Source organism: Shewanella sp. 38A_GOM-205m, assembly GCF_000518445.1.
GTDB classification, from domain to species: Bacteria; Pseudomonadota; Gammaproteobacteria; order Enterobacterales; family Shewanellaceae; genus Shewanella; species Shewanella algae.
On the sequence record NZ_JADP01000002.1, the window covers coordinates 147075 to 204745 of the forward strand.

Below are 57671 nucleotides of genomic sequence, written 5' to 3' on the forward strand. Positions count from 1 at the left end.
GCCTGCCTGCTGTGTTGTGCTTCTTGCAAAGGACTAGGGCCATTTGCTGCGAACCACGCCTTGCATCCAGGCCTGTAAGCCGACGCAGAGCACACATGGGACTTGTTCGCACCTTCCTTAGTAAAGCTTGGGTTAGGCGCCCCAAAGATACTGTTTCTCAAGGACGCAGCAAATGCTCTTCACGTCCCTGACGCTGCTCTGCCTTGTGGGCCAATTCAGTATTCCTTATTGTCTGCGCCCCAAGTGCCACCTTAACTCCCGGGCTCAATTGATAGATGTCGCTGCGAAATTGCGCTCTTTCCCGCTCATCCATCCACGCAGTCCAATAAACCAGATGAACAGGCAGGCGCTGCTCAAAGGCAAACCATTGGGTGGTTTGATAGTCACTTTGCATCCGCTGCCAGGTTCTCTTGTCCCGCACCAGATTATTGGCCATCCAGGATGCCAACTCTTCCACCTTGTCGACCCGAATACAACCGGAAGACAGGGCTCGATTGGCTTTGGCAAACAGATGCTTGTCCGGTGTGTCATGCAGATAAACATTAAAGCCATTGCTGAAATGGAACTTGTAGCGTCCCAAGGCATTATCGGCGCCCGGTTGTTGTACCAAACGATAAGGGAAACGGCCACTCGCCTCTTTTTGCCAGGCTTCGGCGCTTTCTTCCACTCTATTGCCCTGATAGTCATAAACATTGAAATGCCGCTGCTGCAGATATTCACCATCCTTGCGGATCTGCGGCAGTAAGTCGCGCCTCAGTATACCCCTTGGCACAGTCCAGGTAGGATTTAAAACGATATTGGATACCTCACTGCTGAGCAGTGGTGTTTGCCGATAGGGTTTGCCGACTATGACCCGGGAGCGTAACTGCACCTGGTTGTCATCCACCAGAGTCAACTCAAACGCCGGGATATTCACCAACAAATAGCGCTTTCCCAATTGCTGCTTGTAGACGGTGCGGGCGACGAAGTTGCCGGCCAGCATGCGGGCACGTTGCAATGGTTCAGTATTGAGCCAACGCAGCGTATCAGGGCCTATGATGGCATCGGTTTTAAGCCCATGACGGGATTGAAACGCTTCTACCGCCGAGGCCAGCTGCGGTGAATAAACCTTGTTGTCGCCCGGCTCGCTGCTGAGATCGCCAAGCCAATATAGACGCTTCGCAATTGTTGGGATCAGCAGATGACTGTCGCCAGGGCGCAGCCAACCACCGGGATCCAACCTGGGCCATTGATGCCGCTCAGCGAGCCAAATCAGATAGCGGATCCGGCTGCTGGTTGCCAGATAGTCGTCTTCCTGAGGCTCCAGCGCCAGCGCCCGGCTGAGCGAATTGGCGTCAAGGGGTAGCGTGTTGAAGGCCAAAGGAACGCCACGACGCTTCCAGAAGGCTGCAATATCCTGTTCAATCCCCTCACGCAACTCCAGTTGAAGGTTAAGATCGCCGCGGCTCATGGAACGTAAATCATCGGCAAACTCCTGCCCTTCAGGCAGCAGAGCCAGCAACTGCAGCTGATTATTCAGGATCCTGATAGCGGCATCATCGGCTTTAACTGCATATGCCGCGCCGCTGAGGAGCAGAATGATCAGTAAAGGCATTAACACGCGCTTTGTCATATCGGCCTCCCGGGACATAAGCTCAATTATGGCAAATATGCGCCGTGATTCGATGATATTTTGCTGACAATTGGCTGAACGACCCTTGATTAACATAGGACATTGGCAAGTCAATGATTATTAGCGATTGATAATTAATCACTTATCAGCACAAGCCTGTGATCATGGAGATTATTCTGATATAAAATCCTGCCAAAGCAGTAACAGGCAATATAATGAACAGACAAATGCTCATTCGGCAGATGGCCGAAAGACAACAGATCTCAAAGGCTCAAGCCAAAGTGCAACTGCAGCATATTCTGGCTAGCCTTACCCAGGCACTCAGTGAAGGCGAGAAGGTTTATCTGCCGCAGTTTGGCACTTTCGAGCTCAGATACCACCTTCCCCGCAACGGCCGTAACCCACAAACCGGTGAACCTTTGGAGATTGCCGGCAGCAATCAGCCTAGCTTTAAGGCTTCCCCTTCGCTGAAACAGGCTCTGCAGCCAGAGTAATACGTTCTCGGGGCAGGCTCTCTGCCCCCTGCATCAATAGTCATGCTTGTTTCCGGCCAAAGATATCAATACTGACGCTTGTATCTGACAGTTGAACCGGGATTTGATGTGATAAAAGTCAGCAGCTATTAACGAACGTAAACTTGGTATGAAAACAAGGGCTAAGTTTGCTTCGAATGACTTTGAGAAAATTCAATTAAGGGGGATTAAATTTGGAGGCGCGACCCGGAGTCGAACCGAGATCGACGGATTTGCAATCCGCAGCATAGCCATTCTGCCATCGCGCCTTTTTGGGGTCACAGCATTGAGGTGCTGTGTGAGATTGGAGCGACATATCGGGTTCGAACCGATGACCTGTACCTTGGCAAGGTACCGCTCTACCAACTGAGCTAATGTCGCATCACTTTTCTTGCTTCGTTTTGTATTCAGAGCCAGCCCTGACTACGGATTGGCATTCTACGCTTTTAACCCCGACTGTCAACGAAGAATTAGTGCTTAACTGTTTGCTTGGACACTAAATAATCTTATCGAAACATTATTGTGCAATCGGGCACAAACTAGCACCGTTTAACCTGCTATCAGATCCTTCCAGGCGGCCTTGATATAACTGATCATCGACCAGAAGGTTAAGAAAGCCGCCACATACAGCAAGGCATAGGCGGTATAGATCATCCAGTCGCCCTGCTTCCAGATAAGGCCAATAATTGCCACCATCTGGGCTGCCGTCTTGTACTTGCCAATCCAGGATACCGCCACAGCGCCGCGTTTACCTATCTCGGCCATCCACTCACGCAGCGCCGATATCACCAGCTCACGCCCTATCATAAACAGCGCCGGCAAGGTCAGCCAGATGGTGTTGTAGTCTTCAACCAGCAGCACCAGGGCCGTGGTCACCATCAGCTTATCGGCCACAGGATCCAGGAAGGCACCAAAACGAGTGGACTGCTCCAGTTTACGGGCCGCATACCCATCCAAGGCGTCGGTAATGGCTGCAAGCCAGAAAACAAATGCAGCCATAAACGGCGCCCAACTGTACGGTAAGTAAAATACCAGAACAAAAACAGGCAGTAAGAACAGCCTAAACCAGGTAAGGGCGATGGGTATATTAAACGGCATGATAAAACCAAATAATCAAAAGCAGCGCCAATCTTGCCTGATTTTTACTACCCCCGCAATGCATCGTGTATCGTTTGAGCCATTTCTGGACTAATCCCGGGCACTTTTGCCAATTCCGCCACACTTGCCCCCTTCACCTGTTGCAATCCCCCCAGATATTGCAGCAAAGCCTTACGTCTTTTCGGGCCAATCCCCGGGATAGACTCAAGGCTTGAGGTGTTGCGGGTCTTTTGGCGTTTATTTCTATGACCGGTAATCGCAAACCTGTGGGATTCATCACGAATATGTTGAATAAGATGCAGCGCCGGTGAGTCATCCGGCAGTGAAAAGCTCTCTTCGGTATCACCGAAGATCAGGGTTTCCAACCCGGGTTTGCGGCTTTCACCTTTGGCGACCCCGATAAGCGTGGGTACGGCCTCTATGCCGACAAACTTTTCGTTGACCACTTCCTGAGCCATTCTGAGTTGCCCAAGGCCGCCATCGATAAAGACAATATCCGGGATCTTGCCCTGTGCATTGACTTTATCAAACCTGCGAGTCAAGGCCTGCTTCATCGCCGCATAATCATCACCGGGAGTAATGCCCTTGATGTTGTAGCGCCGATATTCGCTCTTGTCCGGCCCTTCACGATTGAACACCACGCAGGAGGCCACAGTGCTCTCCCCCATGGTATGACTGATATCGAAGCACTCCATACGTTTAATCGGGGTGCTTTGTTCAAGCGCCTCTTCAAGCAGCAGGAATCTCTGCTCCACCGTATTGCGGTGGGCCAGCTTGGTATTGACGGCATTGGTAGCATTGGTCTTGGCCAGGCGCAGATAACCGGCTCTGTCCCCCCTGACCCGGGTGCGGATGGCCACTTTCTTGCTCAGCGCTTCCATCAACACCTGCTCCAGCTCTTCCAGCTCCTCATAGCCGTCACTCAGGAGAATTTCCCGCGGGATAGTACGCTGAATATCGACATTGAGATAAAACTGCAGCATAAAGGCTCTGAGTACCTCAGCCATTTCGGTCTGCGCCGGCACGCTGGGATAGTAGCTGCGGCTACCGAAAATCTTGCCCTCGCGAATAAACAACAGGTGGAAACAGGCCACCCCTGAGGCGTAGTGAACCCCAATAACATCAAGATCACCATGGCTGGATGACACTTCCTGCTGCTCGGCCACTCGTCTGAGCGCCATGATCTGATCCCGATAGCGGGCCGCCTGCTCGTAGGCCATGGACTCGGCCGCCTGCTCCATTTTCTTGACCAAGGCGCTGAGCACCTGCTGATCCTTGCCCTTGAGAAACAGGGTCGCCAACTTGACCTGCTCCAGATATTCCTCGTCAGAGACCTTGCCGACACAAGGGGCGCTGCAACGCTTGAGCTGGTACTGCAAACAGGGACGCGAGCGCGCCTTGTAGTAGAGATCGTCACATTGACGAATAGGAAACAGTTTCTGCATCAAATGCAGGCTTTCTCGCACCGCACCGCCATTGGGATAAGGCCCGAAATACTGCCCCTTCTCCCGTTGCGGCCCCCTGTGGTAAGCAAGCCTGGGGTGTCTGTGCTGGCTCAGCAAAATAAAGGGGTAAGACTTGTCATCCCTGAGCAGCACATTGTATTTCGGCAAGTACTGCTTGATGTAATCGTTTTCCAGGATCAGTGCTTCGGTTTCACTGTGAGTCAGTGTCACATCGATATTGGCGATATGGGACACCAGCGCCTGAGTCTTCACATTGGGCAGATTCTTGCGAAAATAAGACGAGAGCCGTTTCTTGAGATCTTTGGCCTTGCCCACGTAAATCACGCTACCGCCGCTGTCGTACATACGATAAACGCCCGGCGCTGAGGTCAGATTTTTAAGAAAAAGCTTGGGATTGAATTCCTGCGGCATGAACCCACTCTATGAATAACGGCTGAAGAGATAAAGATTTCAGGGACAGAAAACAACAAAGAAAGAGGGAGCCATGGCTCCCTGTGTAAATCAGAACTGCCCGGTGTCGAGCATTTTATACCGAATCGCCAATCGGGTCAGCTCCACATCGCCGCTGATCCCCAGTTTGGCAAACAAGCGATAGCGGTAGCTGTTAACCGTCTTGGGGCTGAGGTTCAGCTGCTCGGAGATATCATTGACCTTCTCACCATTGGTGATCATCATCATGATCTGCAATTCCCGCTCAGACAGCGACTTGAAGGGGTTCTCATCTGTCTGATCAAACTGACTCAAGGCCATCTGCTGGGCAATTTCCGGTGACAGATATCGCTGCCCGTGAGCCACCTGTCGAATGGCTTGGATCACCTCCGGCGGCTTGGCTCCCTTGGTCAAATAACCGGAAGCACCGGCCTGCATCACCTTGGTCGGGAAAGGGTCCTCTGAGTGAATAGTCAATACTATGATTCTGGCATGGGGTTGGTAACGCAGAATTTTACGGGTTGCCTCAAGCCCCCCTATTCCGGGCATATTCATATCCATCAAAATCACATCGGCTTCATTCTGCCTGCTCCACTGCACAGCAGCTTCGCCATCACCGGCTTCCCCTACAACTTTAATGCCTTTCTCATCTTCGAGGATCCGGCGGATCCCGGTTCTGACCAACTCATGGTCATCCACCAAATATACGGATATCAACTTCAACCCACCTTATTATTGTCGGCCTTTTCGTGTAGCCCTGATTCTTCGAAGCCTTTGGGATAATTTAGCCCATCTGCCGACAATAGAAAAGCTCAAGTTAACTTTATGATTATAAAAGAAACTCATTCTTATGTTGACTTGGATAAGGGATAAAGTGCAACAATCTTCCCTTTTGTTGCATAAAAATTCTCTTGCCAAGGCAATAAAATGCCAAAATCAGTGCAACAATGCCTTGGCCGAAAGACAAATAGGTTCTGGTCAACATTGAGCCGGTTAGGATTCAACTAACATATGCAAGTTTCGGCCAACCCGTTTCAGATCTCTCAGGGCAGCCGCTTCTGTAGCCATACGCAGCGGCCTTTGCGGAATTTTGATGGTATTGTGCAAAATATCCATGTCATCGCGCTGGGTATGGGTAAATTCGATAGTGCCATAGGGTGTCTTGAAAACTCCCTTTCGACCTGTGGTCATCACGGTAATGTAGCTGATAGGGATCTGCGAAATCGCACCGTATTCAGATAGGGCCGATTCCAGCGAAACATAGTTATACTCACCGCGCCGCAGTGCACAGGCGATATGCTCCACCGCGTAACTATCTCGCCGACTCAGCGCAAACAGGTATACGCCGCGGCAGGGCCTTTCCAGGATCCCCTGCTTTATCAACCTCGGCAGGCTCTGCTTAAACGCTTCTGCCGTATCATCAAAAAATAGCCGCCTGAGATTCCCCTTGGTATAAACATAAATACCTTTACGATCAAAACCGTGCAGCCGTTGCAAAGCAGTACTGATATCCATAATCCAATCAAGTAGACATAAAAGTGCTTAATAGCATACCTAAATGTCCACTTAAAGCTATTGGAACGAGATGGCCTCTCTGTCTGAATTAAGAGGAAAATTTATGGACTTGAAACTGTGTAGGTGAGCTCTAACACAGAACTGATTTTCCAGTAGCAATCATTAAAACTGGGACACGAAAAAGCCCGCTTATTTGCACAAGCGTGTCTCTCAGAATAAGGCAGAGGTACAGAGATTTAAATCCTGCATAACGGCGCTATAAACCCAGCAATCCGCTAACCGATACCAGGCTAATCGCTATTATCAAAACCAAGATATGAAAAAGCCCGCCTGTTCACACAAGCGGGCTTCTCTGAATATGGCGGAGGAGCAGGGATTTGAACCCTGGATGGGCTATAAACCCATGCCGGTTTTCAAGACCGGTGCATTCAACCACTCTGCCACCCCTCCGGAACGACGCAAATAATATATCCAACAAAAAAGCGTGTAAACCTTTAATAAATCATTTTATTCCAACTGCTTATTCGTTAAACAAAGCGGCTTTTAGTTGAGCATTTCAGGGATATAAACTGCTCCAAACCCGCCTGATAGACTCAAGTGTTATTGATGCCATCGGCCTGAAAGCCCGACAAGCGTCGTTGAACATACAAGCGGATTGGCTTGATCCCCGCTTTATTAGCGACGTCGAATCTATGCCTGTCTCGGATCTATGACTGCCATAGAACGGAAATACGAAAAAGCCTGCCAGTTTGCACAAGTGGCCCTCTCTGAATATGGCAAAGGCGCAGGGATTTGAACCCTGTATGACGGCACGATAAACCCAGCAATACTCTGAATGGGTCAGGCCAATAGCAATCATCAAAACCAAATACGAAAAAGCCCACCTGTTTGCACAAGCGGGCCTATCTGAATAAGGCAGAGGTACAGAGATTTAAATCCTGCATAACGGCGCTATAAACCCTGTTACGCTTCAGTCAGAATGACAACTAGCTTGGATAGATATGGAAATCAGGCATGAAAAAGCCCGCCTGTTTGCACAAGCGGGCCTCCCTGAATATGGCAGAGGTGCAGAGATTTAAATCCTGCATAACGGCGCTATAAACCCTGTTACGCTTCAATCAGAATGACAACTAGCTTGGATAGATATGGAAATCAGGCATGAAAAAGCCCGCCTGTTTGCACAAGCGGGCTTCTCTGAATATGGCGGAGGAGCAGGGATTTGAACCCTGGATGGGCTATAAACCCATGCCGGTTTTCAAGACCGGTGCATTCAACCACTCTGCCACCCCTCCGGAACGGCGCAAATATTATAAGCTCACTAAGCCGTTGTAAACCCTTATTTCTAAAAATATGTTCATATGCCTAAATCTCAGCCATCCGAAAGATTCAAACGGAACTCATATCGAACAATAAAAGCCGCTCGAGAATGGAGATTTACCATGCCGCTCCGTCACCCCTGTGGTAAAATCAGCTTATCTTTAAATGACTTTGAGCCACAATGAAGCCTAGCTTGATCCCGGCCGGGGCCCTTACCCCTCAATACTCCAATCTGCAGCTTCCCACATCGAGCCAACTGACAGATCTATTACTTGGACAAGAAAGAGTCATAGACGCCTTTGGTCTGCTGCAAACCTTATCAGGACAACAGCTCTTCCTGGCAGACTTCCAGGGTATCCACCGCACTTGGCTGTTTGAGGCCCTGAGCGCCCAAAGCAAAATGCCGATGCAATATTTAAGCGGTCGCATCACCCGGGCACAGCTACTCGGCTATCCAGATAGTCAACCATCAAGGCAACCGGGAGCCCTCGCAAAGCCCGGACTACTTTTTATCTACGCCGAGTCCTTGTGGAAACGAGAGCCTTTGTGGGAGCTATTGTTGGATGCCATCGAAAAAGGTGGCTTCGAGCTTCAGGGACAATGGCAGCCACTGCAAGCCAAAGTTGTATTGGTGGGCTCGAGTCTGCTCTACAGCGAGCTCAGGTACCATGAGCGCAGATTCAGCGAGTTGTTCGCCCTGCTTGGCGAGCTGGTATTTGAAATTGATTTGCAAAAGGTTACTGTCAATGCCTATGTAGCCTGGCTGGCAGAGCTGGCCAAGCTCAGTCATTGTCAACTGACCGAGTCGGCCTTACTGCCTCTACTCAGATACAGTAGTCGCCTGACAGAGCATCAGCAGCGCTTGAGCCTCGCCAGCGCAGATTTGGCACAAGTGTTCGCTGAAGCTAATTTTTACAGCAAAGGACAAGCGCTGGATGCCAACGCCATTGAACATGCCTTGGCACAACGCCAACAACGACATAACGCCCAAGAGCAGCAGTCGGCACAAAATCTTGATGACGCCTTCATCTATTTGCCAACTGAGGGTGCTATGGTGGGGCAAATCAATGGCCTGACAGTGATAGACACCTTGGATTATTGCTACGGCGAGCCAGCCAGGATCACGGCATCAGTGCATTATGGTGATGGTGAAGTGGCTGATATTGAGCGGAAATCTGAGTTGGCGGGCAATATCCACGCCAAGGGAATGATGATCCTGTCCGCATGTCTCTATCGGGTATTTGGCCGCGACGCGCCCTTGCACCTCAATGCCAATATTGTATTTGAGCAGTCCTATCAGGAGATTGACGGCGACAGTGCCTCCTTGGCCGAATATTGCAGCCTGATCTCGGCGATAACCGAACAGCCGATAGACCAAGGGCTGGCGGTGACAGGTGCGCTTGATCAGTTCGGCAACGTGCAGGCCATCGGCGGTGTCAATGAGAAGATTGAGGGGTTCTTCAAACTCTGTGCCAGGCGTGGCTTGACCGGCAGCCAAGGGGTGATTATGCCCAAGTCCAATGTGCAGCAACTCAACCTTGCACCCGAGATCATAGCGGCGGTAGAGCAAGGTCAATTTCTGCTCTACGAAATCACTCATGTCGACCAAGCTGTCACTCTGTTGATGGGGATAGAAGCCGGGGAAGCAGACGAAGACAACAACTTCCCCGAAGACACTTTATACGGCATGGTGCAACAACGACTGGACAAGTTGGCAGGCAATCTTGATGAAGAACCGGGCTATTTTGCGAGCTTGCTGGCAAGATTGCCATTTTTTCGCCAATAAGTAGCTGATCGGAGTTGTTTGGCTTACACCTGTTCGCTAATCTTGGCGGCACTTGATGAAGGATGTGGTAACAACAATGACTAAAGCAAACAGTTTCAACAAAGAAGAGCTCATCGCCTGCGGCCATGGTGAGATATTTGGCAAGAACTCCCCTCGCCTGCCCGTGGACAACATGTTGATGATCGACAGAGTCGTCACCATCAACGACAACGGCGGAGCCTTCGGTAAAGGTGAAATTGTTGCGGAACTGGATATCAACCCGGATCTCTGGTTCTTTGGCTGTCACTTTGTTGATGACCCTGTTATGCCAGGTTGTCTAGGGCTGGATGCCATGTGGCAACTGGTTGGCTTTTTCCTTGCCTGGGAGGGCGCCGTGGGTAAAGGCCGTGCACTTGGTGTAGGCGAGGTCAAATTTACCGGCCAGGTGCTGCCAGGCGCCAAAAAGGTGACTTATAAGCTTAATATCAAGCGCACCATACACCGCAAACTGGTGATGGGTATTGCCGATGCGACTTTGGAAGTAGATGGCCGCGAGATCTACTCGGCCACGGATCTGAAAGTGGGTGTATTCAGCGATACCTCAACCTTCTAAAGCCATCGAATACAAGTAACAAGGTCGGCAATTGCCGACCTTGTTGTTTTCAGAGCGCTATAAAAATGCCCTCATCTGGGAGGGCAGTCTTGCTGAATTACTTATTGAACAGGCCGTTTATCCGGCCTTCTACCCCTTCGCGCCAGCCTCCTAGCCACTGGGAGCGAGAATCAAGATTCGAATAAGGACAAAGCTCCTTGGAGCGGCCGCCGACACCGGCTTGGAATCCCTTCGAAAAGGCTCGGTCTAAACGATCTCGTTTTTGTCTCTTCATGCAAGCGTCCTCTGTACTATTTTACATAGAAGCATCAGCTTCACTTGCTATGAATAGAACTTTTCAACGCCGAGATCAATCAAAAAATCGCCAATTATAGCGAAGAAATTTTAAACTATTGAGATCCTGATTAAAAAAAATCGGCGCCTTTTGGGCGCCGATCTCACAGGCTTAAACTAAGCTTAAATTTTGCGTCTGCGCCACCAGATCAGCGGCAGCAATGCCAACCAACCCAAACTGGCCGCACCGGAACGCTCAAACGGCTTATCGATATCACCGTCGTCCACCTGAGTACAAGCTTCCCCACTGCCACTGGGCTTAAGAACAACCATACGCGGCAGATAAGAAGTCACTGGCTGACCGTTACCATTAAGCTCAAACAGCGGCTTGCCGTTTTCACCGATCACCAAATTACCTTTTTCATCAAACTGGTAAGATGGCTTACGGATAAAGGCGGTACCTACTATGGTGCCTTCCTCATTGATGCTGTTGGCTTCCACCACCACTATGTCAGTGTTGTAGGTCAGGGTCTTGCCTGAGCCATCTTCAACACTCACTTCATGGCGTTTCCAGTTGCCTTCGGCATCTTTCTCATAGCCTTTGGACTCACAGGTCAGCAGCTTATTGAGATTACTGAACTCACCGGATTCTTTGTCAAACAGGAAACCCACCTTGGGTCTTGGTTTATCCTTGTCATGGGTAGACTCGATATAACCCACGACCTGACCTTTGTTGTTGATATCTCTGGGCTTGCTGGAGAGATCAGACATGGTGTTGTAGAAATCATTGGGGGTAACCGGCTTGGTCTCAGGGTTATTGGTATCATAGATAAAGAACTTATCGCGGATATAACCCTGAATGTACTTATTGTAGCTACCGACCAAGATCCCTGCATCATTGACATCATAGGCAATGGAGTTGCGCACATCATCATCGACAACCGGGATCCAATGGTACTTGTATTCACCATTGGCATCTTTACTCCAGTAGGCCGCATCCATTCTCAGGTTGTCTGAATCGTTATAACGATAAACATGGGAGCGTCCGGCAACAACTCCAGTGTTGTTCAGCCCCAGCCCCTGAGCGGTAAAGGTATAGTCTGAATCACCGGGAGTCAGACCAAGTGGCAGCTCAGTGCCGGTAACCGCGCCATTGTCATACTGCCAGACATAGGCACGCATCTGGTACTGAATATTGCGGGTGTTGTTGGCGTTGGGATATTTTTCCCGCTGCAAGCACACATCCAGCGGCAGCGTGTTGTCGTCACTGAGGCAAGCCGCGGCCCGTTCTGCGCCATAGTTGCTGATGGCGGTACTGGCATAGCCGGCAACCAGGTTATTGCTGTTGATGGCTGATGCCATTGACCAACCGCCGAGCTCGGCCGTCTTGTCGTCCTTGGTATAAGTGGTATAAGGCGGCAACAGCGGCACTTCAGTGCTGCCGTCTTTAACAAAACCGCGCTGCTCGAAGTCACGGTAATACCAGTACTCCTGCCCTTCGGTTTCTCCGGTGTAGTCGACTTTCTTCTCTTTACCTGTCATGGCACCGACACGAATACCGGCGTCATTGACGTCATAGAAGAAACTGTCAACCGAATTGACACTGGCCGGATCGGCAGGGTCGGTATCCGCAGGCGGCGTGCTACCGTTTACACTCTCGAAATTGGGGGTCCAGGGACTGGCAGGATCGTTTTCCTGAGAGTTGAAGGTGAAGTTATTGGCAATGATGGGATCATTGATGGAATAGGTGATCTTTTCCTCTGGGGCGATACCATCTTCAATGTCGATAATGCCGTCATCATTATCCACATCCGAGGTGCTGAGCTTTTTCTTGCCCTTGGCCACACCTATGGCTTCATTATTGGCATTAACGCCCATACCATAACCAGTACGAGTATCGGTCAGGTTACCTTTGAGATCATATTCATCCAGGTTGACGACTTCATAGACAGGGGCCGCCTGCGATACCTGTAATACACTGATAACCCCCATGGCCACCAATGACAGCGCACTATTCAACTTCATTAATTTGATTCCCATTTAATTTTTTGAGCTTACTTCATTGACTCGAGTTCTTCCCAACGCTCGAAGTAAGCCTCCAGTTGCTGTTCTTTCTCTGCCAACTGTTGCAATTCGCTGCTCACAATAGCTTGATCCTGCGAATAAAAGTCCGGCTGATTGACGCGCTCCTGCAGCTGTTCCAACTCCTGCTCCAAAGTTTCCATCAAGGCAGGTAAAGCATCCAACTCACGTTGAAGCTTATAGGAAAGCTTTTTGGCTGTCTTGGGTTCTGCGGCTTTTTGCGGCGCAACCTCCTGTTTGACAGGCTTAGCTGCCTCAGGTTCCTCAGCGTCGCGATAGAAACGTGCCCCTTGGGCAACCGCATCCTGATAGCCGCCGACATATTCACTCCAACGGCCGTTGCCACCGAACCACCAGGAACTGGTGACTGTATTATCAATAAAGGCCCGGTCATGACTGACAAGCAGCAGAGTGCCTTCATATTCAGTGAGCAGAGACTCTAGCAATTCCAGTGTCTCTATATCAAGATCATTTGTCGGTTCATCGAGAATGATAAGGTTGGCCAGCCTGAGCAGCAGTCTGGCCAGTAGCAAACGGTTTTTCTCACCTCCACTGAGCGCCTTGACCGGAGTCCGGGCCCGCATGGGTGAAAACAAAAAGTCCTGCAGATAACTGAGGATATGCCTGTCTTTGCCGTTAACAGTAACTGTGCTCTTACCCTCGCCGACGTTTTCTTCAACTGTCTTTTCCGGATCCAAGGCTTCGCGGTATTGGTCAAAGTAGGCGACTTCCAGCTTGGTGCCCGTCTTGATTTCACCACTCTGCGGCGCCAACTGACCTATCAACAACTTGATAAGCGTGGATTTACCACAACCGTTGGGGCCAATCAGTGCGATGCGATCGCCGCGCATCACATTGGTGGAAAAGTCCCGCACCAGGTCCTTATCTGCCAAGTTGTAATTGAGATCCTGCACCTCAAATACCAACTTGCCACTGCGATCGGCTTCAGACACCTGCATTCTGGCATTGCCCTGGCGTTCCAGCCGGGCCCGGCGCTCCATTCTCAAGGCCTTGAGAGCCCTCACCCGGCCTTCATTACGGGTACGGCGAGCCTTGATCCCTTGACGGATCCACACCTCTTCCTCGGCGAGTTTCTTGTCGAAGTGCGCATTTTGCTCGGCCTCAACCCTGAGCCACTCCTGCTTCCCATCGAGATAACTCTGGTAATCACCGGGCCAGGAGGTAACCACTCCGCGGTCCAGATCCACTATGCGGGTGGCTATCTTCTGAATAAAGCCACGGTCGTGACTGATAAAGGCGATGGCGCCCTTATATCCCAACAGAAACTGTTCCAGCCATTCTATGGTGTCGATATCCAGGTGGTTGGTAGGCTCATCAAGCAGTAACAAATCCGGCTCGCTCACCAAGGCTCTGGCCAAGGCGACTTTACGTTGCCAACCGCCAGAGAGTTCAGACAGAGGTTTATCCGGGTCCAACCCCAGTAAACGGCAGTTTTGCTGAATACGGTTATCGAGCTGCCAACCATCGAAGTGATCCAGCTTGGATTGCAACCGCTCGAGATTTTTCAGCATTTTCTCGAGCGCTTCGCCCAGGGCCTTGGCCATAGACTGCGACAGCTGATGGTATTCTTCGAGCAGTTGGCCCACATCGGCCAGACCGGCGGCAATATAGGAATAGACAGTGCCCTGTTCCGCTTTGGGCGGATCCTGTTGCAGGCGACTGACTTTCACATCGGTGGCGATATTGAACTCACCGTCATCGAGCAGGACTTCTCCTGCCAACACCTTCAACAGACTGGATTTGCCGGCGCCATTACGGCCGACAATACAAACCCGCTCGCCGGCTTCAATACTGAAATCTGCCTGCTGCAGCAGAGGGGTATAACCATAGGCAAGCGAGCCATTATTGATACGAACCAGACTCACATTATGCTCCTGTAAAGCGTTTTACTTGCTGTTCATCGAAGGGCCAACAGAGTTCCTCACCCATGCTGTTGGCCAGCACAGGAATAAGCACTCCATAGCGCTCGGCAAGCGTTTCTTGCTCGCAAATATCCTGGGTGCGATAACCAATATTCAGGCCATCGAGCAAGGTCATGGCCAACTCACACAGATGGCAACCATCTGTGTGGTATAGGGTCAATGGCGCCTCAGGCATGGGTGATCAACCAAGTATTATGAATATGCGGATTGCGCTTGTAATCCATTGGCAGCATCTGGGCATCCATATTGGTGACTGACATGCCCTGAGCCGCCATGGCCTCGCTATCCATTTTGAACTTACGTTTGTTGTTGGAAAAGATTATCTCTCCGCCCGGATTGAGCAGTTTGAACAGATCAGACAACAACTTGACGTGATCGCGCTGCACATCGAACGAGTCTTCCATCCGTTTGGAGTTGGAGAAGGTTGGCGGATCGATAAAGATAAGATCGAACTTACGGTCACAATCGCGGATCCATTGCAGGCAGTCGCCCTGCTCGAAACGATACTGTTTGCCAATCAAACCATTGAGCACAAAGTTATCCTTGGCCCAGTTAAGGTAGGTATTGGACATATCCACAGTCGTGACCGACTTGGCCCCGCCAAGCCCGGCGTGCACCGACGCGGTTCCCGTATAGGCGAACAGGTTGAGTACGTCGCGACCATTGGCTTTACTGCCCACCAGTTTGCGAATAAGCCTGTGATCGAGAAACAACCCGGTATCCAGATAATCGGTCAGGTTAAGTTTGAAACGGGCACCGTACTCCTGGGTAACCAGCTCCAGCTTTTCTTTGTCGAGCCGCTGATACTGATTTGTACCCTTCTGCCGCTCGCGGGTCTTGAGGATGATCTTGTCCGGCTCAACACCTATGGCACCGGGCAAAGACAGAAGCACATCGGTCAAACGTCGCTTGCTGACGGCTTCAGGTATGCTGGCAGGCGCCGCATACTCTTGGATCACCACATAATCCAGATACTTGTCGATAGCGACATTATATTCAGGGATATCTGCATCATAGAGGCGATAACTGTCGATTCCCTCTTTACGGGCCCACTTATCCAGCTGTTTCAGATTCTTTTTCACCCGGTTGGCAAATGCACTGGCGATGTCACTGACCTCAGCCCCTGACTGCTCGGCCGCTACAGCCGCCCTGCGGGTAGAGTTGGCATGCAGGGTATAGAGATTAAAGGCGCACTCCAGTGCCCCGTTGAACATCTTCATCTGCTTATCGGCCTTGAGCTTAAGCGATGAGATCAATTCGATATCACTGCAAAGCAAGGCCACTTGCCAGCCACCGAACTCACGCTTGAGCTTGTCGCCAAACTGATAGTAAAGCTGCAACAAAGAGGATACATTACCCAAACGCTCACCATAGGGCGGGTTGGAGATCAACAAGCCTTTGTCCAGCGGTGGCGTGATATTGAGAGCACTGGCAACACTGAACTCAATCAGTTCACTGACACCGGCGCTCTTGGCATTACGTTTGGCCAGCGCCACCATGCGCGAGTCTATGTCCGAGCCGAAGAACTTCACATCACAACGGTTCTTGCCTATGCTGGCCCGCGCCTTGGCTTCCTCGACTATGCTTTGCCAAAGTTTGGCGTCATGGCGATACCAGTGCTCAAAGCCAAAGCGACTGCGTTGCAGCCCCGGGGCCATATCGGCCGCTATCATAGCCGCCTCAATCAACACTGTGCCGCTGCCACAAAATGGATCCAGCAAAGGCGTTTGTTTATCCCATTGGGCCCTGGCCAACATGTTGGCGGCAAGGTTCTCTTTTAATGGCGCCTCACCGGTACCGCTGCGATAGCCACGTTGATGCAGCGCCGGACCGGAGAAGTTCAGCGCTATGGTTACCTGACCGTTTCGGTAGTGGGCATCGATTTTGAAGTCGGCATCGACACGTTGCACATTGGGGCGGTTGAGATCGTCTTCGCGGAAGCGATCCACTACAGCATCTTTAATCTTGAGGGCGCCGAACTGGGTGTTCTTGATAAAACCGCCCATGCCGTGAAAGTCGATACTAAAGGTACAACGGTTATCAAAGTGGCTCGGCCAATCGATACAGAAGGCCGCATTATAAAGCTGTTCGGCGGAATCACAGGGACCGCGATGCAATATAAGCAAAATACGGCTTGCCAGTCTGGTCCAAAGGGTAATGCGGTATGCCAGCTCCAGTGGACAGGAGAAATAAACCCCGGCCAGGCTTTCCTTGACCTCAAGCGCACCAAACTCGCGCAGTTCCTGCGCCAAAGCATATTCAAACCCCTTGGGGGCCGCCGCAAAAAAATTCAACATGAACAAACCAGATAGCAAAGCAAAAATGAATGGCGCATTATACCCTTTGATTAAGGTAAAAGATAAAAACTTCCGTTTTCAGGACCGCTTTTCTTGGTCAATCCTGCCGAATTGTTGGAGTTGTGACCGATACGTTTAATCTCCGCGTACGGATGAATTAAATTTGAACACTCAATGGCATTTTGATGATTTGTCCTTGCATTGCCGCCCCTTGGTCGTTATAGTCCACCCCGCTTTAACGGACGCGGGATGGAGCAGCATGGTAGCTCGTCGGGCTCATAACCCGAAGGTCGTCGGTTCAAATCCGGCTCCCGCAACCAATTTCAAATTCCTTAATTATGAATTCAAACTGATTAGTACAATTCGAACGCGGGATGGAGCAGCATGGTAGCTCGTCGGGCTCATAACCCGAAGGTCGTCGGTTCAAATCCGGCTCCCGCAACCAATTCCTTTCTAAAGAACCAACTCCTCTTATTAACTAAATTTGAATGATGAGCATAGCAAGAGCTTATCGCGATCGGCTTGTTCTCGTGTCGCAGGAAATTGTAAATGCTTCCCCTCCTCTTGCTTCAAGCTCAAAAATATCAACCTTTGCCATAACCACCAATTCCTTGGGCACATGATTCTTCCCCAAGCCTGCAAGCAACAGGCAGCACTTTGCCGATAGTACATAAAAGAAAAGCCACTCTGTGAGTGGCTTTATCTGTGTTCTATTTCAATAAATCGGCGGCATACCTTCCGGACGGGTGCGCAGTACCTTAAGAAACCACATATACTGCTCAGGATAGGCGTTGATCACCTGCTCCACCGCCTTATTCAGCGCCTTGGCTTCATTTTCCTTGCCCTGCATCGACTCGGGATCAATTGCCGGCATAACAGTCAAACGAAAACACCTGGCTTGCTCGTCGTAGCCAATCTTCACCGGCATTACCTGAGCGTTACCTGCCTGCGCCAAACGGCCAACCACAGGTAAAGTAGCCTTGACTGTTCCTAAAAATGGCGCAAATACGCTCTGCTCCGGTCCCAAGTCTTCATCCGGCAAATAGAAGAAACTGTTACCCTGTTTCAGCTCAGCCAACAAGGCCCGGATCCCGGCTTCACGCATATAGATATTGCCACCTTGAGAGCTGCGCATCCGGTTATTGAACCAGTTGAACAATTCATTTCGATGCGCCTTGGCCATGGAGACCATGGGCAAGTCCAAATTCAGCCTCAAACCGGCATACTCTATGCCCCACACATGGGGCATGATAAAGATAATCGGCTGCCCTGCTTCACGGGCAGCGGCAATATGCTCTTCTCCCTCAACCTTGACTCTTTTGCGTATATAGGAGCTCGGCATAAAGATAAGCTCAGATTGGGCCAGCAAGGTCATCACAAAAGCTTCGGTGTTGCGCTCCAGCAACTGCTCAATTTCCGATTCACTCTTATCGGGGAAACAGGCTTTGAGATTGGCTCTGGCCACCTTAATGGGCTTATGGGCTATACGCCTGACCAAACGTGACAAACCGCGAGCGATAGGATCGCGAATAATGGCGGGCAAGAGACCAAACAGAACCAGTACGCCTATCGCCAACCAACTGCCCAAAAATCTCGGATGCAACAATGACCAACGGAAGCGCCTATCGAAGTATTTGCCTTTCTTAGGCTTGGAAGGTGTATTTGACAAGGTTTAACCCCTGGGTGTAATTCCAATGCAATGCCAAACCAGGCATTAAAAATGCGATACAGCATAGTAGAAGTGTTTTCTACAGACACAAACAGGGAAGCCTCTCACAGGAGCGGCTTCCCTGTTCTGAATTACTGACCGAGCAGTTATTTGCCTTTGTTAGCGGCTTCTACGCGACTCTTCAGCTTCTGTCCCGGACGGAATGTCACCACCCGACGGGCAGAAATTGGAATGTCCTGACCTGTTTTGGGATTCCTTCCCGGTCTTTGATTCTTATCCCTAAGATCAAAGTTGCCAAAGCCAGATAACTTGACCTGCTCACCATTTTCAAGCGCAGTTCGGATCTCTTCGAAAAACGCTTCAACCATCTCTTTGGCTACCCGCTTGTTAATGCCAAGCGTTTCAAAAAGATGCTCTGCCATTTCGGCCTTGGTAAGTGCCATACTTTAATCCCTCAACGATGCGTTGAACTCGGACTTGAGTGCAGAAACCACTGTATCAACCATCTCAGCTATCTCTTTTTCCTCAAGTGTACGAGTGTTATCTTGTAACGTAAGTGCGATCGCCAGACTCTTTTTGCCCTGCTCTACACCTTTACCTCGGTATACATCGAACAAGTTTAAGCCAACCAACTGATTTTCGCCAACTTTTCTTATCAGCGTCATCACGTCACCTGCGGCGACTTCTTCATCAACCACTATGGCGATATCGCGGCGATTGGCTGGAAACTTAGACACAGCCTGGGCTTGCGGTAATTTAGCCTGCAGCAAGGCGTCCAATTCCAACTCAAAAACTATGGTTTTGCCATTCAGCCCAAAAGGCTTCTCGAGGCTGGGATGGACTGCACCTATATACCCTATGACCCGATCATTTCTCAATATTTCAGCACATTGCCCCGGATGCATAGCCGGATGCTGCGCTCCTTTAAAACTAAATTCAGCTTCGGAAACTGTCAAGCCAATAATGGCCTCTAAATCACCTTTAAGATCGAAGAAATCAACGGTTTTCGACTCCATGCTCCAGTGCTCGTCGCTCTGGGGACCGGCGATCACCGCACCCAGCATGGCTTGTTGTCTTACGCCGGATTCTGCTTGTGCATCAGGAATAAAGCGTAAACCAGTCTCAAACAGGCGTACACGAGTCTGTTGACGGGCCTGGTTATAACCCACAGCATTCAGCAATCCGGTGAACATAGACAGGCGCATAGCCGACATTTCACTGGAAATCGGGTTAGGCAGTACCATGGCTTCGCTGTCAGGATGCACCAGTTTTTGCAGCTTGGGATCGACAAAACTATAGGTGACAGCTTCCTGGAAACCTCGGGCCACCAACATAGCCCTCACCCGGCTAAGCTTCAGATCCGACTCTTTATGATCTGTCATAGAGAGGTGTGCCAGCGGGGCTGTGTTCGGAATGTTGTTATAGCCGTAAATTCGGGCAACTTCTTCGATAAGATCTTCTTCAATTGCCATGTCGAAGCGATAAGTGGCGGTTTTCACCTGCCAGTCGCTGCCCTGTTTTTCAACCTGGAAGCCCAGACGGGTCAGGATCTCTTCCACATCGGCATCACCAATCTGATGACCAAGCAGTTTGTCCAGCTTGCTGCGACGCAGTTTAATGTCGGCAGCCTTTGGCAGATGCGCTTCGCTCTTGGCCTCAACCACAGGGCCGGCTTCGCCGCCACAGATATCCAGCACCAGACGGGTAGCTCTATCCATAGCCTTATGCTGGAGCTCCGGGTCAACGCCGCGCTCAAAACGATGCGAAGAGTCGGTGTGCAGCCCAAGGCGACGGGCCTTACCCATGATGGCCAAAGGCGCGAAGAACGCACACTCCAGCATAATATCGCGGGTTTGCTCACTGACGCCGGAAGCCTCACCACCGAATACACCGGCCAGGGCCAATGCCTGGCTGTTATCGGCAATCACCAGGGTATCGGCTGGCACAATAATTTCGTTGCCATCGAGCAGAGTCAGCTTCTCTTCACCGTTACCCAGACGCACCTTGATGCCGCCGTCAATCTTGTCCAGATCAAAAGCATGCATAGGTTGACCGAATTCAACCAATACATAGTTGGTGATGTCCACGATAGGATCTATCGACCGAATACCGCTACGGCGCAGTTTTTCCACCATCCAGTCAGGCGTTTGCGCCTTGACATTGACATTGCTGACCACCCGGCCCAGATATCTCGGGCAGGCTTCCGGGTTGGCCACGTCAATTTCAACTCTACGCTCACTACTGACGTTGGCAGCTTCCCAGCTTGGCTCGGTCACGTTAAGACGGTTGAGCACGCCCACTTCGCGGGCCAGCCCCACCATACCCAGGCAATCTGCACGGTTGGCGGTCAGATCCACATCGATAATCACATCATTGAGCTGCAGATATTCACGAATATCGGTACCGATAGGAGCATCCAGCGGCAGCTCAATAATGCCGTCGCTTTCTATCTCTATGCCCAGCTCGCCATAAGAGCACAGCATGCCATGTGAAGGCTGTCCACGCAGTTTGGCTTTCTTGATTTTGAAGTCACCGGGCAGCACCGCACCAACAACGGCCACAGCAACCTTGAGTCCCTGACGGCAGTTAGGTGCGCCGCAGACGATATCCAACAGCTCTTCGCCGCCGACATTGACCTTGGTGACCCTTAGCTTGTCGGCATCGGGGTGTTGACCACATTCAACCACTTCACCCACTACCACGCCGGAAAAGTCACCGGCAACGGCAATGACGTCGTCCACTTCCAGGCCGGCCATGGTGATTTGGTGAGTTAATTCGTCACGGCTAATCGCAGGGTTAACCCACTCACGAAGCCAGGATTCACTGAATTTCATAATACTAAAGCTCCGTTATTTGAATTGCTTGAGAAAACGTAAGTCGTTTTCGAAGAAGGCGCGCAGGTCGTTGACACCATAACGCAACATGGCCAGACGCTCGACGCCCATACCAAAAGCAAAACCGGAGTATTTATCAGGATCGATTCCCACACCGCGCAGCACATTAGGGTGAACCATGCCGCAGCCGAGTACTTCCAGCCAGCCGTTCTTGCCTTTCACATCCACTTCGGCAGAAGGCTCGGTAAAGGGGAAGTAAGAAGGACGGAAACGTATCTCCAGATCCTCTTCAAAGAAGTTACGCAGGAAGTCGTGCAAAATGCCTTTCAGTTCGGCAAAGTTAACATTCTCATCGACCAGCAGGCCTTCCACCTGATGGAACATAGGCGTGTGAGTCATATCGTAGTCATTACGATAAACACGACCGGGAGAGATAATCCGCAAAGGTGGCTTTTCCACTTCCATGGTGCGAATTTGCACCCCTGAAGTCTGGGTACGCAGCACTAACTTGGGATTGAAGTAGAAAGTATCATGCCCCGCACGAGCAGGATGATGCTCGGGCATATTCAAGGCATCGAAGTTGTGATAATCGTCTTCGATTTCCGGCCCCTGTTTGACACTGAAGCCCAACTCACCAAAGAAGCTCTCAATCCGTTCAATGGTTCGGGTGACCGGATGCAAACCACCATTGTCCAGGCGACGCCCCGGCAGGGTGACATCGATTTTCTCAGCCTGGAGCTTCTGCTCCAACTCGGCTGCTTTCAGCCGTTCAATTCGCTGACTGAGGAACTGCTGTACCTTTTGCTTGGCTTCATTGACCTTCTGGCCGAAGGCGGGCTTTTCTTGTGGACTCAGGGTCGCCATCAACTTCATCATGTCGGTGATCTTGCCCTTCTTGCCAAGATAATCGACGCGGATGTCATCGAGGATTTTCAGATCACTGGCCCCTTCGATGGCGGCTAAGGCCTGTTCTACGATCTCAGTTAACTGCTGCATCTTCTCTTCCAGTGCATGCCGGCCCGTAGGCGGCGATTTTGGTGTCTGTTTGAATTAAAACAGTAAAAGAGTGAAATTTTACGTTAGCTACAGGTCTTTGACCAGTGGTGTGAGGCATTTTAGCAAATGAATTGCCTACAAAAAGTGCTTTTTTTAACCATTGATGCCCTGAGCAAGACGAGTTGTGGTGTCCGAGGATAGAAAGTGAGCAACAATGCAGGAAAAGCACAGTACCCAAGCACGTCTGTGATAAGCTCGCCCCACGGTCAATTCCTCTTTGCAAGTCAGTGTCAACAGATAGTAAAAAGCCAGTAGCTCAGAAAGCGACGACAAAAACTCAGGCAGAAGATACCGCCAAGGCCGGCATTCACCTACGTGATTATCAGCAGCAAGCCGTGGATGCCGCTGTGCGCTATTTCCGCGCTCAGTCAGGCTCGGCTGTGATAGTGCTGCCCACAGGCGCCGGCAAGAGCTTGGTGATTGCTGAACTGGCCCGTATCGCCAAAGGCAAGGTACTGGTACTGACCCATGTTAAAGAGCTGGTCGCCCAAAACGCCGAAAAAGTTGCCCTGTTGACTGATGAAGCCAGTATCTACTCGGCCGGCCTGAGGCAAAAGCTCACCCAAGGCAAAACCGTTGTCGCCAGCGTGCAATCCGCCGGGCGCAACCTTGAAGCCTTTGACAGCCACTACTCCCTGGTGGTCATAGACGAGTGCCACAGAGTGAGCCTTGAGCTGGACAGCCAGTATCAGCAACTGCTTGAACACCTCAAATCCCACAACCCCAAACTTAAGCTGCTGGGGTTGACGGCCACCCCTTATCGCCTTGGACTGGGTTTTATTTATCGCCGCCACTATCACGGCCGGGTCGGTAATCCCGACCGAGGGATTTTCGATGACTGCATCTTTGAGTTGCCCTTAAGGCCCCTAATTAAACAAGGCTATCTGACGCCGCCCAGGCTTTACGATGGCCTGAGCGCTCAGTATGACTTCAGCAGCCTGCCGAGTAACAGCAATGGGGAGTACGATGAGGCTAAGGTCGATGCCCTGCTCAGTCACAGTGGCCGTGCGACCAAGGCCATTGTTAACCAACTAAGGCAACTGGCTAACACCCGCAAGGGAGTGATTATTTTTGCCGCCACTGTGCGTCACGCCGAAGAAGTGCTAACGCTACTGGCTGACGAACAGGCAGCGCTCATCACAGCGACCACAGAGATGCAACAGAGGGATACCGTCATCCGCGCCTTTAAAGCCCAGGAACTTAAGTTTCTGGTCAATGTGGCCGTACTCACAACAGGGTTTGATGCGCCCCATGTAGACCTTATTGCCATCATGCGGCCCACGGCATCTGTGAGCCTGTTTCAACAGATGGTTGGCCGTGGCCTGAGACTGGCCGAAGGCAAACAGGACTGCCTGGTCATAGATTATGCCGCCAGCGGCTTTGACCTGTTCTATCCCGAGGTCGGCACTCCCAAGCCCGCGGCAAACTCGGTGCCGGTACAGGTTCCCTGCCCCGAGTGTGGTTTTGCCAATATCTTCTGGGGCAAGACGGATGAGGATGGCGACATCATCGAGCATTTCGGCCGCCGCTGCCAAGGACTGTTGCAGGACAATAGTCAATGCAGTTATCGCTATCGCGCCAAGTCATGCCCGGATTGCGGTGCCGAAAACGACATCGCAGCCAAGATTTGCCATCAATGCCAATCGACTCTGGTCGACCCGGACAAACGCCTCAAAGAGGTGTTGTCAAAACAACATCATCATCTGTTCAAGGTACAGCAAATGTTGCTGCACGCCGAAGAGGGGCGCCTCAGAGTTCAGTATCTGGATTATGACGGCAATGACTTCAACCAGTATTTTAAAATGGAGACCAGTGCTCAACGCCGGGCACTGTTTGCTTGTTTTATTCATCCCCACAGCAAAACACCTGGCCTGAAACTGCCGAAATACAGTCAACCACAACAACTGGTCGACGATGCTGCGCGGTTTCGGGCGCCGGATATGCTGCTGCTGAAAAAACAGGCGCGGCGCTGGGATTTATTGCAAACTTTCTTTGATTATCAAGGCAAGTTTCAAACCGAAAAATCATTCCTGGGATCAAGCGACTTAGCATAGGTCTTTAAGCTGTGGTATAACTGCTGAAAATCAAGTCCATGGGAGTCAATATGTTTGTAGTTATTTTCGGTCGTCCAGGTTGCCCATATTGTGTACGTGCAGTGCAGCTTTCTGAGCAACTGGCTGAAAAGCGTGATGATTTCAAGTTTAAGTATGTCGATATTCACGCCGAAGGCATCACCAAGGCCGATCTGGAAAAAACCGTAGGCAAGCCGGTTGAAACAGTGCCGCAAATTTTCGTCGACAAAGAGCACGTCGGCGGCTGCACTGAATTTGAAGCTTATGTCAGAGAAAACAACCTGCTCTGAAGCAAGCCTCCTTCTCGACGCTAAGGCACTCAAAGGGTGCCTTTTCTTATATCCCCAGTCCGGATTGCATATCTCTGCCCGGCTTCGCGCTCAGCCCAACTGCAAACCCCGCGCACTCATTCAGCACGAGTGCCCCCCACTAACTATTAGGTGCCCTTAGAAAAATGGCGGCTTTTCTCAAGAGGTTGTATTATGTAACAGCTTGAAAAGCTTATTACTGAGGATATATGCAAGGGAACCAGGCAAAGCAACAATCCAACCGATTACCTTGGCTTCCAGGCTGGCTGAAACGCTTGCCGGTCAAGTTTGCCCTCAGTCAGTTACTCATCAGCGCCCTCATTGTCATCAGCACTGTGCTGGTATTGCTCAGCATTCAACGTAACCAGTTGCTCAGTCAACAAAGAGCATTGAACCAAAGCTATGGTCAAGTCGTTACCGCAAGGCTGCAAGAAGTGACCTCACAGATAGAAAGCCTGGTCAGTACCATGGCGAATCTTGGTGCCCTTTACCGCAGCAATGGCACAGCGCTCAAGGCCAGTATCGAGTCGGTGCTGGAATTGGAAACCCAGAAAGAGATGATCACCGGCGGCGGGATCTGGCCTGAACCCCGAGCCTTTGAACCCGGGCGGATCCTCGACAGCCTCTTTTGGTATCGCGACAGCTACGGCAAACTGCAGCAACTCAACAGCTATAACGAGCAGCCACAGCAACGCTACCACAACGAAGACTGGTATAAACCCACCCGCTTTTTTCCGGCCGACAGAACCTTCTGGTCCAGCGCCTATCGCGATCCCTACACGGCTGAAGCCATGGTCACTGCCTCTGTCCCTATCTGGCAGGATCATGAGTTTATCGGTGCCGCCACCGTGGACATCAGCCTTGGCGGCCTTAATCGTTTCTTCAGAGGCGCCCTCAAAGATCTAAGCGGTTATGTGTTTGCCCTCGACTACCGCAACCATCTGCTCGCCTCTCCCTGGGAAGATGAGTTGCTGGACAGCACGCTGGAAAAGCCGCTGAGTCTGGATAATTTTCAACGCCTTGAACGCCTGTTCCCCGAGTTTCAATCTGTTGGTGAAGCACTGCGCAGTGCCGATCAGGTGCTTATTCAGGAGGCCAATCAACATAAGGCCTTCAGCAGTCAACAGCTCAAAAGCCTGATGGGCGAGCGTGATGAAATCGAGGCGGCACTGCTTGCCACCATAATCAACAACTCTGCCAGAGAATGGCCGGCCAATGCCAAGCTGCTGCTGACCCAAGAGCTGACCCGGGATCCCTTGCTCAACGAGCCGGCGCTGGTTTCGGTATTTTTGATGCCCAAGACCTACTGGAAAATAGTGATAGTCACACCGCTGTCATCCCTCAAAGAGGACGCGACATTGATTGCCGGCAAAGTCGGCATCTACCTGGTGGCGATCCAGTTGCTGGCACTGCTGCTGTTATTTCTGGTGCAGCACAGATTGTTTATCAAACCTATCAGCCGCATGGTGGCAGCGCTCAGGGAAAACAACCCTGCCCGGCTGGAGTTGGATGCCAGAGACAGAGAAGATGAACTGGGGATGCTGGCCGGCAGTTTTATCTCCCGCACCCGTCAGTTGGAAACGGCGATGGCCAGCCTGGATGCCAGTAACCTGGCGCTGGAGCAGCAACTGGAGGTGCAACATAACGCCCAACAAATTCTCAAAACACGTACCGAGCAGCTCAATGCATTGATGAATCATTCACAGAACATCATCTACATCAAAGATTTAACCGGGCAATATACGCTGGTCAACGACAAGTATTGCGAAATTACCGCCCACGAACGGGCGCAGTTTATCGGTGCGGATGACAATCAGGTCTTCCCTCTCGGCCTGGCACAAATTTACCAAGCCAACGATCAAAGGGTGATCAGTAACCAAAGCCCCTTCTGCTCCGAAGAACCCATTGCCACCCCTCTGGGGGATGTCCTGTATCAGGTAACCCGCTTCCCCATCCGCGACGAATTTGGCGAACTGTGTGGCATAGGGGCAATTGCATTCGATCTTTCCAGTCACAAACGCCAGGAACAGCAGTTGGGGCAAGCCCTGGAGTTACAGGCCGATATCAATAAACGCAACAGCCGTACCCTGCAACAACAGCAGCAACAGATAGCTCAATTGGAAGGTCAATTACAGCAGGCACAAAGCAAGTCTCAGTTGCTCAGTCTCAGCAGCACCTTGATGAAAGAGCAGGAGCTGCAGCTGCCAAGACTACTTGCCCAGCTGGTTGCTGACTTGTCTGCCGACTTCGATCAGCTCGGCGCGAGCTTGTTTGAAACCGAAAGCACCGAAGTTTTGAATCAATCCAAGGAACTTATTCTGCTTGGCTCCGCCAGATTGCGTCACCTGTTGGCGCTGGTCAATTATCCACAGACAGAGGTCAAGACGCTTCATTTCGATGAATTCGTGATTCACCTGCAGGCTCTGATGGCGCCGCAGTTTGCCGCCGCAAACGTTGAAATGAAATTGGCGATTGCGGACAAGCTGTTGCCTGGTGCCAAACCCTGGCAGCTTTTATTGCTATTCTCCCCTTTGCTGAGCAATATCCTGCATCATGCATTTACCCATCAATCTGCCAATGCCCTGATAACTATTAAGGCGGACAAGCTGGACGAGCGCCATCTGGAGGTTACAGTAACAGACAATGGCAGCGGAATAAGTCAGGAGATGCTGGCCCGTATTGAACAGTCCGCTTCACAAAGCGGAACCGGTACTCTGTCACGGTTACAGAGCTATGTGAGGCTAAAACTGCTTGGAGAAATGACCATCAGCTCCCAAGAGGGAGACGGCTGCTGCGTCCGCCTGCTGCTGCCGCTTGAGTCCATTGAGTAGCTTAACCCGGCTCCCCCTGAGGCGAGAGAAGACTCAAGCACTGGACTTATCAAACCTTTGCAAAACTCTTTCAGCTAGACAATTTCACATGGGCCGGGATTTCAACATAACCCAAGTCTAAACAATGAGAAGCAAAGAGCTGCCATTCCATGCCATTGAAAAACATCACTATAATATTAATGAGTTTCACCTCTGAATGACAAAAGCCGCCATAATAGGCGGCTTTCCCGGGGTATAGTTAGAAGCGCTTAGCTGTCAGTCGCTTTCTTTCAGGCTGACATCCACCAGATAGTGACCCTGCAGCCAGTTTCGGCCAATCAACAGTTTATGGGTCATCTTGCTTCTGTCTTTAAGGTTAACCTTGACCGGATACTCTCTTCCCGGCTCGCCAATGTTGAGTTCCACCATATAACGAATTTCACTGCCTTGGGCATTACGGATAAGCGAGGTATTGGTGATCATGGCATGCAGGCGTTGCTTTTCGCCCTTTTCGTTTTCTGTGGTGAAGCTCAGCTGCTTACCGATATTCTTTTCCATATCCTCATCGCCGTTTTCCACTTTCAGATCCGTAGCATGCAGTGAATTTTCCACCGCGCCGGTATCTATACGGGTTTGGAAAATCAGTCCTGATTCCCGCACACTGATGGGAGCGACCGGCCCTATGATGCGCTTTTCAGCCACATCGACCAGAAAGTCATCGGACAGCCAGTTGCGGCCGATAAGCAGTTTATAATCCATGTGGCTGCGGTCTCTGAGATTAACCTTGACCTTACGTTTGTGATCGCCAAACGCGACGTTCAACTCCACCATGTAACGCGTCTCTCGTCCCTGAGAGTTACTGACAGTAGATGTCTTGACGATTTTGGCCTTGAGCTGCTTTTTCTCACCACGTTCGTTTTCTGTGGTAAAGCTGAGCATTTTGCCCACGTTATCCTGCATCTTCTTGGCACTGCCGCCAATGACCTTGAGATCCACCGCATGCATGGAGGTGTTGGCCGCCCCGGTATCAATACGGGCCTCAAAACTGAGCCCGGCTTCGGCGACCGTCATAATTTCAGTCTGACCTATGACTGTTTTTTCCTGGGCAAACACTGATGTCGAAAGCAACATAAAACAAAGACCAAGTTTTTTAAGCATAGGACTATTCCATTCATTTCACTTAACAAGATGAAAATCCGGCTGAAGTGCCGGAACTTACAGATAAGACAGATGTTAACGCTTCAGGTTCCCGAGAGCCAGGCTCGGCCCTTGGCCATTTCCGCTCTGGGAAACACGGCCACCGGGCAAGGGAGCATCAGCGCCAAGGTTTGAGCCATGCCCTCGATGGCAGGGCTATCGGTGATCACAGCTATACGGGAAAAGTCCTGCAGATGAAACAGTCCAAGGCAGGCATCGTCCCACACCGCTTGCAAAGAGATGCCCTCGAAGTCGGCACCGTATTCATACCAAAGTTTAATGAGCACATGTTCCCTGAGTTTGGACTCCACCGCCGGCAGCAAAACAGCATCGTAATCATCACCGCTGATCACACCGCTGGCGCGAACTGCCACTGTATTGTCATCAAACCCGGAAAGCAGTGTCAGCATTGAGCGCCTCCACCTGTGTGTTATTGAGACAGGAGCTTGGCGATTTCCTGATCAAACAGATTCTTGATCAAACCGGCAAACTCGCTGATAAACAAGGTTTGCTTTGCCGTAGCCTTATGATTGGCCACCTTGGCCAGGATCTCTTCCAAATCGTACACTATGGCATCTATCTCACGAATAACAGTGTTACGCTGGGCGAAGGACAGTTGCGGATTCTGGCCACAGACCATAATAATCTGCGCCGACAGCTGCTCTTCAAACTGTTCCATGACGCTGCTGTCGCCCAAAGATTCCCCTTCGGGAGTCTCAAACAATCCAAGGTGTTCGGTCAGGAATTGTATGAGGTGCATATAGCCGTCTTTGTCTGTAACCATCTTTCTTCCCGCGTGCAACGTCTCAGGCCAACCCATAAGGGGCAAACTTCCGAACGCCGCCAATGCGGCGATCAGAGAGTCACATTATGAAACAAAATCCGCCTTGAGTCTTGCCTCAAATCAAGCCGTCGTTTGTTACTTGTTTAATCTTAGAACAAAAGAGACAGGAACAGCCTTACTGATGCTGGATAGTCCGGCAATTTCACGTAATTTTTCAACCCCATCGGTCAAACCAAACTCTTCGGCGTTCACTATGACGGCTTTTTGCGAGGTTACCAAAAGGCTCGACTCACCGAGTCTGGCCACCACCACACCAAAGCGCTTGTTCTGACTTTTGCCATGCAGCGACAACACGCCATCAATCTCAGTAGTCAGCAACTCGCCGGGTTTGAGCTTGTCCAATAGATCCGCAGGCACTTGCGCTGTCAGCGTCAGGCTAGGAAAGTTAGCCACCTCAAACAGCATGGTTTGCATCCGCTTGTCGCGGATTTCAATGCCGGTATTAACGCCGTTGAGCGGGATCTCCAACTTGAATTCGCCACTCTCGGCAAGTGTGCCACTCACCTGATTGAACTCATGTACCTCGGCGATATCACCTTTCTTGACCGACACAAAGCTAACCTTGGAGTCGGCATTGTCCAACTGCCAGTCAGCCGCCAGGGCCAGGTTACTGAAGGCGCCGAGCGCCAGCAAGGGGATCCATTTCTGCATATTCTTGTTCCTTGTAGGGTGTGAATTGAACTGCGCCGGATTTCACCCAGGTAAAAGCAAGCGCTTTTTGTAGATTACTCATTACTAAAGCATATTGTTCACTTCAAGAAAACCTTTGCCGCTATTGAGTGAACTTTTGCTCACGGACCGCCACGGCCGCCTGCAACCATTTCTCTCAGCGTCACCAGACTGTCAAGCCAATGAAACAAAACCCTTTTATTCTACAAACGCTAATACAGACCAGCAGCCAAGATTAGGTAACGAGGAAACTATGTCAGAGCAACAAGTGACAGGAACCGTTAAATGGTTCAACGATGAAAAGGGCTTTGGTTTTCTAACCCAGGAAAACGCCGCCGATGTGTTCGTCCACTACCGCGCCATTCAAGGCAGCGGCCGCCGCACCCTGAAAGAAGGAGAGAAGGTCAGCTTCAGCGTGACTGAAGGCCAAAAGGGGCTGCAGGCAGAAAACGTAGTGCGGTTAAAATAGCTGACGGATCAAAGTAAAGGGACGGCAGATGCCGTCCCTCTTGTTAGGCCATAGCGCCATCAAGGTGCGAGACGATTGATCTCCCACCCGTCATCTGTGCGGCTGTAGAGGAATCTGTCATGCAGCCTGTGCTCACCGCCCTGCCAGAATTCCACACTGGAAGGCACTATGCGGTAGCCGCCCCAAAACTTGGGCAAGGGGACTTCGCCCTTGGCAAACTTGGCCTTCATCTCGGCAAACTTACTCTCGAGTGCCTGACGGGCGCTAAGCTTGCTCGACTGTTTCGAGACCCAAGCCGCTATCTGGCTGTCTTTCGGACGGCTGACAAAGTACTTGAATACCTCTGTAGCAGACAGGGCTTCGGCTACCCCTGTCACGGCCACCTGGCGCTCCAGCGGATGCCAGGGAAACAGTAAACTAACCTTGGCATTGACGGCAATCTGCTGCGCCTTACGGCTTTCCAGATTGGTAAAGAATACAAATCCTTGCTGATCAAAACGCTTCAGCAAGACTATCCGCTGAAACGGTTGGCCGGTTTCATCCACTGTGGCCACCACCATGGCGGTAGGATCTGTCAAAGGTGCATCCTTGGCCTGCGCCATCCAGCGCTCAAACTGCGCCATGGGCTCGGCGGCCAGATCGGCGCGCCTGAGGCCGCCTTGGGTGTATTCGCGGCGAATATCACTCAAATCTGTCATTGTCTATCCTTGTCCCTGAGCCGGGCGCAATGCCCCAGCGAAACGGAACCCTCAGCCCAGCTAGGGGGGGCTCTATACAAGAAGATAGGGGGGGCTCTATACAAGAAGAAAAGCCAACGACAAGCGTTGGCTTAACGTAAAGCGGCTTACTTGACTTTGCCCTGCCCCAGCGCCCAGACATGCAGCATTTCCAGGCCCAGCGTCGCGCCCGCCAGCGCAGTAATGTCGGCGCTATCGTAAGCAGGTGCCACTTCAACCACATCCATACCCACTATGTTGAGGCCCTTGAGACCACGGATAATTTTCAGCGCCTTGTCGCTGGTGAGACCGCCGCATACCGGAGTACCGGTTCCCGGCGCGAAGGCAGGATCCAGGCAATCGATATCGAAAGTCACATACAAAGGCATATCGCCAACCCGCGCCTTGATCTGCGCCACGATTTCATCGGCGGTCATTTCATTGGCCATGGCGGCGTCAATCACCTGAAAACCGTGGCCTTTTTTGGTGTATTCGGTGCGGATCCCCACCTGCACAGAATGAGCCGGATCGATCAAGCCTTCGTTGGGGGCATGATAGAACATGGTGCCATGGTCAAACTTGCTGCCCTGACTGTAGGTGTCGGTGTGAGCATCGAAGTGCAGCAGCGCCATCTTGCCAAACTGTTTGTGGTGCGCGCGCAGCAGCGGCAGGGTCACAAAGTGATCGCCACCAAAGCTCAGCAGTGTCTTGCCGGAGGCCAGAACTTTGCTGGCAAAGTTTTCGGTGCGCTCGGTAAAGTCAGCGGCATCACCACAGTTGAATACCAGATCGCCGGCATCCACTATCTTGATATATTCGCTGAGGCTGAAATCCCAAGGCCAACGCTTCTCTTCCCAGGCCAAATTGGTCGAGGCATTGCGGATAGCTCCGGGCCCCATACGGCCACCGCTGCGACCGGTAACAGCCATATCGAAAGGCAAACCTATTACCACCACATCCGCATCGCTTTCTAGCGGTTTGAAATCCAGTGGCTGACGCAAATAACCAAACGCATTTGAATAAAGCGAGTAATCAGGTTTATCTGCTAAAGTGGTCATAAATACTCCAAAACTTGGCTAATGCCGATATTTACATGGACTCAGGGATCAGCACTTCGTGGCACATCTGCTGATAGTGACTGAAGCCAACATTATAACCCTGCTCCAGGGACAAAGAGCAACTTCCCAGACATAAATGTTCAGGGTAACCACGGGTGTCCAACTGGGCGTTGAAGCCGATGACATCCCAGCTGCCGGGATTGAGAATGGCCAGCAAACGGGCGAAGATATCTATCGGTTGTGCAGCGAGATCCAGGTTGGTCTCGAAGCTGACATAAGAGCTGCTTTCCTGGGGCGTGATATGAATAGTCATATACTCTTTGCCGCGAATGCCGTTGATGGAATAACCAAAGGGCTCAAACAGGAAGTCATCAAACTGGAATCCTGGCAGCATCTCTTCCAGTGCCAGCAATTGGCGCACCCCGGCGCAGCTTTGGTTATCGGAGCGCAGATAGTCGGCCGCTTCACCGCGAATGTGATACATCAACAGCTCACTGGTGGCATCACTGCTCTCGGCGCTGAAGGCCTTGTCGCTGCAAAACAGATAATGGTGATGGGAATCCAGATGACCGATACGGTACGCAACGCCGGACAGTTTCTCTCTCAGTGCCTGTAAGTCCTGCTCAAAAGAGCTGGCCTGCAGGTGTGAAAGATATTCGTTTTTGCGCTGAAAAGTCGCAAAGGCTATCGCCTCTTCACCGAGGGAGTCGATAAAATGCAGGGTCGAGCGCGCCAGTGTGGTGGTACCACAGGTCAACATTAAAAATCTGTCGTCCCAAACAAACAGGCTCGACTCGCTGAGCAGATAGGCATCGCAATAATCATTGCTGACGGAAGAGAGGATTTCTGCATTGGCCTTGGCCACCATCTCTTCCCAGAAGGGCTTTCCCAGTGAGCGCAGCGAAGGCGTAGCCGGCGTCACTATCACTTCAATTTTTTTTTCTGAACCTTCAAAAAACATCTTTTATCTCTACTTGTTGCAGGCCCCGAAGGGCCTGCTGAATGCACCGACCTTATGAAAAATCTTCCAGATAGGTATAACCCTTAAGACCCAATTGCAGCTCTTCAAGGATCGAGGTGCGTTCGTCTTCGGCAATATGCTGATTCACCAGCTCTTCGTAGGTGCGCATAAAGGATACGGCATCCAGGTTCACATAGCGCAGCACATCGGCCACAGTGTCACCGGACAGCACAGACTCTATGTTGGCCAGGCCGCTTTCATCGAGACGCACCACAGCCGAGTTGGTATCACCGAACAGGTTGTGCATGTCACCGAGGATCTCCTGATAAGCCCCAACCAGGAAGAAACCGATAAGATACGGGCTCTCGGCACTCCAGGCAGGAACCGGCAGTGTGGTTTCAATCCCCTGCCCGTCCACATACTGATCCACCATGCCGTCCGAGTCACAGGTGATATCCAGCATCACGGCGCGGCGCTCTGGCGCGGTATCCAGCCCGGTCAGCGGCAACACAGGGAACACCTGATCTATACCCCAGGCATCCGGCAGCGATTGGAACAGCGAGAAATTGACGAAGAACTTGTCGGCCAGTTTCTCATTGAGTTCATCAATGATGGGTCTGTGATAACGGTTCTTGTTGTTCATCAAGCCCTGCAGCTCGTGACAGACACGCAGGTTGGTCTGCTCCGCCCAGGCGCGCTCTTCCAGGCTAAGTTGGCCAAGAGCAAACAGAGCGTGAGCTTCGGCCAGATCCGATTGGGTATCGTGGAAAATCTCAATCAGGGCACGGGAATCGGCGCGGCCGCGGATATCGCTCCAGGACTGCCACATGTTGTGCAGCAGCTGTGGGGCATCCTCTGCCGGTGGCTGGATATTCTCAGGGGAATAGGCCTCGGTACCGATAACATCCGTGATAAGTACGGCGTGGTGCGCCGTCAGGAAGCGGCCGGACTCAGAGATAATCCTCGGCACCGGCTGCTCGTACTCGGCGCAGACATCACTCAGGGCGCTGACGATATTGTTGGCGTATTCGCTCAGGCCATAGTTCATAGAGTTGTTGCTTTGGCTGCGGGTACCGTCATAGTCCACCGCCAGGCCGCCGCCCACGTCGAAACAGTTGACCTTGGCACCCAGTTTTCTCAGCTCACAGTAGAAGCGCGCCGCTTCACCCACACCATGGCGAATATCGCGGATATTGGCGATTTGCGAACCCAGGTGAAAGTGCAGCAACTGCAGCGAATCCAGCATGTCGGCACTCTTGAGCTCGTTGACCACCCGCAGCACCTGCGCAGCAGACAGACCAAACTTGGACTTTTCACCACCACTGGCCTGCCACTTGCCCTTGCCCTGGAACGCCAGGCGTGCGCGCAGACCCAGACGCGGAGTAACCCCAAGCTCGCGGGACTCCTGCAGTACCATCTTAAGCTCGGACATCTTCTCCAGCACTATGTAGACCTTGTGGCCCAGCTTTTCGCCTATCAGTGCCAGGCGGATATATTCTTTATCCTTGTAGCCGTTACAGACTATGACTGAGCTGGCCTTTTGTGCCATCGCCAGTACCGCCATCAGCTCAGGCTTACTGCCGGCTTCAAGCCCAAGTTGCGGTGCTTCTTTGCTGACTTGGCTGGCGAGGATTTCCTCAACCACTGTCTGCTGCTGGTTCACCTTGATGGGATAAACCAGCAGATAGTCTTCGCTGTACTCGTACTTTTGAATCGCCTGATTAAAGGCCTGGCACAGGCTATCGACCCTGTGGTGCAAAATCTGCGGAAAACGGACCAGCACAGGCAGGTTAACACCGGCCTTCACCATGTCTTTGGCCAGTTCGTTCAGGCCGATTTTGCTGTCCGGATTCAAAGGATCCGGTGACACTGTCACCTCACCCTGATCGCTGATCCCGTAAAATCCCTGGCTCCAGTATGCGACGTTGTAGCCGACGCGGGCATCGTCAATAGACCAATCACTCATGTTCGTTAGCCTGTTATCAAAAAATGGGTTATGCGGTAACCGTCATCGCTGACGCGACCGCCTGTTCGACAAACGCCGGCAGCGCAAAGCTTGCCTGATGGATAGCCGGCGTGTAATAACGGGTGGTAATACCGGCCCGCTCAAAACGCTCTTCGAGAGTCGCCAGGCTATGCTGACGCGCCTCAAGATCATCGGTTGCCCAGGCAAAGGCCATGCTGCCACCCACATAGGTAGGCACGGCCGCCATATAGAACCGACACTCTTTCACATAAGAGCTCATGCGTCTGACGGTATTTTGCACTTCATCCAGCTGCATAAAAGGCACGCCGTTCTGAGCGACAAAAATCCCATTTTCATTGAGACAACGCTTACAGCCCTCATAAAAGTCGGAACTGAACAGCACTTCTCCCGGACCAAGGGGATCTGTGCAGTCAGAGATAATCACATCAAATTTTTGCTGTGATTGCCTAACATAATCCATCCCGTCGCTGATCACCAAGTTGACTCTGGGGTCATCATAGGCACCTTGGGAATGGTTTGGAAAATAGCTTTTACACATTTCCACCACGGCGGCATCAATCTCCACCATGGTAATGGATTCAATCTGTTTATGTTTGACCACTTCCCGCAGCATGCCGCCGTCACCGCCGCCTATGATAAGCACCCGCTTGACGTCGCCGTGGGCCAGAATAGGCACATGGGTCAACATTTCGTGATAGACAAACTCATCTTTCTCAGTGGTCTGGATGGCGCCATTGAGCGCCATGACCCGTCCCATAGCGGCATTTTCAAAAATGCTCAGGTGCCACTGTTCGGTCTTTTGCTCGAACAGCACCTTTTCCACCTCAAAATACTGCCCGTATGCCGGATGCAGTGTCTCGTAGTAAATATTCTTGGCTTGCATTTAACCTAAAACTCTTGGTGTTGAATGTAAGGGTGGACAAATAACCCGTCCTCGGCGATTCAAAAATGAATGCCGAGTGAATTTATCGTCGTAGATGGACGACGGGCTCAGTTGGGACTATTGGCCTGTTCGCGGCCGGAATTGATGCGGATTAACGTGAGATGTTTCAAGCCGGTATTGTCATAGCTGACAATGGTTGAAAACCTGTGTTGTGGCACTTGGCGAACCAGTGCGGCAAATGAATGGCTGTGCATTAGCTAAAACCCTCTTAACCCCGTGTAAATGGTGCTTTGTTCATTTACACGGTTAATGACTCGTGAACCATAATAACCCTGTTACTCACGTTTGCCTGTCAGGACTGAATGTACCTTCAAAACGGCGCAATTAAACCTTGCTGTGCCCCATAATGCAAGCACGAATCACAGTTTATCCAAGGCTTTGAAATATAAACTACAGTTGCGATGTTCACCTATGCCATTTAAGCGAGCTTTTTTCGATTTATATCAATAGATTAAGCCATGAAAGCCGATTTTATCTGTTCAAGATTTTTTAAATACTCAGGCTCCTTATTTTGATCGCCAGATACCGCTTCGGGCACTGAGTTTGCTTCAATGCAGCTCCCTTGGGGAACACGAGGGTGAAAACTCACCCTCAAACAAAGTTTTGTTATCGTGAAGCCTGGCGATTCAAGCAAAAATCGCAGCAGCCAAAAACGCCACCCAATTTAGCGAATTAATCAAAGGTCATTTCCGGCACAGACTCGCCACAATGCAATCTCCCCGCCGTCTTGGCGCGGATCTCCTCAACAGTTACCCCCGGCGCGCGCTCCAGCAGATGAAAACCGCCGTCACGGATTTCCAGCAGTGCCAAGTCCGTCAGCACCCGCTTGATACAGTTAACCCCGGTCAGCGGCAGCGTACAGCGCTCAAGCAACTTGGACTCACCCTGTTTGCTGCAGTGCATCATGGTACATATGATGTTGGCCGCGCCGGCCACCAGATCCATGGCGCCGCCCATCCCTTTGACCATCTTGCCCGGGATCATCCAACTGGCAATATTGCCCTGTTGATCCACCTCCATCGCCCCCAACACAGTGAGATCCACATGCCCGCCCCTTATCATGGCAAAGCTCAGGGCCGAGTCGAAAATCGCCGCGCCTTTGACCGCAGTGACTGTCTCCTTACCGGCATTGATCATGTCGGCATCTATCTTTTCCTCCAGCGGAAACGGACCCATTCCCAACAGACCATTTTCCGAGTGCAGCATCACTTCTATCCCGGGTGGCAGGTAGTTGGCTACCAGAGTGGGAATGCCTATGCCCAGATTGACATAATCACCGTCACGGATCTCTCTGGCGACCCGCATAGCCATCTGTTCGCGACTCAACGCCATAATGCTGTTCTCCTGTTAGCTGGGCCGAAAGGTGCGCTTTTCGATGCGTTTTTCAAACTGTCCCTGCACCAGGCGATCGACAAAAATCCCCGGCGTATGAATTTGTGATGGCGGCAGGCTGCCGGGCTCGACTATCTCTTCGGCCTCTACCACGGTTATCTTGCCCGCCATCGCTGCCAAGGGGTTGAAGTTCATAGCGGTGTGGCGATAGATGCAGTTGCCCTGCCAATCGGCCTTCCAGGCGCGAACCAGCGCAAAGTCGGCGACTATGCCGCGCTCCAGCAGATACTCCCGGCCTTCGAAATGTTCACTGGGTTTGCCCTCGGCCACCGGAGTACCGACTCCCGTGGCCGTGTAAAACGCCGGGATCCCGGCGCCGCCGGCGCGGATCCGCTCGGCCAGAGTGCCCTGAGGCACCAGCTCCACCTCCAGTTCACCACTCATCATCAATTGCTCAAACAGGGCATTTTCACCCACGTATGACGCCACCATCTTGCGAATTTGGCGGTTTTGCAGCAACAGCCCAAGACCGAAGTCGTCGACGCCACAGTTGTTGGACACCAGCTCCAGATCACACACCTCTCTGCGCACCAACTCGGCTATCAAGCCCTCGGGAATGCCACAAAGGCCAAAGCCTCCGGCAATGATCCGCATCTCATGGGTTATCCCCTCCAATGCCTGTTCATGACTGGCAACCCTTTTATCCAACCCGGCCATAGTGATTCTCCTGTGTCAGCCTCTCTTGCCTTATTGCGCGGTCCAGCCACCGTCCAGCACCAGCGTCTGGGCGGTAATATTGCGCGCCGCCGGCGCCATCAAAAACGCCACCGAATGCACGATTTCATCGACGCCGATAAACGCCTTTTTCGGCATGGGGGACAGCATAATGTTGTCGATAACCTCTTGCTCACTCATGCCGTGCTCCCTTGCCTGGGACGCTATCTGCGCCTCCACCAGCGGTGTTTTTACATAAGCCGGGCAAATCGTGTTGACAGTAATATCCCAGTCGGCGTTTTCCAGCGCCACGACCTTGCTCAGTCCCAGTAAACCGTGTTTGGCGGCCACATAGGCCGACTTGTACCTGGATGCCACCAGTGCATGGATAGAGCCGATATTGATGATGCGGCCAAAGTTGCGCTCCCGCATTCCCGGCAGCAATGCCTTGCAAAGCATCGCCGGGCCGGTGAGCATCACCTGTTGCAGCAGTTGCCACTTCTCGGCCGGAAAGGCATCGAGGCGCGCCACATGCTGCAGTCCGGCATTGTTGATGAGCACATCCACTTCAATGTCAGCCAGTTGCTCGGTCAGCGATTCAATGGCCCGGGGGTCGGCGACATTGAGCCCAAGGCCCAAGCAGTTGCCGCCGGCTTGATTAAGCGTGTTGGCGGCCAGTATCGCCCGCTCAGGGTCGAGATCGCTCAGCAATATCCTGTGGCCAAAGGCCGCCAGCTCAGTGGCAATCGCCAGGCCGATACCGCTGGCCGCGCCGGTGATCAATACGGTTTTAGGGTCTTTCATACAGGCTCCTTAAAATTACGCCCTGCGGCGGCGTGACTCAGTCCGCCAGAAATGCACGGATTTCATCACTCTTGCCCTGAATGGAGAACAAGCCATCGAGATGCCCCCAGGGGCCTTTAATTTCACTTATCTCTACCTCTTTACCCAGTTCCTTCAGGGTGGCAGCCATCTGCCTCACTCTCTGGGGTCGCAGCAGCAGATCGCCACTGGCGGGCAGCAACAGGCTCTTGGCCTTTATCTTGGCCAAGGCGAGTTTCAGCTCGCCCCCTTGCCAATCGGCACTGAACAGTTGTGAGGCCCGTACCAGATACAGTACATGGTTGGCATCCTGCAATGCCGCTCTGGCCCCGGCGCGCTGTTGCAAGATCTGGCTGATTTGCGGCAGCGTGCGAATATCCGCCAGCGCGCCTTTGTCGGCCACAGTGAAATCCTTGAAGCTGGCCAGATAAGCCTCCGGCGCCATTGCATCTTGGGTGATATTGAGCAGCGCCGCGGTCAGCCCTGCCACCGGGGGCGTCTTGCCGTAGTAGTCGCCGCCGCGCCAGTTGGGATCCAGCCGGATAGGCAGGGCCCATTTTTCCAGCGCCGGTACGCTCCAGGCATCCATGCTGTCGGCGCCGATAACATGAATGAGCCGCTCGACTCTGTCCGGGTAACTCACCGCCCAATCTAGCGCCTGAAATGACCCCATGGAGGCACCCATCACCGCATGCAGTTTTTCAATGCCGAGACTCTCCAGCAGCAAGCGCTGCACCTCGACGAAGTCGTGAATGGTCACCACGGGAAAATCCAATCCCCAGGGTTTGCCGGTTTCAGGGTTGATGCTGGCAGGCCCTGTGGTGATGGTATGACCGTCGTGCACATTGGCGTTGACCAGAGTGTCGGCGCTGACAACAAAGAAGCGATTGGTATCTATCGCCTTGCCCGGCCCTATGATGGCGTCCCAATAGCCACTCTGGGGATCAGACTCGGCGTACTTGCCGGCAGCGTGGGAATTACCGGAAAAGAAATGAGTGATCAGTATGACATTGTCCTTGGCCGCATTGAGACTGCCGTAGCTTTCCCAGCCGACGGTCACACTGGGCAACACTTTGCCCGATACTGTGCGAAACTCAGTGGTGGTAAACGACTTTTTCTCCACCAGCATAGGCTGGGCGGTCGCTTTCAAGGACGAAGCCGCCGAGGCAGAAACGGACTCGGCCGAAGCCGGAGCACAGGCTTGGGCAACCCCAAGCAGCGCCGCAAACATGCAGGATGCAAATAACTTCATATTCACCTCTTAAAACCAAATAAACAGAGCCAGTGCCAGCGCGACACCGATAAGGGGCAGCAGGGTCGTCAGCGCCGCCATCGCCCAATAGGCGCGCTTGTGGGTTTCCTTACAGATGGCGCGAATGGTGGTAACCACATAACCGTTATGGGGCAAGGTATCCAAAGCACCGGAAGAGATAGCCACCACTCGATGCAACTGATCAGGGTTCACCCCCATATCCAGATAATGGGGCGCCACCAAAGGCAGGGCTATCGCCTGGCCGCCACTGGCAGAGCCGGTAAGGCCGGCAATTACGCTCACCGCCACCGCAGCCCCCAACAGCTCATTGCCCGGCATATTGGTCATCACCTCAACCGCGGTGGCAAAGGCGGTCGATGATTTGGCGACGGCGCCAAAGCCGACCACGGCGCTGGTATTGCCTATGGCCACCAGTGCGCCTGTGGTGCCGTCGTTGACCGCCCGTCCCAGATGATGAAAATGGCGGAAGTTGATTAACATCAGCGTCAACACTCCACCGAGCAAGGCAACTATCAGGGCATTTTGTGCCAGGGTATCGTGCAGCCAAAAGGAGATAACCAGCACCACAATGAGAGGGATCACCCCTGTGATGGGATGGGGCAGATCCCGCTCCGGCACTTCAGGATCATCACTGCGCGCCTCGAAACGCTCGCCTCTGGCGATGGCTCGGTTAATCATCCACTTGAGCCAAAAATAACCGCTGACCGCCATAAACAGGGCCACCACCAGGCTCACTTCCCAGGCGGCCCAGGGAGAGGTATTGAGGTATTTGATCGGGATCCAGTTCTGGATCTCAGGCGAACCGGCCGAGGTCATGGTGAAAGTCACCGAGCCCAATGCCAACGCAGCCGGAATAAAGCGCCGCGGCAGATTGGCGTCCTTGAACAGCCCCAGCGCCATGGGATAGACGGAAAATGCCACAATAAATACGCTGACGCCGCCATAGGTCAACACGGCACAGGCGGCTACCACTGCCAGCACCGCATAGCGGATCCCGAGTTTCCCCACAATAAAATGCGCCACCGCATCGGCCGCGCCGGTATCTTCCATAAACTTGCCGAACAGAGAGCCCAGCAAAAACATAAAGAACCAGGACGCCAGAAAGCCGGAAAAACCGCCCATATAGGCACTGACAAAGTCAGCCCCCGAGGCATCAAATAACGGAATATGGTTGCTCAGCGCCACCAAGGCCGCGCACAGTGGCGCGGCGACAAACAGGTTGACACCTCTGAGTGTCAAAATAATCAGCAGCAGTAAGCCACCGAAGAGTCCCAGCATACTCAACATAAGCCCATCTCTTGTTGTTGGCCGCCCTATTCCGGCGCCGCAAATTTGCAGCGATTGACCAGGCGTCATTGTTAATTTTTTGCAACCAATTTTTGCAACCAAGAGAGTGACAAGCAAAAACCGGATTGAACATAACACCATAGTGCTATACACAAAATAACCAATAAATTTCAAATCATTAAATAACACTGTACTAAGGTGCTAATTCCCTTCCGCTTCCTTTGCTCTAGAGTAAACGCCGAAGTGTTAACAAAAACAAAACAAACAAAACAGCAAAAAGGACTTAATCATGAGTCAAGCCAAGATCCCCTACTCTCTGCTGGCACTGGCCATAGCCTCGGCATTGACGCCGATAGCGGCTCAGGCAGAAGAAACCAACAATAAGGGCGAGCTGGAACGTATTGAAGTCACCGCCAGACGCACAGTGGAAAACCTGCAGGAAGTACCGGTCGCCGTCACCTCAGTCAGTGAGGCCGAGCTTAATGAGCGCGGTATTACCGTGGTGACCGAAGTGCAGCAGTTCTCCCCCAATACCACGCTGCAGGCGAGTCGGGGAACCAACTCCACCATGACCGCCTTTATTCGCGGCGTGGGCCAGCAGGACCCGCTCTGGGGTTATGAGCCCGGCGTCGGTATCTATGTGGATGATATCTATATCGCCCGCCCACAGGGGGCGGTGCTGGATCTGCTGGATGTGCAGCAGATAGAGATACTGCGAGGCCCTCAGGGCACGCTTTACGGCAAGAACACCATAGGCGGAGCGGTCAAGTATGTGACCAAGGTGATGTCCGGCGATCCCCAGCTGAATATTCAGGGCTCCTACGGCAGCTTTAATCAGAAAGATCTCAAGATCACCGGCCAGTATCCGCTGATAGACGAGCAGCTGTATCTGGGCTTTGGCTATGCCAACCTCAACCGCGATGGTTTCGGTGAGTTTTTGACCTCGGCCGAGCCGAACCAGGACAAAGAGAACTACAACAAAGATCTCAGTGCCATGCGACTCACCCTGGAGTATCACCCAACAGACTCACTGTTTTTCCGCCTCGCCTGGGATAAAACAGACGATAAGTCCAACGCCAAGGGGGGCTATCGCCTGCTGCCGAGTCTGCTGACCAATGCCCCGGTACCGGACAGCAAGTTTGACTCCTACACCAGTCTGCCCACCTGGAACGAGGTGGACCTCGAAGGTTGGAGCTTCACCGGCAGCTGGGACATAAACCACTCAACGCAGCTGAAATATATCGCGGCCAGAAGAGAGAGTTACTCACCCACCAACATAGATTTCGACAACACCTCACTGCAGATTTTCGACGTACCGGCCATCTATGACGACGAGCAAACCACCCATGAGCTGCAACTGCATCACAGCGGCGACAACTATAAGCTGGTGTCAGGTCTTTACTACTATGATGCCGAGTCCTGTGGCCAGTTTCAGGCGATTCTCGAAGAGCTTGGAAAGGCGCTCAACGCCCCTGGGCTGACCCGTGAAGTGAGCGGCTGCTCTAACTCCACCAGCAAGGCGGCCTACATTCAGGGCAGCTTAGATTTGAGTGACAACTGGTCCATGACCCTGGGGCTCAGATACACCCAGGATGAAAAGCAGGCCTATGTCCGCAACGGCCTGATATTTGATACCGTCTATCCCGAATCCGGCTGGGTGCCGGGCTATGTCCGCCCCGAAGGCGACTTGGTGCCCTTGGTATTGGACGACAGTGAAGACTGGTCCAAGCTGACCCCAAGAGTCGGGGTGGAATACCAGTACTCGGATGACATCATGTTCTTTGCCAGTTACGCCCAGGGTTTCAAATCCGGCACCTTTAATCCCAGGGCCGAAAGCGCCGAGCCGGCGGCAGATCCTGAAACCGTTGACAGCTTCGAGCTGGGGATGAAGAGCGAATGGGGCCGCAACTTAAGGGCCAACCTGACCCTGTTCAGCCTGGATCATAAGGACAGGCAGTATATCTCTGTTTTGCCGGGCGACACGGCCGCCGATCTCAATCAGCGCCTGGGTAACATAGGCTCTTCGGAGGCCCGTGGCGCAGAGCTTGAGATGACCTGGGTGGCCACAGACGCGCTGAACTTTGACCTGGCGGTGGGCTATATCGATGCGGAATTCAGTGAAGTGTTCGATACCGACCCTGCCACAGGTGAAACCTTCGACAAATCGGACAGATTTACCATAGCCAATACCCCGGATCTCACCTTTAACCTGGGTTTCACCTATCGTCTCTATGCCGATATCGGTGAGTTTGTCTTTAACGGCAACTATTACTATCGCGGTGACTATGTGCTGTTTGAGGAAGACAGCCTGCTAACCCAGGACGCCTACGGCCTGTTGAATCTGGGGATCACCTGGTATAGCAATGACGGCAGCTGGTATGCCGGCCTCTATGGCAAAAACCTCACCGATGAAGAGTACCTTATCGGCGGCTATCAGTTTGTCACCCCGGATCCGAGCGATCCGACAGATGTCAGCAAGTACACCCCAGGACTCGGTGGCGACAACACCCTGATTGGTTATTACGGCGATCCACGTACAGTGACCCTGACGGTAGGCTACCGCTTTTAATCCGTGCCCCGAACAAGGCTTACCCTAGGGTAAGCCTTGTTTTTATTGATACTTTCCCGTATAAAATTTGAAACCCGGAGCCCTTAGGATGAGTCTGGTGAAAGCCATAATTGCCGATGATCACCCGCTGTTTCGCAGCGCCCTCAAGCAAGCCGCCGCCTGCGTATTGGATGAAGCACAGATACGCGAATGCGCCGATCTCGAGGGGTTATTTGAGCTGCTCGGGCGACACAGTGAAACTGAGCTGGTGTTTCTCGACCTCGGCATTCCAGGAGCCAATGGTTTGCAGGGACTGTCGCAACTGCGCAATCAATACCCGGATGTGTTGATCATCATGGTGTCGGCCACCGAAGCACCGGCGATTATGCAGCAAGCCATCGCCCTGGGCGCTTCGGCCTATGTGCCCAAGTCCTCGCCGCTGGAGCGGATATCCGAAGCCATCGCCGAGGTGCTCAATGGCGAAACCTGGCTACCGGCGGATTTGGCGCTGGAAACTCTGGACGCCGATGACGAGCAGACGGACTTTGCCAGAAATCTGGAAAAACTGACGCCGCAACAATACAAGGTGCTGGCGATGATAGCCGATGGCCTGCTCAATAAGCAGATAGCCTATGAAATGCAGGTGCAGGAAACCACGGTCAAGCAGCATGTATCGGCCATTCTGCGCAAGCTCGGCCTCAACAACCGAACCCAGGCCGGTATCCGCTATAACCAGCTCAGCCGCCCCGAATAACGGTTTCCCCTTCCCCACAAAGCGCTTTATTTAAAAGCGCGCCTCAATTGAGCAAACGCTTGATACTGCGCCTGAGCGCCGGCAACTTCAGTGGCTTGTAAAGCAAGGGGAAACCGGCATCACTAACCTGCTCGCGAATGCTTTCGGCCTGATTGGCGGTATTGATAATCACAGGTAATCCGGACAACCCCTGGGAGGCCAACAGCTCAACCCCGGTGAGACCGGCATCCAACTGATAATCGACTATCAAAAGTTGCGGCAAGGGCAAACGCGCTTGCAGTTCAGCCAACTGTTCGGCGCCGGTGGCCTTTTCTATCTCGCAGCCCCAACTGCCCATGACCTGTCCCAGGGCTTCGAGCACGGTTTGATCATTATCCACCAGCCAAACCCGCAACCCGGCAAAATCGGACTCACTCTCCAAAGTCTTGGGTTTGACCGCGGCCACAGCCCCCGGCAGCGACTTACATTGCAGCAACAAGGTAAACTGAGTACCGGTTCCTACCTGGGACCCCAGCAGCAAGGGGATGTCCAACAGATCGCAAATACGCTTGGTAATCGCCAGCCCAAGCCCCAGTCCTTCGGCGTTACCGCGGCTGCCGAGCTGCTTGAACTCTTCAAATATGGTCAGTTGATCTTCCTTGGCGATGCCAATGCCCGTGTCTTCCACTATCAATGACAAGAGTCCGTTTTCAAGATAGGTCTTCAGCCGCACTTCACCCTGCTCGGTATAACGAATAGCGTTGCTGAGCAGATTACGCAGCACACGTTTGAGCAGCGCCTTGTCGGTATTGAGCAGCACTTCCTGACTCTCGAGATGAAAGCCTATGCCTTTTTGCGCCGCAAGCGCCTGATACTCGTGCCTGAGGGGATCTATGATTTGCCGCAATGGAAATTCACTGACATTCACCTTGAAGCCTCCGGCGTTGAGCTTGGTCAGTTCCAGAATACTGCTGAGCAGCTCTTCGGCGCTGCCAAGGGAGCTGCGGATATTATCGGCCAGGGTTTCCAGCTCACTGCCCCTGGCTTTATCACTCATCAAGGAGCAGAACAGGCTGGCGGCATTGAAGGGTTGCAACAGATCGTGACTGGCGGCGGCAAAAAAGCGGGTCTTGCTCTCGGTTGCCTGCTCGGCCACCCGTTTGGCATTGGACAGTTCACGGTTGGCCTGGGTCAACGCCCGAGTGCGCTGGTTGACCTTTTCTTCCAGCGAGGCATTGACGTGTTCCAGCTGGCGCTGCTGGCTGACAAAGTCGGTCACGTCCGTATAGGTGGTCACAAAGCCGCCACCGGGTAAGGGGTTACCCTGCATCTCATACACCCGGCCATTGCTGTGGGTGCGCTGATACTTATAGGCGCTGCCCTGACGCAGATAGTCGAGACGCTTGGCAATTTCCTGTTCGGGGTCTTCGCCGCGAAACATGCCTCTGTGGGCGTTGAGGCGAATGATCTCTTCCACCGGTCGACCTATATAGAGCGCCTCATCCGGGTAGAGAAACATATCCTTGTAGCCCTGATTCCAGGCCACCAGCCTCAGCTGGGAGTCCACCACACTGATCCCCTGTTGGATATTTTCTATGGTCGATTGCAGCAAGTCGCGATTAAAGCGCAGCACTTCGCGGGCCTCATCGACAAATTCGGCCACCTGCTCCAGCCCCTGATGTTTCTCATCTTTGGCGGCATCGATAATCAGCCTCGCCGAGGCGCCGCCGACCATGGCGGCGAGCTCTCTCTCGACCAGTTGCTCGGTTCGCACCGGCGCATCCGCTTTCCAGTGATTGGGATCCAGGGGGAACTCGCTGGCAACCAACTGACTGGCCGAGTCGGCTTCGCCGAAGCGTTTCAGCAAGGCTGCCAGATCATGAAAACTCAAACTGGCCTTGGGCACACCTTCCCGTCTGTCATCCCGGCTGATAACAAACTTGCTGCTCTGCAGCCGCTCGGCGAGCCCCGCCGGGCGCAGTACAGGCAGCAAGATATACACCATTAAATTGAGCCCAAGCGACAGCAGCATGGACTGGGTAATATCATCCAGCCCCAGCCCAAGTAGATCCCGCGGCGCCAAAGCCTGAACACCGAATGGGCCATTGTCGAGCCAGGGTTGGTAACCGACTGCGCCTATCACCAGATTCGGCAGCAGCAAGGTATAAAACCACACCAGCGAGCCTGAGGCGATCCCCAGCTGCGCCCCGAGACAAGAGGCCTGACGCCACCACAAACCTATGATCAGCGCAGGTGCAAACTGCGCCACCAGGGAAAAAGACATCAAGCCCACCATGGCAAGGGAGTTGGTATCGGCCAGTATTCTGTGGGTAAAGTAACTCAGTAGCAACAGCGCGAAGATCACCGCCCTTCTGGCCTGCAGCAAGGCGTTTTGGCTGAGGCCGCGACTGCCGGAGGCCAGTGATGAACGCCGCAGAATAAACTGATTGATAAAGTCGTTGGTGATCATGATTGACAGCACTATCGCCGAGACAATCACCATGCTGGTGGCCGCCGAAAAACCGCCGAGAAACACCATCAGGGAAACGACGTGATTCTCTACCGCCATCGGCAAGGCCAGTACGAAGGAGTCCGGCGCCACCTGCTCCTTACCGAACCATAACAGGCCGGCTACCGCGATAGGCAAAATAAACAGATTGATAAGAATGAGATACAGCGGAAACAGCCAGCGCGCCGTACTGAGATGGCCCTCGCCGCCCGGTTCAATAAACTGCATATGAAACTGACGCGGCAAACAGAACATGGCCAACACCCCAAGCAGGGTATGGGTGGCATAGATGTAGCCGGAGTCGACCTCAAAGCTCAAGTGCCCTTCAGCCTTGGCGCTCTGAGCCTGTTGCCAGAGTGCCAGCGGGCTGTCGAACAAACCGAAACAGACAAACAGCCCGACCGAGATAAAAGCAGCCAGCTTCACCAGCGATTCAAACGCCATACTGGCCACCAGCCCCGGGTTGTGCTCGCTGGGTCTTGGACGCCGGGCACCAAACAGTACGGCAAACAGCGCCAGCAGCAACATGATATAAAAGGTACTGTCTTGCCAGAATCCGCCTGAGGAAACCTCTTCGCCCGTGAGCATGGCGATACTTTCTGAGGTGGCCGACAGCTGCAACGAAATATAGGGCACTATGGCAATCACGGAAATAAAAGACACCAGCCCGGAGAGGCTGGAAGACTGGCCATAGCGGCTGGCGATAAAGTCGGCCAGGGATGTGAGTTTTTCATCGCGGCAGATTTGTGCCACCCGGCAGTAAAGCCGCCAGCCAAATAGAAACAGGATCAAGGTACCGGCATAGGTGGGCGCCAGCCACCAACCATGATTGGCAGCCTGGGCCGTGGTACCGAAAAAAGCCCAGGAGGTGCAGTAGACGCCGAGTGTCAGGCTATAAAACAGTGCCCGAAAGCGTTTGGGTTTATATTTATCCGCCCACCAGGCGATGATAAACAACAGCGCGAGATACAAAAGTGCCAGCAGGCTGACGGACCAGATAGAGAACATAGGCAAAGGTTTTTATTTTCAGCTTAACCAGTTCTGCTGCAAAAAGCAGCGCTAACTTTAGTCTTATTCAAACTTAGGGAAGTCTGACTTCGACAGGCCCCGGCATGCCTTCAGTCAGATGCCTTGAACGCCAATTGCTGTGCAAGCCACGCCCTACAAAAGAGAAGGCCACGAGGACTTATTCGCACCTCCCTAACAAAAGGCACGGGCATAGGTGGGCGCAATCCGTTATAATCCGCCGCAGCTGAAACAAAGTTAATCAGGTTCAAAAACAGATGGCAGAAATAGGTCAAAGTTGCACCCTGGAAGTGGTCAAACAGGTTGATTTCGGGGTTTACCTCAACGCTCATGAGTTGGGACAGGTGTTATTACCCAATAAAGTGGTGCCCAAGGGTTGTCAGGTGGGCGACAAGTTGGAGGTGTTCCTCTATCTGGACTCCAACGACCTGCCCATCGCAACCACTAAAAAGCCCCTGGCTCAGGTGGGTGAGTTTGCTTATCTCAAGGTAGTTTCCATTGGTCGGGTCGGTGCCTTCCTCGATTGGGGACTGGAAAAAGATCTGCTGCTGCCCTTCGGTGAGCAGCACAAGCAGGCCGAAGAAGGCCGCAGTTACCTGGTCTATGTTCACCGTAACCGCGCCGACGAGCGGATTGTCGCTTCGTCCAAAATCGATAAGTTTGTCGATAAGAGCCCGGCTTGGTACAAGAATGGTCAACAGGTTGACCTTATCATCGCAGGTACCACAGATCTCGGCTATAAGGCGATAGTCAACAACAAGCATTGGGGCGTCATCTATCAAAATGAGGTGTTCCGTAAGCTGAAGTTTGGCCAAAAGCTCAAGGGTTATATCAAGCAGGTGCGTCACGACAACAAACTGGATCTGACCCTGCAAAAGGCTGACCGTCAGGAGTTGGATCAGCAATCACAGCGGATCATGAAGAAGCTGGCTCAGGCCGGCGGCTTCCTGCCCTACAGCGACAAGACCTCGCCCGAGGTGATCTACGCCGAACTTGGCATGAGCAAGAAGGCCTTCAAAAAAGCCATCGGCGGCCTGTTCAAGGCCGGAAAACTGCGCATCGAAGATGACGGTATCCACGCCAATAATTGAACAAAGAACTGACAAAGAACTGGCAAAGAATTGAGCAAAAATAACGCGCCTGCCCTATTCAGGAAAGGCGCAGCCGAGGAAAACCGCGACATCGGCTCAAGGCTCTGATATAACTCAAAAACACTGAGTAAAATGTCGGTCAGTTGGCCGACATCTGCCTTGAATGGAACTGTCAATTATGTTGCAACTCAATGCCATCGAAGCCAGAGTGATTGGCTGCCTGCTGGAAAAAGAAGTCACCACTCCGGATCTTTATCCCCTGTCTCTCAATTCACTGACCCAAGCCTGCAATCAAAAGACCAGCCGCGATCCCGTGATGGAACTGAGCGAGTCTGAAGTGCAGCAAGCCTTGGACAGCCTAAGTAAAAAACGTCTGCTGAGTGAGCAATCCGGCTTTGGCAGCCGGGTCATTAAATACCGCCACAGATTCTGCAACACAGAATTTGGCGAGCTGCAGTTTTCCCCGGCGGAGCTGGCGATAGTGTGTTTGTTGCTGCTGCGCGGCGCCCAAACCGCTGGTGAACTCAGAAGCCGGGCTCAGCGGCTGTTTGAATTTGACGGCCTGCCACAAGTGGAGCAAACCCTGCTGGCGTTGAAAGACAAAGGCTTTATCCGCCAACTGGCAAGGGAGCCGGGAAAACGTGAGATACGCTTTGCCGAGAACTTCACCGAGTATGGTGGTGTATCTGAAGGTTCCGGCGGCGCCGATACCACTCAGATTGCCAATCAAGCTGCAGCTCACCATGAAGGTGAGCGCGAAAGAGAGCCCGAAACGGCGAGCCAGAGCCGGATAGCCTTGCTTGAACAAGAACTGGCGACAATGAAGCAAGAGCTGGCTTTACTAAAACAGGAATTGGCCGAGCTTAAGGCGCAACTGGCATAATTGACCGTAAAAGCGACAGCTACGGCTTGAAATAGCGGCCAGGCGTTGGCCTGCCTGGCCTCATGGTGTTAGGCTGGCGTCTTATCGGCAACCCAGTGCTTGCGCCGGTCGCTGCAAGGACTCCATATTTGGAGCAAAACAAGGAACCACATGACAACTGCAACTCACAGCACTCATCCCGGAGGGCTGAAAAACGCCCTGCAACTCGCGGGATTTGAACTCTATAAACTCATTTTCCACCGCCGTGGCACCCTGGCGATGATAGCTTTCGCCCTGGTGTGGCTGCTGATCCTCGCCTATCCGGTCCGAGGTGCCGCCAGCTTTCTGTTGAACCCGGACTTCAAGCATTTTGTTACCGGCGCCTTCGGTGAAGGCACTCTGGATCAACTGTTTGCCTGGCCGGTTGCCGAGCAAGCCGTCTATTGGGTCATCAGTCTCTACCTGTTCCCCATGTTCAGCATTCTTATCTGCGGCGATCAGTTCGCCTCGGACAAAAACCGCGGCACACTGCGCTTCCTCAGCCTGCGTTCGGGCCGCGATGCCCTCTTCTTCGGCCGCTTCCTCGGCATGATGTTGATCCAATTGCTGTTGGTTGCCATCACAGTCATAGCAACCGTATTTTTGGCCATGAGCCGGGATATGGCATTGGTGCTACCCGCGCTGACTTCCGGCTTGATGATGACACTCAATCTGGTATTGATCCTGCTGCCCTACACCGCCCTGATGGCGCTGTTCTCACTCTGGGCAAGCTCGGCCAGATTGGCCAGTGTATTCGCGGTGCTTTTCTTTGCCGTCATGATGATAGTAATGGCGGTTATCAATGCTCAGCTGCCCATGCTCTCTTTCATCGGTTATCTGGTGCCCGGCGCACAGATAGATGCCATGCTCAATGCCCAGCCGTTAACGGCACTGTCAAGTGCTTGGTTGCCATTGCTGCAAACCATTGGATTATTGGCGATAGGCCGCACCATGATGCAGCGAGGTGATCTATGAGTCTGATTAACTGTAAAGGCCTGAGCAAACTCTACGGCGGCAAGCGGGCATTGGATAGCATCGACTTGCAACTGGAGCCCGGTAGTCCCATCGCCCTGGTCGGCCCCAACGGTGCCGGCAAGACCACCTTAATGAGCCTGCTGCTGGGTTATATACGTCCAAGTAGTGGTGAAATCACTGTGATGGGACAGCGCCCGGGCAGTACCGGACTTTTAGGACAGATCTCGGCCCTGCCCCAGGACGCCGCCCTGGATCCCGGCTTCAACCTGCTGACTCAATTCAGCCTTTTTGCCCGCATGCAGGGTATGGGCGCAGAAGCTGCCAAGGCTGAATCCCTGCGGGTGCTGGCGCTGGTAGGCCTTGAGGACGTCGCCAATCAAAAACCCAACTCTCTGAGTCATGGTATGGGGAAACGCGCCGCGATAGCTCAGGCGCTGATAGGCAACCCCAAGCTGGTGTTGCTGGATGAACCCACGGCCGGACTGGATCCCGCCAACGCCCGCAAAATTCGCGAGTTAGTAGAATCCCTGAGCGCAGACACCACCTTTATTATCAGCTCCCACAATCTGGATGAACTGGAAAAACTCTGTGATAGAGTGCTGTATCTGGACAAAGGTAAACTGAGCCAGTCGGTCACCATGCAGCAGAGCAGCGCCGAAGCCTATCTGACGCTGCAGATGCAACACTGTGATCAGGAAAAACTGCTGGAGGCACTCTACGCCCTTGAAGGTGTTTACGAGGTCTCGGCCAAGGGCAAACAAAACTACCTTATCCGTTACCAACCGGAGAAGGACACCTTGGATATCGAACTGCTGCAGCTACTCAAGCAAAATGGCTGGCAATATCGCAGCCTGATGCGAGGCCGCACACTGGAAGATACCCTGTTCGACGGCGCAGCCTAAATCTGAATCTCAGCCACTCGTCCATACCAGTCGAGCCCTGACACGAAAAAACCTATGCCTTGGCATAGGTTTTTTTCTTTATTCTACAGCAGGTTAGTGTCACGCTTTTACTTTTTTAATCGAACCACCCAGGGTATTTTCACCTAGCCCCGCTATTTACACTCATTCATATCAATTTGTATCAAAATCAGTTTGCAGCAGCTTAATCACATACCTTTCTACTTTATGCCTGCTATTTTCACCAACAAAGTCGTGGGAAAGACGCAAGTGCGTTCTTTTTCGTAAGGAGTGGCTTGGGCCTGACAGAAGTCGTACCAGGGGCCTGCCAAAATCGGATAAATCAGAGACTCAATTGCGGTTATCGGGATAAATGAAGGTATATTTTTTAAAACAGAGTAATAGCTTGAAATAAGTTAATCTTAATTTGAGAGATCACTACAAATTAGAACAAAAGCTCTAGCCAGAGACCACTTGTTGAAGAGATAAAAGACTGAAGAGATAGAAATTGAGCGGGCTTAACTATGAAGACATAAAAAGCCAATACATAAAATCAAGGCATAAAAAAACCGCGCTTCCTTACACCAGAGAGTGTAGGTTCACGCGGTTTATTACTGTATCGCTCGGGTTACCCCGAAAAGCGATTAGCCGATAACAGAAACGTTTTCAGCTTGAGGACCTTTCTGGCCCTGAGTAACAGTGAAGGATACTTTCTGACCTTCGTCCAGAGTCTTGAAGCCGTCAGAGTTGATGGCGCGGAAGTGTACAAACACGTCTGGACCAGACTCTTGCTCGATGAAACCGAAACCTTTGTCAGAGTTGAACCACTTAACTACACCAGTTACTTGTGACATGATATAAATCCTGTAAATAAAACTATCTTTTAAGCCTTAACGGCGGTGGAGCTGAAAATGCCGGTATTACTTATGTTTACAGGACGAACTGGTCGTATTGAAGACATAAAAATAAGCCCAACTTTCAAGCTAAGTAGACTATAAATCATTCTGGAGATAAGTCAACAAACTTAATTGAGCCCTTGAGGTTTTTTTTACTTAAATTTCGAGTATTTGCCGTAACAAGTTGAAACCTATCTTATAGTTCTACGTCTTATGTATTACGCCGGTAAACCTGAATGTAAAAATCCAGCTCACAACCCAATCCCTCAGCCTGCAGCTGCTGTTTTTGTTCGGCGCTGAGCTTCCAGGCATAGGGAGTCATCTCCAAAAAGTCATTGCAAACCTGCCCGGCCGGTAAAACCAGCGGCCACTGCAATCGCTCATCATGCAGCAGACCAAAACCCGGTAGCTCTGACTTGGTCGGCTCATGCTCTCTTGGCTCACTGTAGATGATCTCTTTCAACTGAAAGTGATGTCTGGGGCCTGGGGATACACAGATAAAAATGCCGCCTGGCCTACACACCCGCGCCAACTCCTTATCTTTTGATGGCGCATAGATACGCAACATGAGCTCAAAAGCAGCATCGGCAAAAGGCATGTCGTAGGCGCTGGCCACACAAAAGCGCATCTGGGGATGTGCCTTGGCGGCGTAGCGAATCGCGGTTCTGGAAATATCCAATCCATAGAGTTCGCCACCAACAGCTTGTTGCAAACGCTCGCTGTAGTAGCCTTCACCGCAGCCCAGATCCAAAATCTCGGGTTGTCCCTTGCCATACTCCAGCGCCAGCTCGTTGACCCTGTCGCTGAGAGCCTGATAATAGCCGGCGTTCAAAAAAGCACGCCTGGCCTGCATCATCTGCTTGTTGTCACCGGGATCGCGGGAGTTTTTCTTCTGCACCGGCAACAGGTTGACATAGCCTTCCTTTGCCTGATCAAAACTGTGGTTTTGGCCACAACGCCATTGTTTTCCGTCCTGCACCAACTCGCTGCGGCACAGGGGACAAATATAAGTCATGCATTACTTCCATCAGAATCGGGCTTTGCAGCCCAAGGTGGTTTTACTCTTCGTCGGTCAACTGCCTGACCATGGCATTGAGCTCCGGCGATGACAAGAGTTCATAGCACTCAAGCGCGCGCCTGAGCTTTTCTTCGGTGCCATCATGGTTGGCACTCTGGCGGTAATTGGGACGCTCAAGCGACTGATTATAACATCGCAGCAGCCATTGACGTTTCTGGGATAGACCTGTGAGCAGATGCCAGACTTCGTTGAGCAGGCCTTCGGGCAATTTAGCCCCATGCGCCTGCTGGTATCGTTCCAGCCTGATTCGAGCCTGAGTCACTTCACTGAGTTGCACCGCCAACTTTTCACTACTGGCTTGATAATCCTGAGCTTCGGCCAACGCTGTCTTGGCCAGAATGATCTCTCTTGGCTCCTGTGACAAACGCAAATCCTGCTCCAGAGGCAGCAGCTCGAATCTGCCGGTTTGTAACGAGCAGAGAAATGTCTGCCCCGGCCATAAATCGAGACACACTCCCTGCCTCAGGGCAGCGATGCAACTTGAAGTACTGGTTCCAACTTCAGAGTAAAGTCTAAAGCCCTGACCTGCCGTGCGCGACACTCCATCCTTCCTGACGGATTCCAAGGGTAGCAACTGCTGAGTCAGAAAAGGTTGCAGCCTCAAAATAAACTGCCCCTGCGAAGCCTTGTCTTCTCCTTCAAGCATTACCCATTCAAGCAGCGGCGAGCGCAAGGCCTCCGACAACACAAAATCACTGACACTGTCCGGCAGGCTGAGGCACAACCTGGTCGGCATTGAAAGATTGACTATGGTGGGTGAACTGAAAAACTGACTGTACATCTGCATCCCTTCGGGTAATCTGAACCTCGTTGTCCCTGCCGGCAGGCCGCTTATTGTAACCAGAGACCATCGATTCACCAAGGGCGGTTTTTAACCGAAATACCAGCGATAATGCCGGCAAAATCCCATTTCCGTAAAAAAATGTTAAGATAAGCTTTTGTCTACAGAGCCAAAGTCATCAGCATGAGTCAAGCCCAACCTCAGCCTTCCATATTCTGGCATGATTATGAAACATTCGGTGCTAATCCGGCGAAAGACAGGCCGGCGCAGTTTGCCGGGATACGTACCGATCTGGAGCTGAACATCATTGGCGAGCCCGAGACCTTTTACTGTCAGATAGCCAGCGATTACCTGCCCTCTCCCGAGGCGATCCTCATCACAGGTATCACGCCGCAGCTGGCGAATGGCAAAGGGCTGCCGGAAACCGAGTTTATGGGGCGGATCAATGCCCTGTTCAGCCAAGCCAATACCTGCGTCGCCGGCTACAACTCGCTGCGATTTGATGATGAGGTCAGCCGTTATGGTTTTTACCGTAACTTTATCGATCCCTATGCCAGAGAATGGCAGCAAGGCAATTCCCGCTGGGATATTATCGATCTGGTTCGGGCCTGCTATGCCCTGCGCCCGGACGGGATCAACTGGTCAACCAAAGAGGACGGCTCTCCCAGTTTCAAGCTCGAACATCTGACCCAGGCCAACGGACTCGGCCATGAAAAGGCTCACGATGCCATGTCAGATGTTTACGCCACCATAGCCTTGGCCAAACTGATCAAAGAGAAACAACCAAGACTGTTTGACTACTATTTCAAACTCAGACGTAAGCAGGCAGTCTCTGAGCAAATCGATGTACTCAATATGCAACCTTTGGTGCATATCAGCTCCAAGATCCCGGCGACTCAGGGCTGTGCCACTCTCATTGCCCCTGTGGCCCATCATCCGGAGAACAAGAATGCCATTGTCTGCGTTAACCTGCATATGGATATCAGCCCGCTGATTGAATTGGATGTAGACAGCATTCGCGAGCGCCTCTATACGCCAAGAAGCGAATTGGCAGAAGATGAATTACCCATACCGGTTAAACAGGTGCATATCAATAAGTGCCCCTTTATTGCCACCGCCAAGACACTGACCGATGAAGCCGCCGAGCGGATTGGATTTGACAAGGCCTTTGCCCGCGAGCAATACAAGCGCCTGCGCCAGCATCCGCAGATCCGCGCCAAGCTGGCAAGCCTGTTTGATACCCCAAGGGACAACCAGAGTGCAGATCCGGATCTTATGCTCTACAGCGGAGGATTCTTCTCTCCGGCGGATAAGGCCAAGATGGAGATGATCCGCCATACCGCCCCCGATAATCTGGCGGCGCTGGATCTCAGCTTTGACGACCCCAGGCTCAAGGAGATGCTGTTTCGTTACCGTGCCCGCAACTATCCTTCGACACTTACGGACAAAGAAACACTGCGCTGGCATGAGTTCTGTCAGCAAAGACTCAACGATCCGGATTATGTCATTCGCTTGGAAAATCTGTTGGAAGAAACTGCCGAAAATGAAAGTCACCAGCGACTTCTCAAGGCTCTGGTGCAATACTTACAGGCGCTTTAACGGAATTTTGCGAAGCCAGTCCCGTTTCCACTGTAACTTCCTGACTAAACTGGATAACCATTAGCTTAACATTTAACAAGGAATGGCCAATGCAAGACAGATTTGTAAACAGCCTGAACCAGTTGCCCAAGACACTTGCCGAGCAATTGGTGCCACTGCTCAACGATGAGTTCGCCGGTCATCTGGATGCACAGCAGCTGAGTGAGTTGGCCAAGGTCAGCGGCCTTGGTGATGATGAATTACTGCTGGCACTCTTGCCTATTGCTGCGGCACTGGCCAATCCGCCAATCAGCGAGTTCTATGTCGGCGCCATCGCCAAAGGCAAGAGCGGTGATATCTATATGGGCGCCAATATCGAACTGCCGGGTGAAGCCTTGTGTCACTCGGTTCACGCCGAGCAAAGCGCCATCAGTCATGCCTGGCTGAGCGGTGAAAGCCAGGTAGTCGATATCATAGTCAACGAGAGTCCCTGCGGCCACTGCCGTCAGTTTATGAATGAGTTGGTGGCCGGGCAAGAGATCCGCATTCATCTGCCCAAGCAGCCTACAGCGCCTTTGAGTCATTACCTGCCCTACGCCTTTGGTCCCAAAGATCTCAATGTCACCACGCCTTTGCTGAGTAAACAACAGGTAAACCTGGCGCTTGAAAGCTCCGATCCCATGGTGATTGAAGCGCTGGATCACGCCAGCCTC

Annotated in this window: 47 protein-coding genes, 6 tRNA genes and 1 pseudogene (1 of these 54 only partly in view); 17 read left to right on the forward strand and 37 right to left on the reverse strand. The window is 52.3% G+C overall.

The annotated features are described in order from the left end of the window. Positions 1-157 precede the first annotated feature (157 nt). The gene (locus tag N512_RS22050) at positions 158-1612 is read right to left on the reverse strand and encodes a L,D-transpeptidase family protein (protein ID WP_025888058.1); all 1455 of its coding nucleotides are present in this window, start codon (positions 1610-1612) and stop codon (positions 158-160) included. A 203-nt stretch (positions 1613-1815) separates the two neighbouring features. Between N512_RS22050 and N512_RS0102395 the strand changes: the two are divergent. Further along, a pseudogene (locus tag N512_RS0102395) lies at positions 1816-2106 on the forward strand (HU family DNA-binding protein); the annotation flags it as partial. Positions 2107-2319: 213 nt separating this feature from the next. Here the strand turns inward: N512_RS0102395 and N512_RS0102400 are convergent. From N512_RS0102400 to N512_RS0102435, 8 genes are all read right to left on the reverse strand, one after another. Continuing rightward, a tRNA-Cys gene (locus N512_RS0102400) sits at positions 2320-2393 on the reverse strand. Between the two features lie 36 nt (positions 2394-2429). Beyond that, positions 2430-2505: transfer RNA gene (locus N512_RS0102405), tRNA-Gly, on the reverse strand. A 168-nt stretch (positions 2506-2673) separates the two neighbouring features. After that, positions 2674-3222, reverse strand: coding sequence for a CDP-diacylglycerol--glycerol-3-phosphate 3-phosphatidyltransferase (gene pgsA / locus N512_RS0102410; RefSeq protein ID WP_028779289.1), 549 nt, complete (start codon positions 3220-3222; stop codon positions 2674-2676). Positions 3223-3269: 47 nt separating this feature from the next. Beyond that, positions 3270-5099 (reverse strand): excinuclease ABC subunit UvrC, encoded by a 1830-nt coding sequence (gene uvrC, locus N512_RS0102415; protein WP_028779290.1) that lies wholly within the window; start codon positions 5097-5099, stop codon positions 3270-3272. Between the two features lie 90 nt (positions 5100-5189). Then, positions 5190-5834, reverse strand: a complete 645-nt coding sequence (uvrY, locus tag N512_RS0102420) for a UvrY/SirA/GacA family response regulator transcription factor (protein WP_025009635.1) — start codon at positions 5832-5834, stop codon at positions 5190-5192. Positions 5835-6110: 276 nt separating this feature from the next. After that, positions 6111-6632, reverse strand: coding sequence for a type IV toxin-antitoxin system AbiEi family antitoxin (abiEi, locus tag N512_RS0102425; protein ID WP_028779291.1), 522 nt, complete (start codon positions 6630-6632; stop codon positions 6111-6113). Between the two features lie 359 nt (positions 6633-6991). Further along, positions 6992-7082: transfer RNA gene (locus N512_RS0102430), tRNA-Ser, on the reverse strand. Between the two features lie 751 nt (positions 7083-7833). After that, a tRNA-Ser gene (locus tag N512_RS0102435) sits at positions 7834-7924 on the reverse strand. 206 nt (positions 7925-8130) lie between these two features. Between N512_RS0102435 and N512_RS0102440 the strand changes: the two genes are divergently transcribed. Together N512_RS0102440 and fabA are read left to right on the forward strand one after the other, a co-directional pair. Beyond that, on the forward strand, positions 8131-9735 hold the full coding sequence (locus tag N512_RS0102440) for a Lon-insertion domain-containing protein (protein WP_028779292.1): 1605 nt from the start codon (positions 8131-8133) through the stop codon (positions 9733-9735). 76 nt (positions 9736-9811) lie between these two features. Beyond that, positions 9812-10327, forward strand: coding sequence for a bifunctional 3-hydroxydecanoyl-ACP dehydratase/trans-2-decenoyl-ACP isomerase (fabA, locus tag N512_RS0102445; protein WP_025009632.1), 516 nt, complete (start codon positions 9812-9814; stop codon positions 10325-10327). A gap of 97 nt (positions 10328-10424) precedes the next feature. On the opposite strand, the gene rmf is transcribed toward fabA, so the two are convergent. The 5 genes from rmf to rlmKL form a co-directional block, all read right to left on the reverse strand. Continuing rightward, positions 10425-10601, reverse strand: coding sequence for a ribosome modulation factor (gene rmf, locus N512_RS23965; RefSeq protein WP_081737068.1), 177 nt, complete (start codon positions 10599-10601; stop codon positions 10425-10427). Positions 10602-10783: 182 nt separating this feature from the next. Continuing rightward, positions 10784-12625 (reverse strand): DUF3466 family protein, encoded by a 1842-nt coding sequence (locus N512_RS0102450; protein WP_037473943.1) that lies wholly within the window; start codon positions 12623-12625, stop codon positions 10784-10786. A 29-nt stretch (positions 12626-12654) separates the two neighbouring features. After that, positions 12655-14568 (reverse strand): ABC transporter ATP-binding protein, encoded by a 1914-nt coding sequence (locus N512_RS0102455; protein ID WP_028779294.1) that lies wholly within the window; start codon positions 14566-14568, stop codon positions 12655-12657. 1 nt (position 14569) lies between these two features. Continuing rightward, positions 14570-14800 carry a glutaredoxin family protein gene (locus N512_RS0102460; RefSeq protein WP_028779295.1) on the reverse strand — a complete coding sequence of 77 codons (231 nt, stop codon included), beginning with the start codon at positions 14798-14800 and terminating at the stop codon, positions 14570-14572. Then, complete coding sequence (rlmKL, locus tag N512_RS0102465; RefSeq protein WP_028779296.1) at positions 14793-16922, reverse strand: bifunctional 23S rRNA (guanine(2069)-N(7))-methyltransferase RlmK/23S rRNA (guanine(2445)-N(2))-methyltransferase RlmL; 2130 nt, start codon at positions 16920-16922, stop codon at positions 14793-14795. Before rlmKL ends, N512_RS0102460 begins: the two co-directional genes overlap by 8 nt. Before the next feature lie 243 nt (positions 16923-17165). On the opposite strand from rlmKL, the gene N512_RS0102470 reads away from it, so the two are divergent. Together N512_RS0102470 and N512_RS0102475 are read left to right on the forward strand one after the other, a co-directional pair. Further along, a tRNA-Met gene (locus tag N512_RS0102470) sits at positions 17166-17242 on the forward strand. 48 nt (positions 17243-17290) lie between these two features. After that, positions 17291-17367: transfer RNA gene (locus tag N512_RS0102475), tRNA-Met, on the forward strand. Between the two features lie 270 nt (positions 17368-17637). Here the strand turns inward: N512_RS0102475 and lpxM are convergent. From lpxM to pheS, 4 genes are all read right to left on the reverse strand, one after another. Next, positions 17638-18591 (reverse strand): lauroyl-Kdo(2)-lipid IV(A) myristoyltransferase, encoded by a 954-nt coding sequence (gene lpxM, locus N512_RS0102480; protein ID WP_028779297.1) that lies wholly within the window; start codon positions 18589-18591, stop codon positions 17638-17640. Between the two features lie 146 nt (positions 18592-18737). Further along, on the reverse strand, positions 18738-19034 hold the full coding sequence (gene ihfA / locus N512_RS0102485; protein ID WP_025009628.1) for an integration host factor subunit alpha: 297 nt from the start codon (positions 19032-19034) through the stop codon (positions 18738-18740). A 3-nt stretch (positions 19035-19037) separates the two neighbouring features. Next, the gene (gene pheT, locus N512_RS0102490) at positions 19038-21425 is read right to left on the reverse strand and encodes a phenylalanine--tRNA ligase subunit beta (protein WP_028779298.1); all 2388 of its coding nucleotides are present in this window, start codon (positions 21423-21425) and stop codon (positions 19038-19040) included. Positions 21426-21440: 15 nt separating this feature from the next. Further along, the gene (pheS, locus tag N512_RS0102495) at positions 21441-22421 is read right to left on the reverse strand and encodes a phenylalanine--tRNA ligase subunit alpha (RefSeq protein ID WP_037473946.1); all 981 of its coding nucleotides are present in this window, start codon (positions 22419-22421) and stop codon (positions 21441-21443) included. 365 nt (positions 22422-22786) lie between these two features. Here pheS and N512_RS0102500 point away from each other — a divergent pair, with 365 nt between their 5' ends. The 3 genes from N512_RS0102500 (at position 22787) to N512_RS22055 (ending at position 27692) form a co-directional block, all read left to right on the forward strand. Further along, a complete protein-coding gene (locus N512_RS0102500) occupies positions 22787-24535 on the forward strand; it encodes a DEAD/DEAH box helicase (RefSeq protein WP_028779300.1) in 1749 nt (582 codons plus the stop codon). Positions 24536-24585: 50 nt separating this feature from the next. Then, on the forward strand, positions 24586-24843 hold the full coding sequence (locus N512_RS0102505; RefSeq protein WP_025009626.1) for a GrxA family glutaredoxin: 258 nt from the start codon (positions 24586-24588) through the stop codon (positions 24841-24843). Between the two features lie 227 nt (positions 24844-25070). Next, positions 25071-27692, forward strand: coding sequence for a PDC sensor domain-containing protein (locus N512_RS22055; RefSeq protein WP_051472615.1), 2622 nt, complete (start codon positions 25071-25073; stop codon positions 27690-27692). A 255-nt stretch (positions 27693-27947) separates the two neighbouring features. Here the strand turns inward: N512_RS22055 and N512_RS0102515 are convergent, their stop codons facing one another. The 4 genes from N512_RS0102515 to N512_RS0102530 all read right to left on the reverse strand — a co-directional run bounded on the left by N512_RS0102515 (position 27948) and on the right by N512_RS0102530 (position 30363). Continuing rightward, positions 27948-28829, reverse strand: coding sequence for a putative ATP-dependent zinc protease (locus tag N512_RS0102515; RefSeq protein WP_025009624.1), 882 nt, complete (start codon positions 28827-28829; stop codon positions 27948-27950). Between the two features lie 83 nt (positions 28830-28912). Further along, positions 28913-29278: an STAS/SEC14 domain-containing protein gene (locus N512_RS0102520; RefSeq protein ID WP_025009623.1), complete on the reverse strand. Its 366-nt coding sequence runs from the start codon at positions 29276-29278 to the stop codon at positions 28913-28915. Between the two features lie 20 nt (positions 29279-29298). Further along, positions 29299-29652 carry a DUF3802 family protein gene (locus tag N512_RS0102525; protein WP_025888976.1) on the reverse strand — a complete coding sequence of 118 codons (354 nt, stop codon included), beginning with the start codon at positions 29650-29652 and terminating at the stop codon, positions 29299-29301. Between the two features lie 135 nt (positions 29653-29787). Further along, positions 29788-30363 (reverse strand): YceI family protein, encoded by a 576-nt coding sequence (locus tag N512_RS0102530; protein ID WP_025009622.1) that lies wholly within the window; start codon positions 30361-30363, stop codon positions 29788-29790. A gap of 271 nt (positions 30364-30634) precedes the next feature. Here N512_RS0102530 and N512_RS0102535 point away from each other — a divergent pair, with 271 nt between their 5' ends. After that, positions 30635-30850, forward strand: a complete 216-nt coding sequence (locus N512_RS0102535) for a cold-shock protein (protein ID WP_025009621.1) — start codon at positions 30635-30637, stop codon at positions 30848-30850. Between the two features lie 59 nt (positions 30851-30909). On the opposite strand, the gene pdxH is transcribed toward N512_RS0102535, so the two are convergent. The 11 genes from pdxH to N512_RS0102590 form a co-directional block, all read right to left on the reverse strand. Beyond that, positions 30910-31548 (reverse strand): pyridoxamine 5'-phosphate oxidase, encoded by a 639-nt coding sequence (pdxH, locus tag N512_RS0102540; protein ID WP_028779301.1) that lies wholly within the window; start codon positions 31546-31548, stop codon positions 30910-30912. Positions 31549-31694: 146 nt separating this feature from the next. After that, positions 31695-32624, reverse strand: a complete 930-nt coding sequence (speB, locus tag N512_RS0102545; protein WP_028779302.1) for an agmatinase — start codon at positions 32622-32624, stop codon at positions 31695-31697. Between the two features lie 31 nt (positions 32625-32655). Next, positions 32656-33585, reverse strand: a complete 930-nt coding sequence (locus tag N512_RS0102550) for an adenosylmethionine decarboxylase (protein WP_028779303.1) — start codon at positions 33583-33585, stop codon at positions 32656-32658. A 52-nt stretch (positions 33586-33637) separates the two neighbouring features. Next, a complete protein-coding gene (speA, locus tag N512_RS0102555) occupies positions 33638-35551 on the reverse strand; it encodes a biosynthetic arginine decarboxylase (protein ID WP_025888969.1) in 1914 nt (637 codons plus the stop codon). 28 nt (positions 35552-35579) lie between these two features. Beyond that, complete coding sequence (speE, locus tag N512_RS0102560) at positions 35580-36455, reverse strand: polyamine aminopropyltransferase (RefSeq protein WP_028779304.1); 876 nt, start codon at positions 36453-36455, stop codon at positions 35580-35582. A 107-nt stretch (positions 36456-36562) separates the two neighbouring features. Then, on the reverse strand, positions 36563-36709 hold the full coding sequence (locus N512_RS24490) for a hypothetical protein (protein WP_093983023.1): 147 nt from the start codon (positions 36707-36709) through the stop codon (positions 36563-36565). Positions 36710-37187: 478 nt separating this feature from the next. Next, positions 37188-37847 (reverse strand): CoA transferase subunit B, encoded by a 660-nt coding sequence (locus N512_RS0102570; protein ID WP_028779305.1) that lies wholly within the window; start codon positions 37845-37847, stop codon positions 37188-37190. A gap of 15 nt (positions 37848-37862) precedes the next feature. Then, positions 37863-38564 carry a CoA transferase subunit A gene (locus N512_RS0102575; protein ID WP_028779306.1) on the reverse strand — a complete coding sequence of 234 codons (702 nt, stop codon included), beginning with the start codon at positions 38562-38564 and terminating at the stop codon, positions 37863-37865. A 30-nt stretch (positions 38565-38594) separates the two neighbouring features. Beyond that, a complete protein-coding gene (locus N512_RS0102580) occupies positions 38595-39365 on the reverse strand; it encodes a 3-hydroxybutyrate dehydrogenase (protein WP_028779307.1) in 771 nt (256 codons plus the stop codon). 37 nt (positions 39366-39402) lie between these two features. After that, complete coding sequence (locus tag N512_RS22060) at positions 39403-40635, reverse strand: E22 family MetX-like putative esterase (protein ID WP_081737069.1); 1233 nt, start codon at positions 40633-40635, stop codon at positions 39403-39405. Positions 40636-40644: 9 nt separating this feature from the next. Next, entirely contained in the window at positions 40645-41943 is a 1299-nt protein-coding gene (locus N512_RS0102590) for a GntP family permease (protein WP_028779308.1), read from the reverse strand. Positions 41944-42232: 289 nt separating this feature from the next. Between N512_RS0102590 and N512_RS0102595 the strand changes: the two genes are divergently transcribed. Continuing rightward, a complete protein-coding gene (locus tag N512_RS0102595) occupies positions 42233-44512 on the forward strand; it encodes a TonB-dependent receptor (RefSeq protein WP_028779309.1) in 2280 nt (759 codons plus the stop codon). An 88-nt stretch (positions 44513-44600) separates the two neighbouring features. After that, complete coding sequence (locus N512_RS0102600) at positions 44601-45245, forward strand: response regulator (protein ID WP_025888960.1); 645 nt, start codon at positions 44601-44603, stop codon at positions 45243-45245. A gap of 43 nt (positions 45246-45288) precedes the next feature. On the opposite strand, the gene N512_RS0102605 is transcribed toward N512_RS0102600, so the two are convergent. Next, complete coding sequence (locus N512_RS0102605) at positions 45289-48741, reverse strand: PAS domain-containing hybrid sensor histidine kinase/response regulator (RefSeq protein WP_028779310.1); 3453 nt, start codon at positions 48739-48741, stop codon at positions 45289-45291. Positions 48742-49016: 275 nt separating this feature from the next. Here N512_RS0102605 and N512_RS0102610 point away from each other — a divergent pair, with 275 nt between their 5' ends. From N512_RS0102610 to N512_RS0102625, 4 genes are all read left to right on the forward strand, one after another. Beyond that, positions 49017-49850 (forward strand): CvfB family protein, encoded by an 834-nt coding sequence (locus N512_RS0102610; protein WP_025009611.1) that lies wholly within the window; start codon positions 49017-49019, stop codon positions 49848-49850. Positions 49851-50028: 178 nt separating this feature from the next. Continuing rightward, positions 50029-50733, forward strand: coding sequence for a YceH family protein (locus N512_RS0102615; RefSeq protein WP_443018261.1), 705 nt, complete (start codon positions 50029-50031; stop codon positions 50731-50733). A 150-nt stretch (positions 50734-50883) separates the two neighbouring features. Then, a complete protein-coding gene (locus N512_RS0102620; RefSeq protein ID WP_037473950.1) occupies positions 50884-51726 on the forward strand; it encodes an ABC transporter permease subunit in 843 nt (280 codons plus the stop codon). Further along, positions 51723-52628 carry an ABC transporter ATP-binding protein gene (locus tag N512_RS0102625; RefSeq protein ID WP_028779313.1) on the forward strand — a complete coding sequence of 302 codons (906 nt, stop codon included), beginning with the start codon at positions 51723-51725 and terminating at the stop codon, positions 52626-52628. Before N512_RS0102620 ends, N512_RS0102625 begins: the two co-directional genes overlap by 4 nt. A gap of 641 nt (positions 52629-53269) precedes the next feature. On the opposite strand, the gene N512_RS0102630 is transcribed toward N512_RS0102625, so the two are convergent. From N512_RS0102630 to N512_RS0102640, 3 genes are all read right to left on the reverse strand, one after another. Then, a complete protein-coding gene (locus tag N512_RS0102630) occupies positions 53270-53479 on the reverse strand; it encodes a cold-shock protein (RefSeq protein WP_025009607.1) in 210 nt (69 codons plus the stop codon). Positions 53480-53732: 253 nt separating this feature from the next. After that, positions 53733-54536 (reverse strand): 23S rRNA (guanine(745)-N(1))-methyltransferase, encoded by an 804-nt coding sequence (gene rlmA / locus N512_RS0102635; protein WP_028779314.1) that lies wholly within the window; start codon positions 54534-54536, stop codon positions 53733-53735. Positions 54537-54579: 43 nt separating this feature from the next. Beyond that, positions 54580-55380 (reverse strand): hypothetical protein, encoded by an 801-nt coding sequence (locus N512_RS0102640; protein ID WP_025009606.1) that lies wholly within the window; start codon positions 55378-55380, stop codon positions 54580-54582. Positions 55381-55563: 183 nt separating this feature from the next. Here N512_RS0102640 and sbcB point away from each other — a divergent pair, with 183 nt between their 5' ends. Together sbcB and cdd are read left to right on the forward strand one after the other, a co-directional pair. After that, on the forward strand, positions 55564-56979 hold the full coding sequence (sbcB, locus tag N512_RS0102645; RefSeq protein ID WP_028779315.1) for an exodeoxyribonuclease I: 1416 nt from the start codon (positions 55564-55566) through the stop codon (positions 56977-56979). Positions 56980-57068: 89 nt separating this feature from the next. Next, positions 57069-57671: the 5' portion of a cytidine deaminase gene (cdd, locus tag N512_RS0102650; RefSeq protein ID WP_025009553.1), read on the forward strand. It continues 294 nt past the right edge of the window; only the first 603 of its 897 coding nucleotides appear in the window; it begins with the start codon at positions 57069-57071; the stop codon falls past the right edge of the window.

Coding starts and splice junctions, on each gene's coding strand:
- N512_RS22050 (WP_025888058.1), bottom strand. CDS start 1,612: ATGACAAAGCGCGTGTTAATGCCTTTACTGATCATTCTGCTCCTCAGC.
- pgsA (WP_028779289.1), bottom strand. CDS start 3,222: ATGCCGTTTAATATACCCATCGCCCTTACCTGGTTTAGGCTGTTCTTA.
- uvrC (WP_028779290.1), bottom strand. CDS start 5,099: ATGCCGCAGGAATTCAATCCCAAGCTTTTTCTTAAAAATCTGACCTCA.
- abiEi (WP_028779291.1), bottom strand. CDS start 6,632: ATGGATATCAGTACTGCTTTGCAACGGCTGCACGGTTTTGATCGTAAA.
- N512_RS0102440 (WP_028779292.1), top strand. CDS start 8,131: ATGAAGCCTAGCTTGATCCCGGCCGGGGCCCTTACCCCTCAATACTCC.
- fabA (WP_025009632.1), top strand. CDS start 9,812: ATGACTAAAGCAAACAGTTTCAACAAAGAAGAGCTCATCGCCTGCGGC.
- rmf (WP_081737068.1), bottom strand. CDS start 10,601: ATGAAGAGACAAAAACGAGATCGTTTAGACCGAGCCTTTTCGAAGGGA.
- N512_RS0102450 (WP_037473943.1), bottom strand. CDS start 12,625: ATGAAGTTGAATAGTGCGCTGTCATTGGTGGCCATGGGGGTTATCAGT.
- N512_RS0102460 (WP_028779295.1), bottom strand. CDS start 14,800: ATGCCTGAGGCGCCATTGACCCTATACCACACAGATGGTTGCCATCTG.
- rlmKL (WP_028779296.1), bottom strand. CDS start 16,922: ATGTTGAATTTTTTTGCGGCGGCCCCCAAGGGGTTTGAATATGCTTTG.
- ihfA (WP_025009628.1), bottom strand. CDS start 19,034: ATGGCACTTACCAAGGCCGAAATGGCAGAGCATCTTTTTGAAACGCTT.
- pheT (WP_028779298.1), bottom strand. CDS start 21,425: ATGAAATTCAGTGAATCCTGGCTTCGTGAGTGGGTTAACCCTGCGATT.
- pheS (WP_037473946.1), bottom strand. CDS start 22,421: ATGCAGCAGTTAACTGAGATCGTAGAACAGGCCTTAGCCGCCATCGAA.
- N512_RS0102505 (WP_025009626.1), top strand. CDS start 24,586: ATGTTTGTAGTTATTTTCGGTCGTCCAGGTTGCCCATATTGTGTACGT.
- N512_RS22055 (WP_051472615.1), top strand. CDS start 25,071: ATGCAAGGGAACCAGGCAAAGCAACAATCCAACCGATTACCTTGGCTT.
- N512_RS0102515 (WP_025009624.1), bottom strand. CDS start 28,829: ATGCTTAAAAAACTTGGTCTTTGTTTTATGTTGCTTTCGACATCAGTG.
- N512_RS0102520 (WP_025009623.1), bottom strand. CDS start 29,278: ATGCTGACACTGCTTTCCGGGTTTGATGACAATACAGTGGCAGTTCGC.
- N512_RS0102525 (WP_025888976.1), bottom strand. CDS start 29,652: ATGGTTACAGACAAAGACGGCTATATGCACCTCATACAATTCCTGACC.
- N512_RS0102530 (WP_025009622.1), bottom strand. CDS start 30,363: ATGCAGAAATGGATCCCCTTGCTGGCGCTCGGCGCCTTCAGTAACCTG.
- N512_RS0102535 (WP_025009621.1), top strand. CDS start 30,635: ATGTCAGAGCAACAAGTGACAGGAACCGTTAAATGGTTCAACGATGAA.
- pdxH (WP_028779301.1), bottom strand. CDS start 31,548: ATGACAGATTTGAGTGATATTCGCCGCGAATACACCCAAGGCGGCCTC.
- speB (WP_028779302.1), bottom strand. CDS start 32,624: ATGACCACTTTAGCAGATAAACCTGATTACTCGCTTTATTCAAATGCG.
- N512_RS0102550 (WP_028779303.1), bottom strand. CDS start 33,585: ATGTTTTTTGAAGGTTCAGAAAAAAAAATTGAAGTGATAGTGACGCCG.
- speA (WP_025888969.1), bottom strand. CDS start 35,551: ATGAGTGATTGGTCTATTGACGATGCCCGCGTCGGCTACAACGTCGCA.
- speE (WP_028779304.1), bottom strand. CDS start 36,455: ATGCAAGCCAAGAATATTTACTACGAGACACTGCATCCGGCATACGGG.
- N512_RS24490 (WP_093983023.1), bottom strand. CDS start 36,709: ATGCACAGCCATTCATTTGCCGCACTGGTTCGCCAAGTGCCACAACAC.
- N512_RS0102570 (WP_028779305.1), bottom strand. CDS start 37,847: ATGGCGTTGAGTCGCGAACAGATGGCTATGCGGGTCGCCAGAGAGATC.
- N512_RS0102575 (WP_028779306.1), bottom strand. CDS start 38,564: ATGGCCGGGTTGGATAAAAGGGTTGCCAGTCATGAACAGGCATTGGAG.
- N512_RS0102580 (WP_028779307.1), bottom strand. CDS start 39,365: ATGAAAGACCCTAAAACCGTATTGATCACCGGCGCGGCCAGCGGTATC.
- N512_RS22060 (WP_081737069.1), bottom strand. CDS start 40,635: ATGAAGTTATTTGCATCCTGCATGTTTGCGGCGCTGCTTGGGGTTGCC.
- N512_RS0102590 (WP_028779308.1), bottom strand. CDS start 41,943: ATGTTGAGTATGCTGGGACTCTTCGGTGGCTTACTGCTGCTGATTATT.
- N512_RS0102595 (WP_028779309.1), top strand. CDS start 42,233: ATGAGTCAAGCCAAGATCCCCTACTCTCTGCTGGCACTGGCCATAGCC.
- N512_RS0102600 (WP_025888960.1), top strand. CDS start 44,601: ATGAGTCTGGTGAAAGCCATAATTGCCGATGATCACCCGCTGTTTCGC.
- N512_RS0102605 (WP_028779310.1), bottom strand. CDS start 48,741: ATGTTCTCTATCTGGTCCGTCAGCCTGCTGGCACTTTTGTATCTCGCG.
- N512_RS0102610 (WP_025009611.1), top strand. CDS start 49,017: ATGGCAGAAATAGGTCAAAGTTGCACCCTGGAAGTGGTCAAACAGGTT.
- N512_RS0102615 (WP_443018261.1), top strand. CDS start 50,029: ATGTTGCAACTCAATGCCATCGAAGCCAGAGTGATTGGCTGCCTGCTG.
- N512_RS0102620 (WP_037473950.1), top strand. CDS start 50,884: ATGACAACTGCAACTCACAGCACTCATCCCGGAGGGCTGAAAAACGCC.
- N512_RS0102625 (WP_028779313.1), top strand. CDS start 51,723: ATGAGTCTGATTAACTGTAAAGGCCTGAGCAAACTCTACGGCGGCAAG.
- N512_RS0102630 (WP_025009607.1), bottom strand. CDS start 53,479: ATGTCACAAGTAACTGGTGTAGTTAAGTGGTTCAACTCTGACAAAGGT.
- rlmA (WP_028779314.1), bottom strand. CDS start 54,536: ATGACTTATATTTGTCCCCTGTGCCGCAGCGAGTTGGTGCAGGACGGA.
- N512_RS0102640 (WP_025009606.1), bottom strand. CDS start 55,380: ATGTACAGTCAGTTTTTCAGTTCACCCACCATAGTCAATCTTTCAATG.
- sbcB (WP_028779315.1), top strand. CDS start 55,564: ATGAGTCAAGCCCAACCTCAGCCTTCCATATTCTGGCATGATTATGAA.